Annotated in this window: 57 protein-coding genes and 1 pseudogene; 21 read left to right on the plus strand and 37 right to left on the minus strand. The window is 41.2% G+C overall.

The window, feature by feature from the left end; translation table 11 throughout:
• Nucleotides 1-655 precede the first annotated feature (655 nt).
• From H6G28_RS30515 to H6G28_RS30540, 6 genes are all read right to left on the minus strand, one after another.
• On the minus strand, nucleotides 656-802 hold the full coding sequence (locus H6G28_RS30515) for a hypothetical protein (protein ID WP_190676571.1): 147 nt from the start codon (nucleotides 800-802) through the stop codon (nucleotides 656-658).
• Nucleotides 803-887: 85 nt separating this feature from the next.
• Complete coding sequence (locus H6G28_RS30520; protein ID WP_190676573.1) at nucleotides 888-1,505, minus strand: hypothetical protein; 618 nt, start codon at nucleotides 1,503-1,505, stop codon at nucleotides 888-890.
• A 93-nt stretch (nucleotides 1,506-1,598) separates the two neighbouring features.
• Complete coding sequence (locus H6G28_RS30525; protein ID WP_190676575.1) at nucleotides 1,599-5,855, minus strand: strawberry notch-like NTP hydrolase domain-containing protein; 4,257 nt, start codon at nucleotides 5,853-5,855, stop codon at nucleotides 1,599-1,601.
• A gap of 67 nt (nucleotides 5,856-5,922) precedes the next feature.
• Nucleotides 5,923-6,309, minus strand: coding sequence for a hypothetical protein (locus H6G28_RS30530; RefSeq protein WP_190676577.1), 387 nt, complete (start codon nucleotides 6,307-6,309; stop codon nucleotides 5,923-5,925).
• A gap of 80 nt (nucleotides 6,310-6,389) precedes the next feature.
• The gene (locus tag H6G28_RS30535) at nucleotides 6,390-6,851 is read right to left on the minus strand and encodes a hypothetical protein (protein WP_190676579.1); all 462 of its coding nucleotides are present in this window, start codon (nucleotides 6,849-6,851) and stop codon (nucleotides 6,390-6,392) included.
• A gap of 286 nt (nucleotides 6,852-7,137) precedes the next feature.
• Entirely contained in the window at nucleotides 7,138-7,857 is a 720-nt protein-coding gene (locus tag H6G28_RS30540; RefSeq protein WP_190676580.1) for a glutathione S-transferase family protein, read from the minus strand.
• A 441-nt stretch (nucleotides 7,858-8,298) separates the two neighbouring features.
• On the opposite strand from H6G28_RS30540, the gene H6G28_RS37105 reads away from it, so the two are divergent.
• From H6G28_RS37105 to H6G28_RS30560, 5 genes are all read left to right on the plus strand, one after another.
• Nucleotides 8,299-8,559, plus strand: coding sequence for a hypothetical protein (locus H6G28_RS37105; RefSeq protein ID WP_242054684.1), 261 nt, complete (start codon nucleotides 8,299-8,301; stop codon nucleotides 8,557-8,559).
• Nucleotides 8,560-8,848: 289 nt separating this feature from the next.
• Nucleotides 8,849-9,073 carry a sigma-70 factor domain-containing protein gene (locus tag H6G28_RS30545; protein ID WP_190676582.1) on the plus strand — a complete coding sequence of 75 codons (225 nt, stop codon included), beginning with the start codon at nucleotides 8,849-8,851 and terminating at the stop codon, nucleotides 9,071-9,073.
• Nucleotides 9,074-9,301: 228 nt separating this feature from the next.
• The gene (locus H6G28_RS30550) at nucleotides 9,302-9,919 is read left to right on the plus strand and encodes a nucleotide-binding protein (RefSeq protein ID WP_190676584.1); all 618 of its coding nucleotides are present in this window, start codon (nucleotides 9,302-9,304) and stop codon (nucleotides 9,917-9,919) included.
• Nucleotides 9,862-10,860 (plus strand): ParB/RepB/Spo0J family partition protein, encoded by a 999-nt coding sequence (locus tag H6G28_RS30555; protein ID WP_190676586.1) that lies wholly within the window; start codon nucleotides 9,862-9,864, stop codon nucleotides 10,858-10,860. The genes H6G28_RS30550 and H6G28_RS30555 overlap by 58 nt, the downstream gene beginning before the upstream one ends.
• 750 nt (nucleotides 10,861-11,610) lie before the next feature.
• Nucleotides 11,611-12,126 (plus strand): hypothetical protein, encoded by a 516-nt coding sequence (locus tag H6G28_RS30560; RefSeq protein ID WP_190676588.1) that lies wholly within the window; start codon nucleotides 11,611-11,613, stop codon nucleotides 12,124-12,126.
• Nucleotides 12,127-12,296: 170 nt separating this feature from the next.
• On the opposite strand, the pseudogene H6G28_RS30565 reads toward H6G28_RS30560, so the two are convergent.
• Nucleotides 12,297-12,728, minus strand: a pseudogene (locus H6G28_RS30565) (transposase); the annotation flags it as partial.
• A 344-nt stretch (nucleotides 12,729-13,072) separates the two neighbouring features.
• Here H6G28_RS30565 and H6G28_RS30570 point away from each other — a divergent pair.
• Together H6G28_RS30570 and H6G28_RS30575 are read left to right on the plus strand one after the other, a co-directional pair.
• Complete coding sequence (locus tag H6G28_RS30570) at nucleotides 13,073-14,014, plus strand: ParM/StbA family protein (protein ID WP_190676590.1); 942 nt, start codon at nucleotides 13,073-13,075, stop codon at nucleotides 14,012-14,014.
• 20 nt (nucleotides 14,015-14,034) lie between these two features.
• On the plus strand, nucleotides 14,035-14,340 hold the full coding sequence (locus H6G28_RS30575) for a hypothetical protein (protein ID WP_190676593.1): 306 nt from the start codon (nucleotides 14,035-14,037) through the stop codon (nucleotides 14,338-14,340).
• Nucleotide 14,341: 1 nt separating this feature from the next.
• Here H6G28_RS30575 and H6G28_RS30580 read toward each other — a convergent pair whose 3' ends face one another.
• Together H6G28_RS30580 and H6G28_RS30585 are read right to left on the minus strand one after the other, a co-directional pair.
• A complete protein-coding gene (locus tag H6G28_RS30580; protein WP_190676595.1) occupies nucleotides 14,342-15,184 on the minus strand; it encodes an SWIM zinc finger family protein in 843 nt (280 codons plus the stop codon).
• A 5-nt stretch (nucleotides 15,185-15,189) separates the two neighbouring features.
• Nucleotides 15,190-18,369 carry a DEAD/DEAH box helicase gene (locus tag H6G28_RS30585; RefSeq protein ID WP_190676597.1) on the minus strand — a complete coding sequence of 1,060 codons (3,180 nt, stop codon included), beginning with the start codon at nucleotides 18,367-18,369 and terminating at the stop codon, nucleotides 15,190-15,192.
• 194 nt (nucleotides 18,370-18,563) lie between these two features.
• Between H6G28_RS30585 and recD2 the strand changes: the two genes are divergently transcribed.
• Complete coding sequence (gene recD2 / locus H6G28_RS30590) at nucleotides 18,564-20,813, plus strand: SF1B family DNA helicase RecD2 (RefSeq protein ID WP_190676599.1); 2,250 nt, start codon at nucleotides 18,564-18,566, stop codon at nucleotides 20,811-20,813.
• Nucleotides 20,814-20,890: 77 nt separating this feature from the next.
• Nucleotides 20,891-21,124, plus strand: a complete 234-nt coding sequence (locus H6G28_RS30595; RefSeq protein WP_242054685.1) for a hypothetical protein — start codon at nucleotides 20,891-20,893, stop codon at nucleotides 21,122-21,124.
• 5 nt (nucleotides 21,125-21,129) lie between these two features.
• On the opposite strand, the gene H6G28_RS30600 is transcribed toward H6G28_RS30595, so the two are convergent.
• The 3 genes from H6G28_RS30600 to H6G28_RS30610 all read right to left on the minus strand — a co-directional run bounded on the left by H6G28_RS30600 (nucleotide 21,130) and on the right by H6G28_RS30610 (nucleotide 23,091).
• Nucleotides 21,130-21,549 (minus strand): acyl-CoA thioesterase, encoded by a 420-nt coding sequence (locus H6G28_RS30600; protein ID WP_190676603.1) that lies wholly within the window; start codon nucleotides 21,547-21,549, stop codon nucleotides 21,130-21,132.
• Nucleotides 21,550-21,771: 222 nt separating this feature from the next.
• Entirely contained in the window at nucleotides 21,772-22,224 is a 453-nt protein-coding gene (locus tag H6G28_RS30605; protein WP_190676606.1) for a (2Fe-2S) ferredoxin domain-containing protein, read from the minus strand.
• A 249-nt stretch (nucleotides 22,225-22,473) separates the two neighbouring features.
• Complete coding sequence (locus H6G28_RS30610; RefSeq protein ID WP_190676607.1) at nucleotides 22,474-23,091, minus strand: Uma2 family endonuclease; 618 nt, start codon at nucleotides 23,089-23,091, stop codon at nucleotides 22,474-22,476.
• 120 nt (nucleotides 23,092-23,211) lie between these two features.
• Between H6G28_RS30610 and H6G28_RS30615 the strand changes: the two genes are divergently transcribed.
• Complete coding sequence (locus tag H6G28_RS30615; RefSeq protein WP_190676609.1) at nucleotides 23,212-23,400, plus strand: ribbon-helix-helix domain-containing protein; 189 nt, start codon at nucleotides 23,212-23,214, stop codon at nucleotides 23,398-23,400.
• Between the two features lie 30 nt (nucleotides 23,401-23,430).
• Here H6G28_RS30615 and H6G28_RS30620 read toward each other — a convergent pair whose 3' ends face one another.
• Complete coding sequence (locus tag H6G28_RS30620) at nucleotides 23,431-23,616, minus strand: hypothetical protein (RefSeq protein ID WP_190676611.1); 186 nt, start codon at nucleotides 23,614-23,616, stop codon at nucleotides 23,431-23,433.
• Between the two features lie 584 nt (nucleotides 23,617-24,200).
• Here H6G28_RS30620 and H6G28_RS30625 point away from each other — a divergent pair.
• Nucleotides 24,201-24,533 (plus strand): hypothetical protein, encoded by a 333-nt coding sequence (locus tag H6G28_RS30625; protein WP_190676613.1) that lies wholly within the window; start codon nucleotides 24,201-24,203, stop codon nucleotides 24,531-24,533.
• A 164-nt stretch (nucleotides 24,534-24,697) separates the two neighbouring features.
• Complete coding sequence (locus H6G28_RS30630; protein WP_190676614.1) at nucleotides 24,698-24,952, plus strand: DUF7219 family protein; 255 nt, start codon at nucleotides 24,698-24,700, stop codon at nucleotides 24,950-24,952.
• 213 nt (nucleotides 24,953-25,165) lie between these two features.
• Here H6G28_RS30630 and H6G28_RS30635 read toward each other — a convergent pair whose 3' ends face one another.
• From H6G28_RS30635 to H6G28_RS30685, 11 genes are all read right to left on the minus strand, one after another.
• The gene (locus tag H6G28_RS30635) at nucleotides 25,166-25,420 is read right to left on the minus strand and encodes a hypothetical protein (protein ID WP_190676616.1); all 255 of its coding nucleotides are present in this window, start codon (nucleotides 25,418-25,420) and stop codon (nucleotides 25,166-25,168) included.
• A 106-nt stretch (nucleotides 25,421-25,526) separates the two neighbouring features.
• Entirely contained in the window at nucleotides 25,527-26,042 is a 516-nt protein-coding gene (locus tag H6G28_RS30640) for a hypothetical protein (protein ID WP_190676618.1), read from the minus strand.
• 22 nt (nucleotides 26,043-26,064) lie between these two features.
• Nucleotides 26,065-26,247, minus strand: a complete 183-nt coding sequence (locus H6G28_RS30645; RefSeq protein WP_190676620.1) for a hypothetical protein — start codon at nucleotides 26,245-26,247, stop codon at nucleotides 26,065-26,067.
• An 81-nt stretch (nucleotides 26,248-26,328) separates the two neighbouring features.
• Nucleotides 26,329-27,201, minus strand: coding sequence for a BRO-N domain-containing protein (locus tag H6G28_RS30650; RefSeq protein ID WP_190676622.1), 873 nt, complete (start codon nucleotides 27,199-27,201; stop codon nucleotides 26,329-26,331).
• Nucleotides 27,202-27,261: 60 nt separating this feature from the next.
• Nucleotides 27,262-27,939 carry a hypothetical protein gene (locus H6G28_RS30655; protein ID WP_190676624.1) on the minus strand — a complete coding sequence of 226 codons (678 nt, stop codon included), beginning with the start codon at nucleotides 27,937-27,939 and terminating at the stop codon, nucleotides 27,262-27,264.
• Between the two features lie 17 nt (nucleotides 27,940-27,956).
• Nucleotides 27,957-29,774: a hypothetical protein gene (locus H6G28_RS30660; protein WP_190676626.1), complete on the minus strand. Its 1,818-nt coding sequence runs from the start codon at nucleotides 29,772-29,774 to the stop codon at nucleotides 27,957-27,959.
• Nucleotides 29,775-29,854: 80 nt separating this feature from the next.
• Nucleotides 29,855-30,571, minus strand: a complete 717-nt coding sequence (locus H6G28_RS30665) for a hypothetical protein (RefSeq protein ID WP_190676628.1) — start codon at nucleotides 30,569-30,571, stop codon at nucleotides 29,855-29,857.
• Nucleotides 30,572-30,708: 137 nt separating this feature from the next.
• Nucleotides 30,709-31,119, minus strand: a complete 411-nt coding sequence (locus H6G28_RS30670; protein WP_190676630.1) for a hypothetical protein — start codon at nucleotides 31,117-31,119, stop codon at nucleotides 30,709-30,711.
• An 8-nt stretch (nucleotides 31,120-31,127) separates the two neighbouring features.
• A complete protein-coding gene (locus tag H6G28_RS30675; RefSeq protein WP_190676632.1) occupies nucleotides 31,128-31,298 on the minus strand; it encodes a hypothetical protein in 171 nt (56 codons plus the stop codon).
• 146 nt (nucleotides 31,299-31,444) lie between these two features.
• Nucleotides 31,445-32,155, minus strand: a complete 711-nt coding sequence (locus H6G28_RS30680; protein ID WP_190676634.1) for a hypothetical protein — start codon at nucleotides 32,153-32,155, stop codon at nucleotides 31,445-31,447.
• The gene (locus tag H6G28_RS30685; protein ID WP_242054686.1) at nucleotides 32,145-32,489 is read right to left on the minus strand and encodes a hypothetical protein; all 345 of its coding nucleotides are present in this window, start codon (nucleotides 32,487-32,489) and stop codon (nucleotides 32,145-32,147) included. Before H6G28_RS30685 ends, H6G28_RS30680 begins: the two co-directional genes overlap by 11 nt.
• 80 nt (nucleotides 32,490-32,569) lie before the next feature.
• Here H6G28_RS30685 and H6G28_RS30690 point away from each other — a divergent pair, with 80 nt between their 5' ends.
• Nucleotides 32,570-32,743 (plus strand): hypothetical protein, encoded by a 174-nt coding sequence (locus tag H6G28_RS30690; RefSeq protein ID WP_190676638.1) that lies wholly within the window; start codon nucleotides 32,570-32,572, stop codon nucleotides 32,741-32,743.
• A gap of 75 nt (nucleotides 32,744-32,818) precedes the next feature.
• On the opposite strand, the gene H6G28_RS30695 is transcribed toward H6G28_RS30690, so the two are convergent.
• The 5 genes from H6G28_RS30695 to H6G28_RS30715 all read right to left on the minus strand — a co-directional run bounded on the left by H6G28_RS30695 (nucleotide 32,819) and on the right by H6G28_RS30715 (nucleotide 34,878).
• The gene (locus H6G28_RS30695; RefSeq protein WP_206758272.1) at nucleotides 32,819-33,037 is read right to left on the minus strand and encodes a hypothetical protein; all 219 of its coding nucleotides are present in this window, start codon (nucleotides 33,035-33,037) and stop codon (nucleotides 32,819-32,821) included.
• Between the two features lie 74 nt (nucleotides 33,038-33,111).
• Nucleotides 33,112-33,465, minus strand: a complete 354-nt coding sequence (locus H6G28_RS30700; RefSeq protein WP_190676641.1) for a hypothetical protein — start codon at nucleotides 33,463-33,465, stop codon at nucleotides 33,112-33,114.
• A 56-nt stretch (nucleotides 33,466-33,521) separates the two neighbouring features.
• On the minus strand, nucleotides 33,522-33,677 hold the full coding sequence (locus tag H6G28_RS30705) for a CopG family transcriptional regulator (RefSeq protein ID WP_190676643.1): 156 nt from the start codon (nucleotides 33,675-33,677) through the stop codon (nucleotides 33,522-33,524).
• 68 nt (nucleotides 33,678-33,745) lie between these two features.
• Nucleotides 33,746-34,609, minus strand: coding sequence for a hypothetical protein (locus H6G28_RS30710; RefSeq protein ID WP_190676645.1), 864 nt, complete (start codon nucleotides 34,607-34,609; stop codon nucleotides 33,746-33,748).
• Nucleotides 34,609-34,878: a hypothetical protein gene (locus tag H6G28_RS30715; RefSeq protein ID WP_190676647.1), complete on the minus strand. Its 270-nt coding sequence runs from the start codon at nucleotides 34,876-34,878 to the stop codon at nucleotides 34,609-34,611. The genes H6G28_RS30710 and H6G28_RS30715 overlap by 1 nt, the downstream gene beginning before the upstream one ends.
• 151 nt (nucleotides 34,879-35,029) lie before the next feature.
• Here H6G28_RS30715 and H6G28_RS30720 point away from each other — a divergent pair, with 151 nt between their 5' ends.
• On the plus strand, nucleotides 35,030-35,803 hold the full coding sequence (locus H6G28_RS30720) for an Rpn family recombination-promoting nuclease/putative transposase (protein ID WP_190676675.1): 774 nt from the start codon (nucleotides 35,030-35,032) through the stop codon (nucleotides 35,801-35,803).
• A gap of 267 nt (nucleotides 35,804-36,070) precedes the next feature.
• Here the strand turns inward: H6G28_RS30720 and H6G28_RS30725 are convergent, their stop codons facing one another.
• From H6G28_RS30725 to H6G28_RS30745, 4 genes are all read right to left on the minus strand, one after another.
• Entirely contained in the window at nucleotides 36,071-36,238 is a 168-nt protein-coding gene (locus H6G28_RS30725) for a hypothetical protein (protein WP_190676649.1), read from the minus strand.
• A gap of 190 nt (nucleotides 36,239-36,428) precedes the next feature.
• Nucleotides 36,429-36,755, minus strand: a complete 327-nt coding sequence (locus H6G28_RS30735) for a hypothetical protein (protein WP_190676651.1) — start codon at nucleotides 36,753-36,755, stop codon at nucleotides 36,429-36,431.
• Between the two features lie 45 nt (nucleotides 36,756-36,800).
• Nucleotides 36,801-37,109, minus strand: coding sequence for a hypothetical protein (locus H6G28_RS30740; protein WP_190676655.1), 309 nt, complete (start codon nucleotides 37,107-37,109; stop codon nucleotides 36,801-36,803).
• A gap of 91 nt (nucleotides 37,110-37,200) precedes the next feature.
• Complete coding sequence (locus H6G28_RS30745) at nucleotides 37,201-37,755, minus strand: hypothetical protein (protein WP_190676657.1); 555 nt, start codon at nucleotides 37,753-37,755, stop codon at nucleotides 37,201-37,203.
• Here H6G28_RS30745 and H6G28_RS30750 point away from each other — a divergent pair.
• From H6G28_RS30750 to H6G28_RS30770, 5 genes are all read left to right on the plus strand, one after another.
• On the plus strand, nucleotides 37,738-37,947 hold the full coding sequence (locus H6G28_RS30750) for a hypothetical protein (protein WP_190676659.1): 210 nt from the start codon (nucleotides 37,738-37,740) through the stop codon (nucleotides 37,945-37,947). The genes H6G28_RS30745 and H6G28_RS30750 overlap by 18 nt on opposite strands.
• A gap of 227 nt (nucleotides 37,948-38,174) precedes the next feature.
• Nucleotides 38,175-38,429, plus strand: coding sequence for a hypothetical protein (locus tag H6G28_RS30755; protein ID WP_190676661.1), 255 nt, complete (start codon nucleotides 38,175-38,177; stop codon nucleotides 38,427-38,429).
• Nucleotides 38,430-38,770: 341 nt separating this feature from the next.
• Nucleotides 38,771-40,456, plus strand: a complete 1,686-nt coding sequence (locus tag H6G28_RS30760; RefSeq protein ID WP_190676663.1) for a hypothetical protein — start codon at nucleotides 38,771-38,773, stop codon at nucleotides 40,454-40,456.
• 36 nt (nucleotides 40,457-40,492) lie between these two features.
• Entirely contained in the window at nucleotides 40,493-41,323 is an 831-nt protein-coding gene (locus tag H6G28_RS37110) for a hypothetical protein (RefSeq protein ID WP_242054687.1), read from the plus strand.
• A 15-nt stretch (nucleotides 41,324-41,338) separates the two neighbouring features.
• Nucleotides 41,339-42,421 carry a hypothetical protein gene (locus H6G28_RS30770; protein ID WP_190676665.1) on the plus strand — a complete coding sequence of 361 codons (1,083 nt, stop codon included), beginning with the start codon at nucleotides 41,339-41,341 and terminating at the stop codon, nucleotides 42,419-42,421.
• A gap of 75 nt (nucleotides 42,422-42,496) precedes the next feature.
• On the opposite strand, the gene H6G28_RS30775 is transcribed toward H6G28_RS30770, so the two are convergent.
• Nucleotides 42,497-42,760, minus strand: coding sequence for a hypothetical protein (locus H6G28_RS30775; RefSeq protein ID WP_190676667.1), 264 nt, complete (start codon nucleotides 42,758-42,760; stop codon nucleotides 42,497-42,499).
• Nucleotides 42,761-42,832: 72 nt separating this feature from the next.
• Nucleotides 42,833-43,309, minus strand: coding sequence for an ankyrin repeat domain-containing protein (locus H6G28_RS30780; RefSeq protein WP_190676669.1), 477 nt, complete (start codon nucleotides 43,307-43,309; stop codon nucleotides 42,833-42,835).
• Nucleotides 43,310-43,415: 106 nt separating this feature from the next.
• Between H6G28_RS30780 and H6G28_RS30785 the strand changes: the two genes are divergently transcribed.
• Both H6G28_RS30785 and H6G28_RS30790 read left to right on the plus strand, forming a co-directional pair.
• On the plus strand, nucleotides 43,416-43,682 hold the full coding sequence (locus H6G28_RS30785; RefSeq protein WP_190676676.1) for a hypothetical protein: 267 nt from the start codon (nucleotides 43,416-43,418) through the stop codon (nucleotides 43,680-43,682).
• Between the two features lie 67 nt (nucleotides 43,683-43,749).
• Nucleotides 43,750-43,908 (plus strand): hypothetical protein, encoded by a 159-nt coding sequence (locus H6G28_RS30790; RefSeq protein WP_199332978.1) that lies wholly within the window; start codon nucleotides 43,750-43,752, stop codon nucleotides 43,906-43,908.
• Nucleotides 43,909-44,269: 361 nt separating this feature from the next.
• On the opposite strand, the gene H6G28_RS30795 is transcribed toward H6G28_RS30790, so the two are convergent.
• Nucleotides 44,270-44,929: an ankyrin repeat domain-containing protein gene (locus H6G28_RS30795; RefSeq protein WP_190676671.1), complete on the minus strand. Its 660-nt coding sequence runs from the start codon at nucleotides 44,927-44,929 to the stop codon at nucleotides 44,270-44,272.
• A 61-nt stretch (nucleotides 44,930-44,990) separates the two neighbouring features.
• Nucleotides 44,991-53,363: a putative Ig domain-containing protein gene (locus H6G28_RS30800; protein ID WP_206758273.1), complete on the minus strand. Its 8,373-nt coding sequence runs from the start codon at nucleotides 53,361-53,363 to the stop codon at nucleotides 44,991-44,993.
• Nucleotides 53,364-53,375: the final 12 nt, after the last annotated feature.

Consider the following 53,375-nt stretch of genomic DNA (forward strand, 5'->3'; position numbering starts at 1 on the left):
CACCTCGAATATGCTGGCATTGGGCGATTCCTAATGCGCCACCGCCCAAAGTATCTCTATTGATTGCGGCAGTTGCTATTTCCGGTAACAACAAAGAAATAATGAGAGTTGTCGAAATAGTTTTCATGAACATGAGTGTATTCTCCAACGGTTTTTACTCATGTTTTGCGTAGCAAGTTTTCCCAAAAAGTTCTTTTATTGAAGCGCCAATGAAAATAGCTAACCTATTCAAAAATTGGCTTAAAATTTTAATTACCTAAAAGTTATAAATTAGGAACGTTACTATCTTAGTATGCAAAATGTTGTATCAACTAACTGTAGGCGTAATCAACAGTAGCTTGGACTTCTTTAATCGCTATCGGAAAGTTTTGAGGCAATTTACTGCTTACCTGACTTTGCAGATTACTTTTGTGTTTTTAACGGAAAATTGGGTGAAAACTTTTGATAGTTAGGTTTAAAATGTTGGCTTGTCAGGAACTTTTATGGAACAGAATAATAAATAAAATCCAAAGAAAACCTATATTTGTTATTGTGACTTAGTTTTAAGTTTTTGAGCCTTTCTATGAAACTGTAATTTTAATGCTCTACCATAAAAATAACCGAAGAATTACAATGTTTTAGAAAAATAAAAGCCCCAGTTTCGGGCTTTTATTAATTAGCTTTTTTTGATGTTTTCAGTTTCAGTTTCTTCGTCCTCAATAGTACCATCTGCTTCGTCTTCTGATTCCCAACGTCCAGTTATTCCACCTTCAGAACTATCTTCTGGTTGGGTAGTAGGATTAATTTCAGTTGTATCAAGCATTAAGATTACTCCTTGTTTTTGAATTTAAAATCATAGTCAGTTAGTTAAATTATAAGTAACTGACTATTAATCTGCTGAAAATTGCTCAAAGTTCATCAAGTTCAATCTGCTCCCTGCTCCCTTCCCCCCTGCTTCTTCGGTCAACATATCTGCCTTTGGAGGCGGGGTTAGGATTAATGTGAAAAACCGCAGTTGCCTCTTGACTATATCTTTGCATCAATCCTACAACATCTTGCCAGTAAGTTGTACTAGTAAAAGTGGTTTCAGTAATTGTTTTTCCTAATTTATATTTATCAAGTCTTTCTCTTGACAATTTCTTGTACCGTTTGAGATATTGATATTTGCTTGGAGTAGGTTGAGGTAAAGCTTGTAATTCATCTGTTGTAATTGCGGGAATTTTTAGAAGTGCAATTGTCGCTGCTTTGGCTACAAGTAAGAATTTCTCTGGTTCTTCATCAGAAGTTAAAGCATTTACCAAACTTAAATTGATATTGCGATAGTAATATGTCGGGCCTAAATACATTGATAAAGCCCAAGCCTCAACACGGGATAATGCAGGTGCAAAATTTAAGGTAAATTGAATTTTAGACTCGTGATAGCGACTGTCGAAGAGTCTTTCTGGGTTTGGCTGATTTGGAATTAAGGTTAGAAGGCGAAATTCTTCAACTTCACTCAATTCTAAGTTAAATGGTGGAGTCCACATTTTGTTTTATTCTGCAATACTTCACCAAAAATGTGCGAAGCGAAATTGTTAGAAAAAAATAAGCCACTCTACTAAGAAAGTGGCTCAAGCCAGTTAACCCAAAATGCTTATCACTGCCGCCAGCACATCAGCAGCTTTATCTCCAGTTGGCACAAACACCCGCTTACGCCAGTCGATGATCTCGGTGAAGCAACCTACAGCAACCAATCGATCAGCCAACGATAACGCATTGACTAACTCCAGACGTGGCTCACCAGCAATGAAAGACCGCCGCAGCGTGATACCTCCTGGGAGTTGTTGTGTATACTTTTCGTTTAAGACTAGTGAAACCAGTTCTGTGGGACTTAGCAACTGGTTCTTGAGTCCGAGTTGCTCTCGCACAGTTTGGATATCCACTGCATTCACCACCCGACCAAGTACTTTCGCGCCATCACTGGTTTGCAACCGGAACACCCGACTGCTGGTTTGCGGTAGTATCTTCCAAATAGGTAACAAAATGCCTGTTACCAAATGCAGATAGTCGGTGTTGAATCTGGGCAATACGTCCACTTCCTTCGACCATGCCGCGATGAACACTTCAGTAGGAACTTGCTTCCATGTGGATGATTCCAAATCCGTGAGTGTGACGCGAGTTTCTTTTTGCGATCGCACCAACAAAACCCGTGGAATAACACCACCGTCACTGTCGAAGATACTGTGTGTTGGAATTGACACAGCAGCATTTCCCGACTTGGTATTTACCATCAGTCTCCCCTGATATTGAGTGGCAAACTCCAGCATTTCCTCAGCAGTTCTGATGTTGTTTTTCTGAGTTCGTTCTACCTTCAAATAGCTTGTTGCGCTACCAGTGGCAGGATGAGTGTACACAGTTTCCTGGCTCTCAACAGTAAACCGTTCTGCTCGGAGTGTTTCAACACCGACTTCATAGACACCAGCCGCTTGTGCTGCTTCAATCTGCTGAGAAAGCAACAACTCAAAACGCTCGAAAATCAAGTTTTGCATATCAATCCTCAAAGCCAGCAGCCGATTGAGGAATTGACGCAGGGGTGGAAGGTCTATCTTCATTCCGCCCTCATGAGAGGTTAAGCTGAGTCCGGTCATTGTTTCAAAACTTCCCAAAGAAATTTCATAAAACCGACCTTGGTAAATTTGCCGAAATAACTCGTACAGCGCACGTTCGGCATATTGCGACTCCAGGTTATCCTTAGTATCAAAAATACCATTGCCCCCAGTTTGCCGTTGACCGCGAGTTAAAGCACCCAAACTGTCCAGCCGTCGAGCAATTGTGCTGATAAACCTGCGTTCCCCGCGCACATTTGTCGTGACTGGTCTGAACACTGGTGCTGATGCTTGGTTAGTACGATGACTCCGCCCCAAACCCTGAATAGCATTGTCAGCCCTCCAACCGGCTTCGAGAAGGTAATGCGATCGCCTTCTACGATTAACCGCGTTCAAGTCAGCATGATAGCTTCTGCCAGTACCGCCAGCATCAGAGAAGATGAGGATTTGCTTGTCGCCGTTCATAAAAGCAGTAGTTTCGGCAATATTAGCACCGGAACCGCGTGAATCTACAAATAAGCGACCAGATTCATCTTTCAGGACTCGTTTGCTACGACCAGTCACTTCAGCCACTTGTTTGTGACCAAAGTGCCACAGCAATTGTTCTAGTGCGCCGGGGATGGGGTCAAGGCTGGCCAGTTGGTCAACCAGAGCATCACGTAAAGCCACAGCTTCTTGAGAGATCACAGGAGAACCGTCAGCGTCAAAGGCAGGTTCGGAACGCTCCTCGCCATCTTCGCCGGAGTGGATGGAATGCAAGTGTACGGGAAAGGCACTAACTAAGTAGTCAAGAACATACTCACGGGGTGTTAAATCAAGGTTAAGATCCTTCCATTCTTCAGCCTGAACCTCATCAAGCCGTCGCTTCAATAACTCTTCGTTGGTGGAGACGATTTGCACAACAACCGCATTACCAGCAGCCAAATCATTCTCAATCGCTTTGATAAGAGTGGGGCATTTCATACCCGTGAGAAGATGGTTAAAGAAGCGTTGTTTATGACTTTCAAACTGTGATTTGGCTGACATCTTAGCAGCACGGTTGTAAGTTTTAGCACCAGCAATGTTACAAGCTTTCAGTGCTTTCTCTAGGTTATTATGAATCACCTGGAAAGCGTCTGAGTAACTATTGTAAATCCGTTCCTGCGTCGGCGTTAGTTCGATTTCGAGAGTCTGATATTCAACGCCATCGAAGGAAAGCGATCGCGCCAAATACAAACCGAGTGCCTTCAAATCCCGTGCCACCACCTCCATCGCCGCAATGCCGCCGACAGAGATAGATTCAACGAAATCCTCACGGTTTGTGAATGGGAAGTCTCCAGTCTGCCAGAGTCCGAGACGGTTTGCATAAGACAAGTTTGAGACTTTGGTTGCGCCGGTGGCTGACACGTACACAACTCGCGCCCCAGGCAGAGCATTTTGGAGTCGAAGCCCAACAACACCCTGCTGAGATGCTGCAATCATACCGAGTTTACCTTCAACGGCCATCGCATTGCCCATTGCGTGGCATTCATCGAAAGCGATCGCACCCTCAAAGTCTTTACCAGCCCACTCAACGATTTGTTTGAGCCGACTTTTACCGTTCGTTTGTGAGCGCAGAGTTGAGTATGTGCAGAATAGAACACCTTGAGTGAATGGGATTGGCTCACCTAATTTGATTTTCGAGAGGTCGATAATATCTCGTTCACTACCACCCAGCGCATACCAATCTCGTCGGGCATCTTCTATGAGTGTGGCACTTTTGGATATCCAGATGGCTTTTCTTCGACCCTGACACCAGTTGTCGAGGATGATTCCCGCGCACTGTCTACCCTTGCCAGCACCCGTCCCATCGCCCAAAAACCAGCCACGACGGAATTTTACAGCATTTTCTTCATTATTTGCCGCTACATTCACATTATCCCACGAATCGTCCACAATATAAGACCCGGAGAGAAACTCAGAGTGCGCTTGACCCGCGTAAATCACGCTCTCAAGCTGTGCCTCTGACAACAAGCCTTGAGTAACAATGTTTTGTGGCAGATGTGGTTTGTAAGATGGTGGTGGTGGGGATACTAATGCTAAAGCCGCACTTTCACAAAGTAATGAGGGATGGGGTAAAGCGTCTTTGATTCTGATGCGTTGTGGTCGGTAGGTTTCATAGAGAGTATCCTTTAAACCCTCATTGGCAACCCACTCGACTACTTCATACTCCAGAACTACTACATCGGGAATTTCTGCGGGGGGTTCTGGTTGAGCTACCACTGTACGCTTTGTCGGCAGTTTAACAACCTTCGTTGCAACGACAGCAGCTTTCATAGTTGCAACATTCCATTGCGAACGCCCAGGCAACTGCTCAATCAACGCCAGTATTTCAGGCAAGTCCAGGGTTTCTCGAATGCAAGGAATGTCGCCGGGGTTAGATGCTGGGACTTTATCAATAACGGTAATTCGGGTTTCGATTGTTGTCCCATGCTTGGCGTAAGCTTGACCACTGACCCCGACCGAAAGCACCACGCTGGATTTCTCCTGCCACCTAACGAAAGTTTCGCGCCAAGTGGGATTATTAGGAGAGAACCAGTTAGCGGAGATTGTCACCAATCGCCCACCGTCCGCCAGCTTTTGTAGTGCTGAGTTGATATGCCGAGGAGTTGCGTCGGGATTGCGATCGCCGATTCTTGGAGATGAGGAAAACGGCGGGTTCATCAACACCACTGAGGGCTGAGTCTTTCCTGCCAAATAATCGTTAATCTGCTCGGCGTTAACAGAGAACAGTGGAGTACCAGGAAACAGCCGTCGGAGAATTTTGGTTCTATCGGGTGAAAGTTCATTCAGCATCAAACTTGCACCGTACAGTTTAGCAAACTGAGCCAGAATCCCAGTACCAGCACTTGGCTCAAGCACTAAATCGTTGTTAGTCACTTGTCCAGCCAATGCCACCAAGTACGCCAGTGGTATTGGAGTTGAAAACTGCTGGAGTTGCAATTGTTTCTCGCTGCGGCGGGTGTGTGTGGGGCAAAGGGATTCGAGCAGTTGCAATTGCTCCAAGGGATTTTCTGATAATGGGTTTTGTCGCAGGTACAAGATTAATGCAACTTCAACAGCCTCATACGCATCCTTCCACAACCACTTACCCTCAGCCGCAGTGCCGTGAAAGTGGCGATTCATCTGCGATTGAATAGTTTTTGTAGCAATAGGGCGATGATCAGTTAGTGATTTAGCGAGTTCTTGAGCAACGTTGAGGATTGACTGCCCGTAATCTAAAACGGTTTGCAGGTCGAATAGGCAACCCTGTGTAACGATTTGGCTGACCATGACTATTATATAGATATAAATTTCACAAAAATTCGGCGTAGCTGATGCTGAAGACTGAACAAAGCAATCAAATTAGACTTAATTGCTTGAAGTCGATTTCTCGTGGATGCTCACGCTCAATCCAATCAAAGGCACATTCCAGGTTGAGTAAGAATTCTCGCCACTGTTTCGGTTCGGGGATACCAGCAGATGTTTGAGCCGCAGCATATTCGTTTACCAACACAGCACAATCAACCATGTGCGAATAAGTATCGAATGCCAGTTGGTTGCATTGTGAGCGAATTCGTCTTTTAACTCGTTCCGGCGAAGTGTTCCAGAATATGCTCCAAAAAAGCTGGTGATATTCTCCAGATAAAGCGATCGCCCGTTGCAAATGCTCTCTAGCAACTGCAAATTCTGGGTCAACTGGAGCGTACTGGAGAGCCACGACTAAAGCACAGTGCGCCGCTTGCATAGTTCTAATTTTTGAAATGACAATTTGAGCGAACGCAGTTATTACAAGCGTTCGCTCGACTCTATAAGGGGATTGTGGAACTAAGCCGCAGCTTTTTTGCGAGACTTCCGAGGTGTTACCGCAGTTTTGGGCTTACTGGTTTTGCTGGTTTTGGTAGATTTTGGTTGAGTGGATTTTGTAGATTTGGTAGTTGCCTTAGCTTTCGGTTTAACAACAGAAATTACTGGTGGTAGCAGTTTTAAGGTAGGAAACTCAAGTACAACGGGCTGTGGGATTGAGTTTGGTGTAATGTCTGTGTCAAGATCCCAAGGGCTAGGCAGTTGCGCGAACTGTAGCTCTGATTCTGGTGCGACGATTGGCAAGAGTGTAGGTACAGTATGGGGTGTTGCTGCGATCGCCCCAGAATTTGTAGCGACGGGTGCAATCGCAGAATATGAATAAGGTAGCCAGAAGAAGCCGTTTGCGAAGTCTACGAATATAAGGCTAACGAAGCCCATGAAAATAACTTGAATTGTCAAAGACAAGATTGATTGAATATCCATTGTTGTTCTCCTGAAGTACGAGAGAGTTTTCAATGGCAACTAGCGAAGCGTTTGAACTGTAAGCTTATGAGAAATTAGTCAGTAGCAGAAGATTTAGTAGCTGCCAAGAGAATTTTGCGAGGTGGCAGGCAGGGGAGGAATTTTCTCTCCCCCTGCGATAAGATTGCTCAACCTATAAGACAATTTTGGGTTGGTGAAGAACTAGTTCTGATATGATGCCCGTCTTGCTTATAAGCGAGCGCACCAATGATGACAAAGATAGTTGCCCTGCATTCAGAGATTATTTTTAATAAGGATGAGCCTGAAGCCAAGCAGCAATATGAGGTATTTCACTGATTGTCTTTTTTAGCACCTCAAGCTTTGGATATAGTTCCAGCAGTTTTTTTGGAGGCTGATAAGGGCCATTCGGCTCCGGGATGTAAAAGAATGTAGATGGAGTTCTCCAAAGGTTTGCAGATATATCCAAGGTGTACAAAATGTCAAACACCGCCAGATCAGCCCACGTCAGTGATGACCCGACAAGGAATGGAGATTTTGGATTATCTGCTATCATCTGCTCAAACCTGCCCAGGTGCATAGGCACAGTCACGGAGAAAAACTGATCTAGCCGTTCCACCCTCAGCGATGCTTGCCTCATTTTCATGAGCAGATGACCATTCTCCACAATCCGGTCAACATAGCACCCATACAGAAGATCCAGCAAATCTCTCCAAGCATCGACCACCATATCTGATTTGGCTGCCTGTACCTTGTCTAAAGGGTATATTCCAGCTTCTCGCGCCGCGTAACGAGCGAGCGCACATGATTGAGCAATCATGGTATCGCCCAATTGGAGAGTAGGGAGCTGATCGAAAGGGAGTTTTCCACTATCCCGTAAAAGCTTGTATTCGTGAAGGGATATCACTCTGTCTTCAAATGGGACATCGCCATAGACAAAAATGAGACGCGGTAATTCTGCTCTGCCCTTCCCGTCATCAAAATATAGCAAGATTGGGTGGGAGTTCATAATTTTTGTACAGCTTCGTGGAAAACTAAATTAGCCATCGGTCGTTCAGGTTCTTTCGTTTGATATTGTCTCAATGGCTTGTAATAGTCAGCATCATCCTACCGATACAAATCAGGTTATTAGACGCTAGTAGTTTACCAACCCAAAATTGCCATGTAGGTCGAGCAATCTTATCGCGGGGGGAGAGTTGGTGCAGGAGGAGAAAATTCCTCCCCCCCTGCCTGCCACCACACAAAGTTCTCTTGGCAGAGTATTAGGCACAAATTCTCCTTTGAAGAATTGGATTTATAGAAGCCTGATACTCGTTCTCAAATTAGGTGTAGCTAAAGGGTGAGAATGCCCAACAGACCTCTAGTGATAACTAGGCAATTAGGCTAAAAAATCTGATGAGAAAGGCTAAGATTCAGATTGGTGCTGAACAACTTCCAACTAAGCTAAACAATGGCAAGTAAAGAAATTCAAGTAAAAGAGTACACAGTCCGAGCGCACAAGCGTCAGATCCACACGCGCACATTCAACTTCGTCTGTAAGCAGTGCGAACAAACAACTTCTCGTGAGACGTATGGCCCACGCCCTCTGTATTGCGAAACCTGTCGTCCTCCAGGGCCACCTAAAAAGTCTTCTGTTGCTGCGCCTGCTAAGAAAGGTAAGCCCAGGGCTAAGGTTTATCGCAGTGATGTGGATTTTCAAAAGTCTTCGTAAGGCGATCGCTGAGATAAGCAAAATGCTTCTGGATAATGGCATACCAGAAGCATTGAGTGTAATTTGCTTAGGACGATTTTAATCGTTAGCAGTACAATTATACTATACAAACAGAGTCCGTCTATACGTGATTAGTTGAACCAATTGTCAATCAAAAAGTAGGTCGTATTATTGTAGAAATTAGAGGAAATAGTCGAAAAACGCCCAATTTTTGCCAACTGTAAAGTACATCTTATTTTAAGATTTGATACCGATAAAGTGATTTCAGGCTTTTAGAGAAATAGAAAGAATGTCCTTTCAGCCAGATAGCGTAGGCATATACCTACAAGAGATCGCTAAATATCCTATGCTGACACCAGAACAAGAAATTACTTTGGTGCGGCAGGTGCAGCAGATGATGGTAATAAATCAACACAAAGAAGCTCTCGAATTGAGGCTACATCATCAGCCAGTCTTGTCAGAACTAGCTGCTGATCTGGGAAAAACGGCATCTACATCCGCAACACGTAGATAAACATGACCAATCATCTGACTGCTATAGTATTTTACTTAATCCGTAATATGCAGTAAGAAAATAAAAAAAAACTTGCTATACGGGTTAAGTATCAAATATGCTTAAGTTTTTAAGCTGACCCAAAACATTTTGGGTCAAAATAAAATATTTCTAATTTAGCTAAAAATTGGGGCAGAGCAAGATAAAATTCTTGTTCAATTACAACTAACAAGTAATGGGAACATAACCTTGACTACTAAGTTTGTAACGCTAACTTCCTTCAAAGGAGGGGTGGGTAAAACTACTTCAGCAATTTGTTTGTCTTGCTTGTTCGCGGCGGAAGGATATAAGGTTTTACTTATTGACTACGATCCTAACCGTTCAGCCACAGTTTGGAGTTCTCGCGATCAACTTCCTTTCAAAGTTGCTACAGAGAACACAGCTAATCGCCTAATGGCAAAAGAAAAATTTGATTTTATTGTTATTGATACACCAGCAAGACCAACGTCAGAAGAAATCAAAGAGCTGGTTGATGGATGTGATTTATTATTGGCTATTACAACTCCGTCTGCTCTTTCAATTAGTGCTTTGAATATGATGGTTCAAAGTTTCCCTGCAAAAACAAAATTTTATGTTTTACTGACTGTGATGCCTCCCTCATCAGAGCCAGACGGGGAAATTGCTTTTCAGACGCTTAAAGAGCAAGGCTTACCTGTATTGGAGCAAGGAATCCAGCGTTTAAAAGTTTATGAACACGCTGCTGCTGAGGGAAAACCAGTGTATGAAATTAAAAGAGGAGGAAAAAAAGCATGGGAAGACTGGAAGGCACTGGCAAAGCTACAACCAATCAAAGAGTTGCTAATTTAAAGCAAATTTTAAACTTTACTCCAGAAAAGGAAGAGAACGCTGTAAATCAAGGTGATTTAAACCAAGACTCTTCAGTAGTATGGGTAAAACGTAGCCAAATTCATTTGACCTTTAGTTTTGTGCCAGATGGCCAACCTGTACGGTACTACTACGATCCAGAAGAATTAGAAGCCTGGGCATTAAATGACTTAAAACCAAATGGTATTCATTCTCCCTTATGGGTTCGTCCCCTTAAAAATGGTAATGGTGATGAATACGAGCTTGTTGCAGGGAAACGCCGTTATCATGGTTCTGAGTTTGCCGAAATCGATCCGTTGCCTGTACGAATATTCAACTGGAATGATCTTGAAGCGTTCAAAGCTTCACTTGCAGAAAATAAAAATCGTCGAGATTTTAGTGCATTAGAAGATTTAGATGCGATTCTTAAACTTCTTGCTATAAGTATCGAAGGGACTGTTGAAGAAGCAGTAAGTTTGCTGTACCAGATGGACAATCTTAAGCGTCGCTCAGGTATAGATAGTGTTTTAGCTCATCCTCAGTATGAAATTATCCAAACTGTATTTGATTTCTTTGGCGGAATCAGTTGGGAATCTTTTGTTAAAAGTAGATTACCCTTGCTGAAAAAACCCCAAGAAATTTTAGAAGCCGTGCGTCAAGGAAAAATTGAATATACCAAAGGTTTAGAAATTGCCAAAATAAAAGAACCTAAAATTAGACAACAGTTGTTAGAGAAAGCTATCGTTAATAAACTGCCACTTGCAGAAATCAAGAAGCTCACTCAATCTCATAAGCCAAATTCACAAGATTCAATACAAAGTCGCCTAGACTTGACTTACAAAGAATTTAGAAAGTCGTTAAAGAAAATAGAAAACAATCCAGAACAGCTTCAAAAAGCTGAAAGCTTATTATTTCAAATAGAAGAATTTCTGAAAAATAATTGACCCAAAATGTTTTGGGTCAACATAAGCAAGAGAATAATTGAATTAAATCCTAATTTCTTACTTGCATTCGCTAATAAGCTGTTCAGCATTAAAATTGAGCGGGCAATCTCGACACAGCAAGGAGTATAGCTCTCAAAAATCCCAGTTTAAATGCACATCAGCTTAGGCTTGTATTCAGCTAACTTAGTCAAGCTGACTGTTTCAAAAGTTTTTATGAAATCTAATAAATGATCATCTAAACCACTGAAACAACAGCTAACTATTCAAACTAAGCCATAATCTAACCCAATTTTTGCTGATAACCAAACAGATTTATGCTCAGAATATCAGCCTGTCTCCACTTCTAATGAATGGGGGCAGCCGAACAGTGAAGTGGCGATCGTTCTCCCCGATCACTAATCCAGAGCAACAGCCTAAACTACCCAGAGCATCAAAACATAGAACTCAAAAACCAGAGTCTCCAGAAAAGTTTTGGTACAAAAAATTTCTAGACTGCGCTCAACCAATAGAATGGAATTTTTGAATGTTCTCTCTGTCAATAGGTAATAATTAGCGAGTTTAAGGAAGAACCAATAATGGGAGATTCCAAAGTATAGCCTTCCATTGCTCTGGTGAACGTTGAATGCCCTATCTGCGGTAAGATTGCAATCAAGTTAACTACAGGAAAGGTACTATCGACACAGCGATACCTTAACTTTAGTTGTGATGATGCTACAAAGATTCAATTCAGAATTATTAGAAAGAAATATAATGCCAAAGTTAACCTGTTTAACTGCACCGTTAATTGTACTAACAGCCCTGAGCCTGACAAGTTGTAGCACCACGAGTGTTGAGCAGTACGAAGCGACAGCACTTACCAGTTATATCTGGCAAGTAAAGTATGCCAATAACTTAACTAATGCACCACAGCCAAGGATTGAAAAATTTGGCACTGCATCAGTACTCAATCGGAATGGATTGAAACCAGCAGGAGCAGTTATCGGCCCGGACGATCAAGGACTATGGTGGCCAATTGTGCCACTACGCCCAAGCATTGATGAAGTAGAACAACGCAAAAAACCTCAAGAAGAAGCAGGCAAACCAGAACTACAGAAAACGGTAAAATATCAAATTACTTATGGAGCAGGTGAGCAACAGAAAACGCTACCTACTAATTATGATGTTTATCGGCAGGTAGTGAAGGCGTACCCGTCCCGCACTCCTTTGGAATTAACTTTTGGATTAAATGATGACTCGGTAGAAAAGGCTGAACCAGTGGGCAAGTAATAATTTGATAAGCCTTAACTGCTGCTTATATTGGCAAATAATATTCTGTGAAGCATAAGGGAAACTTTCTTGTGTATCCCTAAAGTTTGCCATCACGCAATAATTTGTGCGCCATATCACCTATCAAGAGCAGAGTGTAGGGTATAGGGGGTAGGGTGTAGTGAAAGCAGCAGAAAATCCTCACGGCAGTTAGTTATTTTTCTGTGAACTCTAGCAACTTTCTTTCGAGCTTTAACACGGTTGTTAGAACCTTTCTGCTTCTTAGATAGTTGCCGTTGTTTAAGTTTTAAATTCTTCTCATGCTTATTGAGTATTTTAGGATTGTCAAACTTTGAACCATCACTGGTAACAGCAAAGTGGGTTAATCCCAAGTCAATACCTATCGCTTTACCTTCTGTATTTAATTCTGGTTTTTCTTTACCATCATCAAAAAGAATAGCCGCAAAGTATTGATTAGAGCAGTTTTTGGATATGGTTACAGTCTTAACTTTCCCCTCAATGGGTCTATGAATGATTGCTGTTACATCTCCTATTTTTGGAAGACCTACAGAATTATCAGCAATTTTGACATTTTGAGGATATTGTATTGACTGCTTACCATGTTAGCAACTGCCGTCGGGAAACTGTCGTCAACTCACGCGCAATTCATCTCAACACTTCCGCTATCGCGGTAAGTGTGAGGCTTCTTGCTGTTCAAGCTAAAATTATTTGTTCCCCAAATCAATTTTTTAAAATTACTAAAAATCAGTACCGTTAATAAAAAATCCAAAACTACAAATAGGGGTCAAATAGGGGTCATATAACCCCCAACAATTAAAATTCACAGATGGGGGCTAAATGGGGGTCATATAGGTTACATTTGACCCCCATTTAGGGTATCCTCAAAAAGCCCTGATTTTATGCCGCAATTAACATCAATGACTTTTTTGAATTGGAGCAAAGCGACATGACAAACATCCACGCACTGCAAAAAATTTTCCCCGCAGGATTTGATAACGGTTATGGCAGCCTGAAGCTGTTAGTCGATGGCTTTGATGTTGTAAGAGTCCCCAGCTACATTTCCACAGTAGACATGGAAGACGTTCCAGGTAGAGTGGAATTTAACGGGACAGCATACACAGTTGGAGAATCCGCTTTTCGTGCCGGAGATCATTTTGAACGCAACACAGATAGCAATGATAATAAGGTAAAGAATGCCCTGAGAACGTTGCTCGGAGCATTAGCACATTTGCCACACCGCAAAGCATGGCATTTAAAGTTAGTCGTCAGCTTGCATGATGTCGCTCTAGCAAAAGACTTAACCCAAGTACTCAATGGAGAATATCAAGCGACACTCGCAGGCAAACCCTCAGAAGTCAAGGTAGAAGTGCTAAAAGTTGTTCCCGAAGGAATGGGGGCATTGTTTGGCCAAGCATTACCGAAGAAATTAACAGTTATCGACTTTGGTAATGGCACAACACTATATTCTCGATACACCCAAGGCAAGCGGGAAGTACACACTCCTTACCCTGTGGGTGTAGAAGTTCTCATCGATGAAATTGCCCAAAAAATGAAACATCTCAATGGCGGCAAGCTAGGAGATCCATCGAAAGTACGGTATGCCCTGGAGATGGGACACACCAGATATAGCCGTGACATTGATATTAAAGATGTGTACACAGCTTGTTTTAAAGATTGGTATGAGAAGTATTTGAAAAAAGTAGTAGGTATGGCGCTCGATGCCAAACACCAAGGTGATGAAATTTGGGCAATTGGTGGTGGCTGTCTATTGCCGGGGTTTAAAAAGCTTTTAGAGAAAAATGGGTTTAAAGTCCTGGACAATCCAGTAGAGGCTAATGCAGTCGGGCTATTGGAGATGGCCAAAGCAATAGTCAACAAAAATTCTTAAAAACCCAGGAGAACAAAACCATGCTCAATAATCAAGATGATGTCTTAGACAAAGTACGCATTAGAAATAGTTATCGTCAACGCATACTAGCAGAGGCTAAACAATTAGACAAAAGCTATGTGGAAACTATTCATTTCATTATCGATTGCTATTTTGCATTCAAAAAAGGAGTGTTAACTACACAGCAATCAATAGCTTATACGTCCGATTTCAACGGAATAGAGCTTAATTCGGGAGCATCCCAACAGCCTGTTAGTAGTATATCAACTTACTCTGAACAAGAGGATTCTGGCAATGAAACATTTTCTCTCGATTTTGATTTGTAAATTAAATCAAGTGTTGATTTTTAGTCTTAACACGTTGATAAAGCTCCTCCATAGTTTCAATAAAGGAACTATCTTTTTGCCAGAAAGCAGGGAAATCTCCTTCCTTCTTAATTAAAATTGCTGGAATACCACTGTCATTTGCGGCTTCAATAGTTGAGGGCAATCGCGTACTACCTAGCCAAAACTCCCGAAGATTCGGTTTTTGATTAACAGTCCGCTTTTCTACTCTTGTATAGAAAGATTCACTCGGTTGTATGTTAACCTCTTCGGGCTGTTCAAGGGATGTTGATAGAGCTTTGCCCAAGGGTGAAGTCGCTAATTTCGCTTGAAGTTCTGCTTTAGAGAGTCCGCGCAGTTCAAATAATAAAAATGGATTGGCATCTAGTTGAGAAGCTACCAGATAATAGACACCAGCAATGTGCTTACAGGGATTAGCATAATCAGGACAAGAGCATTTAGTTTTAAAATCTTTGCTACTATGAGGTAATAAATGTAAGCCTATTTGAGAAAAAGTCTCTTCAATATTTTCGGGAACTTCATTGAGTAGCAATCGAGAAACAATACTGGCTTTAGAAGCAATTTTGGGAATAGCTTCATTCCATCGGGTTTTGGGAATAGGTGTAATTTCAATGACTATGTTGTATGTTGGCTCTTTATAAACTCCAAAGTAAGGATTAATAGAGCCTTTAACTTTAGCAGTAATTTTATTGAGTTCAATTTCAAAACTCTTGACTTTACCACCACGAGCATAAGAACGTCCGCGTTGAAGTCGGTTATCGTCAGTAAAACCTTCTAAGGCTTTAATAAAACGCTCACCCCACCAAGTGCGACTAAATTTAGCCATAATATTCACTCCAAAATAGTAGTTTTATTCAAGGCAATAAGTTGTTTAAAAGCATCATTATCTAATTCAGTCAGCCAAGATTCATCACTACCAACAACCATTGAAGAAAGTTTCTTTTTATCTTCAATCATTTGATCAATACGTTCTTCTAAAGTGCCAATGGCTACAAATTTATGTACGAAAACATTCTTTTTTTGACCAATGCGAAAAGCGCGGTCAGTAGCTTGGTCTTCAACTGCGGGGTTCCACCAACGGTCGAAGTGAAAGACATGATTAGCTTTAGTCAGAGTAATACCAACACCACCAGCTTTTAAAGAAAGCACAAATACAGATGGTTCTGTTTCAGGGTCTTGAAATTCACTAATCATTTGCTCTCGACGCTGGCGAGGAGTACCCCCATGCAAATAGTAAGTATTACAATGCAGGTTATGTTTGAGATACTTTTCAATCTGTTCGCAAATTTCGGTAAATTGACTAAATATTAGGAGACTTTCTCCTTCAGACATAGCCTCATCTACCATTTCAACCAGACGAGAGAGTTTATGCGATCGCTCTGGCAAAAATTCACTCCCATCTTGAAGAAATTGACCTGGATGATTACAAATTTGCTTCAGCTTCATCAAGGTGGAGAGAATTAATCCCTTACGTTGAATCCCTTCGGCTTTTTGTAATTGTTCTTCGACATCTTTAACTACAACCTCATACAGTGATGCTTGCTCTTTGGTAAGATTAGTATAAAGTTTTTGTTCAACTTTATCGGGCAAGTCGCTGATAATCGATTGGTCAGTTTTCACTCGCCGTAATATTAAAGGTTCTACTAATTTCTTGAGTGTAGTTGACTTTACTTTATCATTATCTTTTTGAATGGGGATTTCAAAAGACTTGCGAAATTGTGCTTCTTTACCCAAATACCCAGGATTGAGAAAGTTAAAAATTGACCACAAATCAAGTAAACGGTTTTCCACAGGAGTACCCGTCAAAGCTAGGCGATGTTTGGCAGAGATTTTCACAATAGCTTTAGTCTGTGCCGCCTTTGGATTTTTAATATTTTGCGCCTCATCCACTACCAAACGTTGCCATTTGACACTGTTGAAGAGTTTTTCATCTTTGCGAGCTAGAGTAAACGAGCTAATCACTACATCATACTGTTGGCAAGCCGCTTGAAAATCGGCAGAGTCAGTTAAGCGAGTGCTGCCATGATGTACAAGAGTTTTTAAATGAGGAGCAAACTTGGCAATTTCTTTATGCCAATTGCCAACAACGGAAGTGGGTGCAATTAGTAGTGTTGGTAAATGATGTTGTTTTGCATCTTTCTGGTGAACTAATAAAGCAATCACCTGTACGGACTTTCCCAATCCCATATCATCTGCTAAACAACCATTCAAGCCTAATTTTTCCAAATATTGCAGCCAAGAAACCCCCCGCTTTTGATATTCTCGCAGAGTACCTTGCAGACTTAAATGTTGTGAAATTGGCTCTAACTGACTTTTATCTTGCAGTTTGGACATAACTTCTGCTAAGGCTTGGTCATGTTCAATTTCCCAATCATCTCCAGCTTCGGCAGTACGTTGTATGAACTCCAGCAAAGTCATCTGCGGTTGCTCCGAACCGTGGAAGTCCCAAAATTGGAGTAATTGCTGCATTTTATCTCGGTCTAATTCCATCCATTGACCGCGAAAATGCACTAAGGGAGCCTTAGTATTCACTAGTTGTTCCCATTCTTGTGGTGTAACCGTAGTATCGCCAATAGCTAATTCATACTGATACTGCACCAATGAATTCAAATCAAAATAGCTTTTGGTTTCACCCTTAGTGGAAGCTAATTTCTTTGTTGATGCTTTCAGGCGAATCTTAGCGCGACGGCGACCAGCAGGAGTGTACCAAGCTGGGACAATAATTTTAAAACCTGAATCCTCTAATACCCAAGCACTTTCCTTGAGGAAACCAAATGCTTCATCCAAAGTCAGCTGCATTCCGATGGGACACTCTGTTTCTAATCCTTGCCAAAGCTTGGGATACATCCGGGCAGCATAGCCTAGATTCAGTAGTAAATTAGTTTCAAAATCTTGACCATACTGTTTGTGAACACTTGCTTTGCTTTTTTGATTCATCAGCCAGTATTCTGCCAATGCCATCTTCAAGGAAGGGTCTTGTTTGCTAGATACCAAAAATTGAATCTGCCAATTATCCATATCTTGGGCAGTTGGAGAATGCAACTGAAAGCATAGATGGAAGGGTAAGTTAGATTGAGTGTGCTGAATTCTGTTTTTCCATGCCAACCACTGTTGGTATTGGAGTAAAGAAGTTTCTGTCTTTAAGGGATTATATTTGTCTTGATTCAGACAATAGTAAATCAAAGAATCTGCTATTTGTTTATCAAAGGCGGCTGTGGAAATTGTGTGATTTACTAGATTTTGGAGAAGAGATTCGGAGAAATGCCGTAAAAGTGTTTCTTTGTCGAAAAATTCTATTTGTTGCTCTTGATGATGATTACCTGCTGTGCAAAGAAGTGGCATATACTCAATATATTTTTGAATATTTGCTTCATATTGCTCAGAAATAATTTCCCAAGTAGCATATATCTCAAATTGTTTTGAGGATAAGTCTTTACTTTTATTCTTGCGTGTTTTATCCTTAAGTGCTGCTAAGGGTCGATATTTTAATGCCGGAATATATTGGTCTTTGAAGATGATTTGTCTAAATGCTTGCGTGTAATGATACCAGAATAGTAAATCTGAGCCAATTTGGAATTCATTTGCATTATAAAGTGCCAAAAAATGAATATCCTGAAGAAGTTTGACAATATTGATTAACTTTCTGCCTTTAACCGAGATTACTGTTTCATAGCAGATGACGTTCCAGCATTGGAAATCTTCGTAACTTTCAGGAAACTCAAACTCTAAATACTTAATTAATTCTGGTGAAGGAATGGGTTGATTATTGACAGTCGGAAGCGCAAAATATTTGGTAGAGATGCGTTCTTTTAATTGTACAGGTGTCTCTTTAAATCCCAGATTCTGCACTAAGAAACTGATTAATTCTTCTTGTGGTAAATGTCTAGGATGAATCTGCTGTTTAGTACGACTTTGTTGAACTAAAGAAGTTTCTATCCACAGATAAAAAGAACCAGATTGGATAAATTTATTTGTTTGGTCTGGTATCCAGGTGCCATGAAGAACTTGCATTGCCGTAATGCCTGTGGATTTTGCAGCGTAACTAGTATTTAAAAATTAATGTATCAAAAATTGTGTAATTTTTTGGTGATTTTAGTTTGATATCTCAAGATGCTTGTCACTTGGATGTGGTTAAAGATAGTATTTATGTACTGTAAAAAACTTATTTTCCGACTTAAAATAATGTGCGGCATTTTTGAAAACCAATGTCCACGCCCCTAACTCCAGCTACTCAACAATTAAATGCCACCCCGCAGTACGAAACGATCTCAGGGGTAGTAGAACGCCTGACCTTTCATTCTGAGGAATCGGGGTATACCGTAGCGCGTTTAACTCGTTCACGTTTTACCGACCTCACCACAATTGTCGGCAGTTTTGCCAATATCCAACCAGGGCAGACGCTACAGCTAACGGGCTTCTGGCGAGAACATCCGCAATATGGGCCACAATTCCAAGTCACCAATTACAAAGAAACTAAACCAGCAACCCTAACCGGAATTGAGAAGTATTTAGGCAGTGGGCTGATCAAAGGAGTTGGCCCAGTCACAGCCAAACGCATCGTTGCACATTTTGGTTTAGAAACACTCGACATCATCGAAAATCAGATTGACCGACTCATTGAAGTTCAGGGCATTGCCAAAAAGCGGATCAAGCTGATAAAAAATGCCTGGGAGACGCAGAAGGCGATCAAGGAAGTGATGGTGTTTCTGCAAACCCACGGGGTGTCAACAACTTATGCAGTCAAAATTTATAAGCAGTACCAAGACAATGCGATCGCCACAGTTACTTCTAACCCTTATCAACTAGCAACCGACATCTACGGAATAGGGTTTCTCACCGCCGACAAGATTGCACGGAACTTAGGCGTACCAACAGACTCCCAATTTAGATATTGTGCTGGCATAATCCACGCATTAAGTGAAGCAGCCGAAGATGGACACTGTTACCTGCCACAGCCAGAACTAATCGAGAAAGTCACCAAACTGTTAACAACAGATGACCATCAGCCAACCGAATTGGCGATCGCTGAAATCATGAAACAGATGGGCGCGAAAGAAGAATTAATCAGAGAAATCGTGCGGGGCAATGATGGTGAAAAGCTACTACTGTGCTTTAAACCAACGTTTTTCCATACGGAGACGAACTTGGCACAGATGATATCTCGACGCTTGAGCCAACCAATAGTACAGGATATACCGCGTGTTCATGCTTGGATAGAGCGTTTTATGGTTAGCCGCAAAATCCAACTATCGCCACAACAGCAGCAAGCGGTAGAGAAAGCAGCCTATTCGCCCGTAATGGTGTTGACTGGTGGGCCGGGAGTAGGCAAGACGTTTACGACCCACACCATCGTCAGCTTGTGGAAAGCAATGGGCAAAACAATCGCTCTGGCTGCACCAACAGGAAGGGCAGCACAACGGTTATCAGAAATGACGGGTCTGGAAGCAAAAACCATACATCGCCTGTTAGAATTTGATCCCAAGACTATGGGTTTCAAGCGAGATAACAAAAATCCCCTACCCTACACAGCAATTATCGCGGATGAAGCATCGATGCTTGACCTGTTCCTGGCACACTCACTGTTTAAAGCTGTAGCAGAGGGAGCGCAACTATTATTAGTTGGGGACATCGACCAATTGCCATCAGTTGGCCCTGGCAAAGTGCTGGCTGACCTAATCACTTCACTGCAAGTACCAGTGGTGAAGCTAACGCAAGTATTTCGTCAAGCCCAGCAGAGTGAGATCGTCACCGCCGCACACCAAATTAACCAGGGCGATTATCCAAACCTGGAACCGATTAGTGATAATCCCGTGTCAGATTGTCTGTGGCATGGTGGAGGACATCAGCCAGAACACGGAGTACAAGCAATTTGTGAGTTGATTACGGAATTTATTCCCAGGCTAGGTTTTAATGGAGCCTCTGATGTTCAGGTACTTTGCCCGATGTCGCGGGGTTTGGTTGGGACTCGCAACCTGAATATGGTGTTGCAGGGATTGATAAATCCGCCTAGTCCCGATAAGGCAGAGATTGTCAGAAGTGGAATGACTCTGCGGGTAGGAGATCGCGTCATTCAGCAAATGAATGACTATGACAGAGAAGTGTTTAACGGTGACTTGGGAACCATCCACAATATCGATACTGAAGAACAAGAGGTGACGGTTGAGTATGGTGGACGGGCTGTGGTGTATGATTATGCCGATCTCAACGAAATTACATTGGCATTTGCTGTGTCAATCCATAAAAGTCAAGGCTCGGAGTATCCGGTGGTGATACTGCCACTATATATGCAGCATTTTATGATGCTGTCACGTAATCTCTTTTATACGGGTTTAACCCGTGCCAGGAAATTAGCCATTGTGGTTGGTTCAAAAAAAGCGGTATCTTTGGCTGTGCGGACTACGGATGACCAGCAGCGTTACACGAGATTGTGGCAGAGGTTGTTGCAGCCGATTTAATCTCACCTAAAAAATAATTTAAAATAATGACCCATAAGTATGAATCATTCACAGAATTTGAAGTCAGGTTAAACGAAATGATTCAAAACCAAAAGCTAAAGCCTGAGTACAAATCTCTGCTTTTAGAAATAGCTGAACTTGGAGAGAAAGCTTATGATAATGGTCTAATTCTTGGAATAGGATCGAGCGTAGATGCTAACAATGTTGTTCTTGATGAATATGAAATAATGAATAGTATGGGGAATCTCTTGTATTTAACCATTTCCGAAACACGAGAATATCTTCAAAATTTAATTGAAGATTTAGGATAATGTTACTAAGTCCGGTTATTTGAATTACTCGCTCCTTCTAGAAATTCTTGTAGCGTTCGCAAAGTGCGCTCTGTGGAATCAATAAATACTACTTGAATACGGGCTTCAACAGCAACTAAGGAATTCCCTTTTTTGATAACTTCAATTGATTGCCAAAAATTGGCTTGGTAGAGCGATGATTGATTTGATTGATCTAACTTAGTGTTAACAATCACATCCTCCAGAATAATTTCCTTGCGATAATTAACTTCAATTCGAGCTACAACTGGAACAATTTTCTGTTTGATATTTATCTTATGGTGTTTCAACCAATCCCAACGTCCTGTTTCTAAATACTCTAAAACAGTAGCATTGTTAACATGACCTAAACTATCGAGATCATTTGGACGTACCTGTAGTTTTAAAGAAACCAGTTCAAAACTCATTCGTTAAAAATCTTGGAATTTAAATTTATTTGGCTAGTTAAAATAATAGTTGACAACATATTTAAATTAATTTTTGATAAAAAAAATACAAATGAGGAAAAAACGAGCATAGCTGATTTAAGGCGGAGAATTTTCCAACCTGTTGTGGCGTTCACTTGATGATAGTTTTATTACAGGTACGGTAGAAGGCTTTCTAATTATCTAAGAAAATTTACCCTGGCATCACTGATTGATGTGTTTGATATAAGAGTAGAAAATTTCTCGTTCGCTATGACTAGATATAATAAAGCATTGTTGTCCTACTGTATTATGATACAAAACAACGGCAACACTTTCTTTTGGGCAAACGCCTAAACAACTGGTACTCACAACTCGATATTTTCCCCACAATCCATCTAATTTGAGTCGAGATTTCAACCATTTCTGTAGTTCTTCGGAAGCTGTTGTACCTGATCTTACTTGGTGATAACTGTCAGAAAATTTCTCGGCTGCACACTGGGAACAAACGAGTATCAGAGCATCCCCCCACTGGGAAGCGAAAGTGGGAATGGGAGGAGTGATGGCAGGAGTTTTTAACGGGCGATTGCTGGAAGGAACAGTAGGTTGTTCATTATCTAATATCTGCTGAAAAATTTGCTTGATTAGTTTCAAAATCCGTTTAAGCAGTTTTTTCATAGAGGAATAGTTGTGCTATCTATTTTTCTAATAGCATCACTTAAAATAGCTGTTAAGTTTGTTCTACCAGATCAGTATTACATGAATTTTTTTGAAATCTGTGTTTAGAGTTTTTCTATAAAAATTACTTGTAAACTTTGTGTCGAACAGTAAGTGTCAGAAAACGATAGCTCTGGTTGTACTGACTACTAATGGTCAGCAGCGTTACATAAGGCTATAGCAGATATTGTTTGTTACAAGCTCAAACAATTAAGTAGTAGACTGTCCGGCTGCAAATATTTGTTGTGCTGTTAATTGCAAATTAGGAAAGACTGAAGAAATGAGTTGCTCATCATTTTGAAACAATTGTTTGTGATATTCATCTTCTACTAATGTGCAAATTGTGATTGTTGGTTGTTTGGGTTTGCCGATATACTCTCTGCCACCAATACCCAGATAATCAACAATCCAATATTCAGGTATTCCTAACAGAGCATAATCTTCAACTTTACGAGCATAGTCATTTTGCCAATTTGTACTAACAACTTCAGCAATCCACTTAATGGAGTTTCCTGATGTAATTACAGGTTCTTGCTGCCATAGTGGTTCATTAAATAGTTGAGTTTGGTCTAGTACAATTATATCAGGGCGGAAAGCTGTATTTGTTCCTAAAAATTTAATTAAACACCGATGGGGAATAAAGTATGAGATTTCTTGACGGTCAATTTCTACATTTAATTTTCGCCCTATAAAAGCACTTACTTGCTCGTGTGGCCCTGTTGGTTCCATTTCAATTAATTCACCATCAATTAATTCACAGCGTTCATTATCGCCATAATGAACAATAAAATCTTCAACAGTTAAAAGTTTTGGTGCGAATTGAACCATTGTAATGTTCCCTACTTCTGGTTAAGGTTAATGATTTTTCCAGTTTTCAAATATTAGGTTTCTATCATTGTTGGAAATTAGGGTTTATTTATTCTAGCGTTACCGAACTTGAGATCAGCAATGAATAAAAAATGGGCAGTCAAGCGGATCACCATCAATCTGGCAACGAGTGAAATGGAGAAACTGGAGAAGTATTGTCAAACAACAGGAAGACCAGCAACAGATGTCATCCGGGAGTTGATTCGTTCTCTACAGATAAACCCACTGAATGCCACTGCTCAACAAGTTAGTCCAGCAGAAAAAAATTGAGCAACTACTGCCCGAAACCGCTCAATTGCCTTAAGTAGGTTCTTGTAAAGTCAGAAATTGCTGCACTAGTTGTTGAATAACTTCATTGTATGTACGACCAGTCTGTTGACAGTAATCGTCAATGAGCTGGAGTTCCTCTGAGTCTAAATCTAGATCAAGGGTGTTCTGTGGCAAAAAAAGATTTTGGGACAAATTCCCTTCAGTAGGTATCATCATATTGCTTCGTCAATCAATTTTAAGATGCTAGGAAAAAACCATTGAGAAAAGGGAACAGCACCAATAAAACCCAAAACAGACACTATTCTCAAGGCTAAATTATGGGTATTGCGTACTTGAGAATAAATATCTAAATCAATGTCGGAACAATAAAAATTGTTCTGATTTCTCTTAATAAAAGTTTTTATATAAAGAATTGAAATTTCTCTAATAAAAAGAATAAGTAATATCGACGTACTACTCAACTGAAGAACCTGATTTTAATCATGAAGTTAATCTAGTGCCAAAATCGCTGAATTTCAAGATTAAGTTTAGATCCTGATTTTAAGCATTAAGGCAGTATCATAGAAAAATTGAGATAAAAACATAGATATTTATCTATGATAATTGCTGTCCCATTTTTCGTAAGAAGAACTGAAAAGTTGCTAATCAACAAGTGATGACTGCGCCAATACACAAGAGCGATCGCCGGGTAGATGTGCGGATGAATGAAGATAGCTCATGAGCAAGTCCCGCACAAACACGGATTTACTCAACAGTGCTTTTCAGTAAAACTGCATTGTACAAGTTGTGAAGGTGCATTTATGGCTGATACTGCAATGATAAAGCTCCGTGTAAACGAGCAAATAAATTTTGAACCAGTAGAAACGACAGTAGCAGCAACAGAAGAAGAGTCAGTAATATTAGCTGAAAAACTCACACAAGTGGCAATTCCTTTAGAAGTATTGATGCAAGCACTGAATATAGCTAAATACGATAAATCAGCAGCTTTTAGATATGCCGATAACTATTTAAATGGAATAGTTAATCAAACTAGAAAGCCAAAATGGATTGTAATAAAAGCTGGCTCCTTTTCTGAAATGAAATGGAGTTGTACAAGAAGAGCGAGAATTGCTTACTGTAATCTGAGAAATTAAATACAATCAATAGAAATGGGCTTGCTACTAATTTAGAAAACAATTTTTTATTGAAACAATTAATTGTTACTTACAATCAATACAAATACTCATTGAGATAGTGGTTATCGTTTAACTTTGTGGCTACTTTTGAATAATAGTCGCTGATGAGGGAAGATAAAGTGATGGAAAATTGCGACAAAAATGGAAAGAACGAATTTTTGTATCCTCGCAGTCGCTACCACGGCCAAGTTAAGCCAGAGAACTTGGTATTTAATGCTAATCTACAAGAATTTGCTCAAAAAATAGAATACATAACTGCGCTACAAACCAATGGCAAGCTCAAGCCTGAAGACGCTTACCAAAAAATGAAGTCACTTTGGAAACAGTTAAAATCTAGCAAAAAACAATTAGGTATTGGTAACAAGCCATCAGCTTGATTGTTAGCCAGAATTAGAATCATTGAAACTAACCTTTCTTACTCCGAGCCGCCCGTAAAACCTGAGATTGATACTGCTGAATTTTCTCCAGAATCCTTTCGCGTTGTGGATGCCCTTCAAGAGATTCGCTAAGGTCAGCAAATTCGTCTACTACAATTACTTTTGGTTGTTAGCTAGTATTATTTGCGGTTGGGTCTATCTGGTTCATATTTTTTATTTAATAGTTTTATTTAGTTTATTGTTTAGAGTAAAATCCGGGCAAGAAACTCCATCCCAACCATAAGGATGAATGGCGCAGATTAATAATTCTTCAACATAGTCTTGCCCGTGATAGTTAGCACAACCAATGCAAACGGCTGGCTGTGTTATTTGCTGGTAAAAATCATCAGAGTCATCATCTAATTCATCAAATAAGGAAATATGACATTTTTTGAATTCAAAATGCAAAAAGCAAAATTCAAAATTCACTTAGGAAGAATGGAAATAATTTTGAATTAATTAATTCTGGGTACAAGCCCCCGCCACAATATTCAGATTTGGTGGTCAACAAGAAAGTAGTGAGTTCAATCGGACATTAATTGTCTTTAATTTTGAATTTTGAATTTTTAATTTTGAATTGGAGCGAAGCGACTTGACAATTAGGGCAAGAGTGTATTTCTCGCCCGTGATCATCAACAAGACAAGTGACACAATTGCTAGATGTTTGAGCCGTCACTCCATGAAAATAAGGATAGCTGCAAAAGCAGACAATGATTTCTCCATGATTATCGTTGTCATGAATAGCCTCAAGATATTCTAGACTAACCTTCCAGTCTTGTTGTTGAGAAATTGTTCGAGGATAACCTAAATTGTTGACTGTCCAAAGTTTATTATCTCGAATAATTCTTAATTCAAACGTGGCGTAGTCGTGACCTAAATTTTCAAGCTCACAGTATTTTTTAGCTTCCTCGTAATCAAAACTACGCTTGCTTACTTTCAGGTTTTTCTCTTGAGGATGGGTCTGAATAACTAAATATTCACCCTCAGAAAAAGGATTGATTCTTAAGGCAACTTCTTCATTTAGAAATAACAAATCTGCGGCTGTGTCCATAATGTGAGACTTATCTAATTAATTATTTCATACTTCTCTTATTTTCATCCCAAATAACAAACCCAATACCTAAAACTACACACAACCCTAATATAAACCCTGAAGGACGACCACCAGTAATCAACAGCATAACTAAAAACCCAAGCAAAACATAAGCGGTTTGCTTGAGTAAAGAAACTAGTCTTGTTTGAGTAGCGTGAATCATCTTGCTCAACCTTGTGCTTATAAAAAAGATGAGGACAAATGCAGTTTCATTACTGTACTTGTCCTCAAAATAATTAATGATTCATCTTTCTTTGCTTAGATCAATTACGTTCAAAACATCAGGCAACCAGCGAACGTGTTCAACAATTTTGTCGTGAGTCCGGGCTTTGTCTAGTTTGACGGTTCTCCATTGTTTACCAGCTTCAGTGAGATGCCAAATGTTTTTGTGACGAGGCTTGCCGTTAGAATCAGTCTTAAATTCGACTTCCTTATACTGCAAACCAGTTTCTTCCAGAACACGGTTAACAATATGGGGTTTGATTGGCTTTGGTAGTCCTTGTTGTTGGGCATACAACTCACCAATTGTCGTTGGAGAAACATGGCGCAAGCTCGTGGCAATAGTTTCCCCTATTGCTCCCACCAGTTCACTGGCCATAGGTGCAATTTCGGGATACATCGCTTGCAAACCTCTAACAACCGTGATGGTTTGAAGTTCAGGACTCAATCTTGTAGGAGCGAGAACTTTCTGTGCAAAAGAGAGAAGTTCATCCAGAGTTAATCTGCCATTATGTTGTCGATCAGGTTTGGGTATGGAGTAGTAACCAGTGCGACGCAAAGATGGGAGGACTTCATGAAAAACCCATCGCTGGAATCGCTTGGCAACAGGTTTATGTGATTTAAAGATGAGGCGGTACAACCCAGGCTCAGTCACAGTCAGCATTTCCTGTTCGCCACCAGGGGTACTGACAATGGCAGTACCCTTTTCATCAACCTCTAGTCCACCATCAAAGTATTCACTACCGTCAGTTCTTTTTCGTTTTCGTCCATTGATAGCAACAGAAGTATCAATATCGAGAATGGCACATACATCTGCCGCCACCCACTCAAGTTTTTCTGGAGTGCCGACAAAACGAACTTCTTGCGACTCGAAGACAAAAACTGATAAGTTCGACATAACAGTATTTCTCCTTTTTAAAACAAAGTAAAATTTCTCAACTGACTTTAAGAGAATCTTTCACTCATCAAGCCTTGGCATAGGCAACCATTCACCGTTGAAGTAGACGGCTCTTTTAACAGGAGATTGGGAAGCAATTGCCCTAATTTCTTCTGCACAAGGCTGGCAACTTTTGGGAAGAAAATCTGTACTTAGAAGATAGTTATATGAAGCAAAATTCTCCTGATGTACAATCGCCAGCAGGTTGACTAATACCCAAAACTGTCGGCTGATTCTTGTTTCTTGAATACTAAAACTTGTGCCAATCAACCAAATGTAAATACCACTAGCATTCCCCAGGCACAAATAACTGATGATTTTATTAGCCAGCCAAAGTTTGTTGCTTTTATTTTGAGCAAAGAAATGAAAAACTAATGTACTTTCTGATAAGACAAGTAATTTTTCACCTTCAAGAGATTCAAACTCATTGAAGCAATGCTGTATCCATGAAACTAACTCCGCTACATCCTCTTGGGTAGCAACATTAGTAGAGTTTTTAATCCGCAAAAAATCAGCATTAGCATAGTAATGGCTTTCCCTGGGATGTCCTTTAATATCGATTACGTAGACTTTAAGAGAAGGTCGTTGCTGTTTGATAGTTTTGATAGCGTGACTGGCTAAAAAATCTTTACCAGAACAGTAAGCACCAACAATCAAGGTATGCTGTAGTAATGACGGAAAATTGAGAACTGTTTGCATATTTTCTCCTAAAGATTTTAGTTTTGATTATCATTCCAGCCGTCGAATTTATATTTGAGATGAGAATTCTGGAGTATCTTTTCAATTCCTAAACGGATTAAATCTGGTGGAACTCCGTCTAAATTCAATTCCTGCCGAATAAACTCATCGATTGAAGTGGCTGTGGTTTTTTCTAACAGTGCCAACATCTGTTGAGATTGTGTTGTTGCTGTGCTTGATGAATTAGTTTCAATAGGGGTAGATTGTTGATTACTTGATACAGAATCAATAAACTTGTTGGTGTCACGGTCATAGCCAGAAAAATTCTTTAACTTTGGCATAGGAAACCATTCATTGATACCGCCGTAATAAACTGCCCGACCAACAGGTGATTGTGCCGCAATGTCCATGACTTGGGTAGAAGTAATCTTGCGATCGCTCGGAATAAGTTGAGTGGCGATCATGGCACTGTAAGCCGGGACGTTATCTGGCGAAACCAATGCAACAGAGGTTAACTGAGAGCGCAGACCGCCAGAAATGCCCAAGTCGTCAGTGTGTGGATTTTGAACGACAATCCAGAAATGCCAGCCAGAGCTATCACCGCAAGAACAGTAAGAGATGATTTTGTCCTTGAGCCAACCAATTTCACCCTTAGCATTTTTGAATTTGGAACAAACAGCCGTACCCTCATCCAGAATGATCAGCTTTGGGCCGGAGATTTTCTGGAACTCGGTAAAACATTCTTTGACCCAACTGACGGCTTCAACCGGAGACATTTCAACAATCTTGGCGCGTTTGAGGGTATCAACACGACCATTGAAATAACCAGTTTCTTTCTCGTCACCTTTAGGGTCAATATAAAAGATGTGTATGCCAGGATGTAGCCGCTTGATGGCATCGATGGCGTTGCTAATAGTGATGCCCTTGCCGGAGCCTGGGACACCAACCCACAGCATATTCGTAACTTTTCTGGCGATGTGAGCGATTAAGTCATAGTTGGTATTAGGTTTTGAAGTGTAGGTGGAGATTTCGGTATTTATAATCGGAGTTTCTGAGGACGATTGCTGTGAGGTAGGAGGCAGGGGATAAACCTCATCGAGATTAATTTGTGGTGTTAATGCTTGTGTTGTTTGAGAGACGGGAGTTGGTAACTGCGTAAACCGTGCAGGAGGGATACCTAAATTCTGGGGTTGAACTGATTGCTGAATGGCCTCCACTTGTTGATAGTTCACTCTGGGGTCGATGGTAACTTGTGCCAAATGCCCAGATAGTTGCTCAGAAGTAGGGAACTGTCCTTTAAGCTGAATAAACCAATCGAGTAGCCAACGGTAAGCATAAAATCGCTTTCCCGGATCAGCACTAGCAAGAGATTTGCATAAAAGATGAGAACATTGCTTGAGCATGGCGAATTCGTATTTCTCCATTGGCTCTAAGTGCAGCATTAACTCGGCCAGTTCATTTTGGTTAGCAAAATATTCCTCCCTGGCAACACTATCACCCATAGCCGAAAGGAAACTGAAGAAGTCGCCACGAATGAATGGAATCGGTGCAAATTGATGAGTATCGTTTAAGTCCTGAACAATTGACCAAAGATAACCAACTCCGGCAACAACCGCACCGATGGGAGCAAGGGGAGAGGTGGCATAACAAACCGCACCAACCGCAGATGTAGCCAGGGTGATGAACTTAGCCAGATTCATCTCGTTGCGTTCGTTTCTGGCACGAACCAATAACTGGTCTTGGCGTTCTTGCAACCAAGAGGCGATGTTACCAGCTTCCAAATACTCAATGCTGGGATAATCGCCACGTAACTGTGCCGTTTCTTGAGTTCCAAGCATTGGTATGGGTTGTTCCATTTTTCGCCTCTTGTGACAAGTCTAATTTTTTGACGTTTGAGTAATTAACAGATGGGAGAAATTATGCTTTGAACTCGTGCTTACTTAGTCAATTTCCAAATGCTGTAACCAATTTCGCCAGCCATCATTGCCACGATGTTGTACCCAAAACAGGCAATGATTGATAGCGGGTTCGTGTATTGAAAAGGCCATCTGCCGACGAAAGTGGTAATAATATCGATTAGCCAGAAAAATAATGCGATCGCTCCACCCGCATAACGCTCTCTCATCCCGGCCCTCTTATAATCACCCCAAAGAGCAACTGTCAGGTCGATGTTACCAGTAGGCTTTGACCCTAAAGTATATTGTCGAGAATCGTCAAATTCGTGTTTGGCTTGTTGTGGGTCTTTACCGCGCAGTGTCCGAGCTTCCATAACTTGCACGAGTGCCGAGATGCCAAAACTAATCCAAAACAAAACATTAAACGGCAGTTGTAGCCAACCTATCCAACCAATCCATTCGGTTTCAAACCACGGCAGTAAAGGTTTTCCTTGAAATAAAACCTGCCAAATACTATCAGTTGAAAGTAGTGTGCCAATCCAAAAACCGATTGCACCAACGAGCTTATAACCAGATGTGCCGGGAGTAACAAATTGAGCAATGATGTGCGAAATAAAGATAACTGGAAATGAGATGAAGGCAACAATCCATTGAGCTAATAGTTCTAGATAGTTGTGACCAACTTTCTTTGGTTGATTCTGTGGTGCTGGCTCCCCTTTAAATTGTGAATTAGTATCCTTTGGAGTAAGGTATTTCATACTAAAAGTTCAGGAGGATTTGAAGTATTTTTTTCTCTATAACTAGAGCGATTAAATTAGCTAAAAAACATTCATGAAATGGAATCAGGGGGAATATTTGATAGGCTATTACACTGTTAACAGCGCAAATCGGTAAATCAATTAAGAGAATCTTGATACAGTGGCGAATTCTTACAGGCATTTTTAAATCGATATTTCCATTTCCATTGCCTTTGCTCAATTCGTCCAACACATTTACCAGTTGAGTCATAAACAAAAACGATTTCATCTTCTAAATAACCTGTAGTGTTAGGTCTGGGGTTAAATCGTTTGGAGTTTAAGTAATCGTTAATTCGCAACTTCTTGAAAGAGGGCATCACTCCCAGTTCATTAATTTTGTCGGCGGTTGCTGCCCTTTGTTCAGCTTTAATGCGTTCTAGTTCTTCTGATTCTCTGATGGTGATGCCACTGTTATAAGTTTTGAATTGCGCTGGCAGTTGCGATAACCAAGGACTAATGATTAACCCCAGCCCTAATAACCCCAACAGTGCTTGCTTTTGGTACTTCATTGTCAGAATTAGCTTGAGACTGGAGCATATTCATCCAACAGTTTGCTGAAGTTGTTGATAGTATTTGCGATTGGTTCGTCCTTAACTACTATTTCTTCAGCCTGATTCACCACATCTTCTGGTTCGAGTTGAGGAGTTTCAAAGCCGACAGCATTTAATATTTCACGTTCCAAACACATGAGTACCTCTTACTGTCTAACTTGAATTTGTTCTGTACTTGTCTGGTTCGGTGCATTAGTCACACGAATGTAAACAGATAATCCAACACACACCATAAAGAAAATAATTGAAAAGCCCAACCAATTTTGTTGAACAAATCGTTCTATCAACTTGGTGACTGGAGTGGCTTTTGGAACAAAGAGCGTGTCAAATTTTTCAAGTCCTGAATCGTTGTTGGTTGTATCGACTTTTTTTCAGGTGTTGGCAATCCCAATTCATCCAAAAATGCTTTCGGGTCAAAACCAGAGGTCGCACTATTGGTGAGCGTTTGAACTTCTTGTCTAATTTCTTGTGCAGTCTTGAGTCTGTAGTCTTGAGTGATACGTTGTCTGATTTCGGGGTTCTTCGCTAACTGATAAATAAACGCTACTTCCTCTAATCCCGCTTGTGTTTGTTGCTGTAAACTCTCAACATCAAGCTCACCCTTGATTTGGTGGAATAGCTCTTGTTCAAACTGATGAACAGCTAATGCTTTAGCTACAGCCTTACCTGCCACAATGTCCAAGAACGCTTTGAACGTTTCGCGGCTGACTCCTTCAATCTGCAATTGTTCGCTCACACTTTCTATTGCATCTGTCTGTATATTCGCCAAATTACTACCACCTCCCAATAGTTTCGATTGATCTAGGGTTTTCTGCGCTAGGTTGAACAGCCTCTCTAAGCGATCGCTGATTTCTACGGGAAAATGTTCGGCATTCGGATCAATAGTTGAATCTGTTGAAGCGAGTTGTTCTAATCCAGCAATAATTTGTTGTGGACTGTAGCTGGCACTTAATAGTTCAAACAGTTCTGCGCGAGTAAATGTGTTATCCGACATGATTTGTTTCTCCTAATGCTTGTGATGAAAATCTCAGTTGTTCTTTTTCAAATTCGGCACGGGTGTACTCGTCTTTCTTGGCTTCGATGATGATCTCAACAAAAGCCTTTTTATCAATCCCTTGAGTGATGTCAGAAAACAATTCCCCAATCCTAGCGATGACCCACACTTGATAAGGCGTAATTGGTGGCGCACGTAGATTTTTTTCTTGAGCTAGAGTCTTCATCCTCACAAGTATTAATCTATACTCTGGGATGATTGGCGCAACCTCTGCCCATCGCTCTAGTGTGCGGTAGCAAACGCCTAAAATCTTGGCGGCTTTTGCTTTTGACATTGGTAGAACTAAAGAATTTGTCCCAGATCGACTTGGTTGATAGCTAAAAAGTTGTTCTCTCCACTCTGATTTCATTAAAAATGTCAAATCCGTGTCAACAGTTTCAACTCGTTAGTCAATATCCGTGTCACGCTCGTATCAATAGTGATATCACTATTAATGTCAACGTTAATATCAATGTTGATATCAACACTGATGTCAATATGAATATCCATGTTGATATCAATATGCACTGTTCTGTGACTGTTAATTGACTATTTATTGACCTTGCTCTTTTATAATAAAAAACCCGCATCAAAGCGGGTAGTGTCTGTGTGACATTTTTGAATTTAAGAAGCACTTAAATATAAATCCAGTAAACCGAAATGATTTAAGACAGATTCTTTTGGTTGCTGGTAACGACTACTATGCTCGTCAGCTAACCAGTGCTTAAGAGTTTCTGGAGGATAATCACTTAGTTCATGAATCTCAGACACCGATAATCCATGCTTCAATTTAAATTCTCTAGGATGAATTCGTTTCATCTTCAATAAGTGTTTGTTTGACATAACGCAATTACTTTATAAATTCTGTCTACACTTTGAAAGTCTTGCGAATGATTGCCTTAATGAAATCGGTTCTCCTATAAGTTTTCATCAAAATCTAAGCATCCATTCAACAACGCACTGCCCAAAACTCCCGAAATACAAACCAACATCCCGCCCAAGCAGATATTCTTTCGGGCTTGCCAGTTGTACTGACTGATGATGCCAGGACTCGAATTAGCCGCAATAATCTCAAATCCCCAACAGCCCAATGCACCAATTCCCAAAAATGCTGTACTCAATAAACAAACGATGCCCACTGACAACAATCCATTCTCAACAAAATCTTTAGCCCTTGAACGTTTGATGTAGCGATATCGAATCACAATTGGTCTAGTTTCGTCATATTTTGCTTGATATTTCTGGTTAAACTTTTGATTGTGGTTGTTCATACTTGCTCCTGATTAAGAAAAAACAACAAAAGCTGGAAGAGTAAAAATGTGAACTGTTATGCGTTTGTAGTTGCTTTCAATTTCCTAATCAACTCCCGAATCACATCTGTTGCGGGTCTACCAGTTGTGTTGCAATATTCAAAGAGAGTTTGTGCTTCAGAGGAAGCAAGATTGATAGTTAGTCGTTTTACCGCCCACTTTTTATTTGCCATTGTTTTACCCAAGAGTGTTGATGTAGAAAAAAATAAGACAGCAATAGCTGTCCTATGAAAAACTAGAATTAACGAGAAGCTACAGGTGTTACCAGTCCTGCAACATAATTCATCCACTGCTGGATGGCTTCTATCTCAGGAGTACCAGCAGCGATCGCTCCTAACACCTGCTGATATGAACTGCTGGCATGATCCCAATCAACCTTGTCAGATGCCCAAGCTAGGCAAATATCTCGCACCAGCTTATCGATTTGAGCAACAGGTAATTGACTAGGAGCCGAGGCATCTTGGAATTGCAACCACTCTTTGACTAGATCGATGGGGTAATTAGTTAATATGCGGACTTGTTTCACCCGTAAATCTTGGGGATGAGCCACAGCAGGTTTTGTTGGGGTTGAAGAAGGCGATTGTACAACGGGGTGATCATATTCATCCTCATCCAGATTATATTTAGGACGGTTGAATAGTCTTGACTGAATCTGCTTTAGTAACCCTGCCCAATCTGCATTAGCATCCCAATCTCTACGGATTTTAGTTTTGCTGATAGCATCATGTAAGGAGCAGAACACGACATTTTCTCCCCCAGGAGTAGCAACAATTGTTAGGGGTTTAGAGAAATCTTCTACAAGTGATGCTGTTAGTAAGAATGATTTAGAAAAATTGGTTTCAATCCCACTTCTGATGATATACACATCATCTGCAAAGACAACAATATCTAATTTAATATTGTCCTTGCCTTTAAAATCTTTACCAGTCAATCTTAACTCGCTCAAATAACCTGTTAATGCTCTGTCGGCTACTGGAGTCTTTTTATCAAGGCTAACATCATAGTTGTACCAGCCATAAGCTTGACCATCAATTTCTAATTTGTTGACATACAGGTAAATAGGAAGTGGTGGATTGCCTAAGCCTAATTTAATTTCAGTATTCATTAGAAATTATCTCCATTATCAGCAGTATTGTTTTGTGCAGATTGTTTGTACATTCGGGCTTTGTTCATTTGATGAGACGATGCTTTAATTAACGGCATTGCTGCTTCTTTTACAGACGCTTTTGCTTGCTCAAAAAGGAATTGTGTTGCCCCATTTGCATCTTCTTCTGGGTCAATTTGCCCCCATAGAGAGCAGCCTAACTCCACTGATTCAAAGTCACCTAGATTAATTTTTCGGTGATAGGTTACGGAGATTGTTTTGATTTCCATACAAATATATTCAATTTCTCAATGGTTTTCAGCAAAGCTATTTTCTAATAGACAAATTATTAAATTATCAAAAACAATCGTTTATAATTGATTATTATAACTGATTTTAAATGATGAAAATCTGCTATCAAACTTAACTAAATGATGGATGATGTTTGATAATACTTGTAAATTAATCGCTGAATTATATTCTCCTGATTTCGCTACTTGGTTGTTAGGTGAACCCATCACTTTAACTAAGTTAAGTCCGACAGAGCTATCAATAGAACCAATTCGTGCTGACGCTTTAATTCTGTTGCAATCAGATGAAGTTGTTTTACACATAGAATTTCAAACTAAACCTGATGAAGATATGCCTTTTCGGATGGCAGATTATCACTTGCGGATCTATCGTCGCTTTCCCCATAAAGAAATACATCAATTTGTTATTTATTTGAATAAAACTAAGTCTGAGGAAGTTTATAAAACTACTTTTACTACCAGGAAACTTCGACATGAGTTTGACGTAATTCGTCTGTGGGAACAACCACCAGAAATATTTTTAAGAACCCCAGGGTTGTTGCCGTTTGCTGTATTAAGTGCAACCGAGAATAAAGCTAGTACACTACAACAAGTCGCTGCGGCTGTTGATAGAATTAGTGAAAGACAGACACAAAGTAATATTTCTGCTGCTGCTGCAATCTTGGCTGGGCTAGTATTAGATCAAGAAGTAATTGGGCGTTTATTCAGGAAAGATATCATGAGCGAATCAGTTATTTACCAAATGATTCAAAATGAAGCTGAAGAACAAGGACGTAACAAAAAAGCCCGTGAAATTGCAGCTAATATGCTGGCAGAGGGCATGAGTATTGACCTAATTACTCGACTAACGGGCTTACCCCCAGAAGCAGTACAACAGTTACAGCAGCAGCAAAGCAACGAGTAACTTAGGATATCTGCTTTTGAGCTACCCTAACCTCCACAAACGGCTCAATACAACACATAGCCCCTTCTAAATAGTGCAGCACATCAAGTCGCTTTGCTCCAATTCAAAATTAAAAATTCAAAATTCAAAATTAAAGACAATTAGTGTCTGATTGAACTCACTACTAATTGAAGACCGCTAAATCTACATATTGTGGCGGAGTTTTTGACACATTCGCACAGCGTCTCCCTTTGGGAGAATAATTAATTCACGCATTATTTCTATTCTTCATTTTGAATTTTGAATTTTGCATTTTGAATTCAAAAAAGAATGCGTTTTCATTTCCGGGTCAACATCATTGCGGTTTGATAATTCCAACCATTCCTGAGATTGTGCGATCGCCTGAATCTTGGCGTAGCACTCGTTGAACTGTTGCAACATTTTTAGTGATTCCATTTATTGATGCTCCTTTACTTGCAATAAGAAACCACAACCAGTGTTTGTCACTTTCACTTCTTCCCGATCCACCAGCAATTAAATGACTTCTTTAGAAAATCTGATGTTATGCAACGGAACTGAACCGCCACAACAACGGAGAGAATGCAGTAAATTTGCAGCAGTTAAATCAGACGCATTCTTACGAGCTTTAGCCATTATTTCCTCCTTTTTTGATAGCGGTTAATTGCTCTTGTAGCATCATGATTTGGAGTTGATGCAAATCAATCTCTGTCTGTAATTGATTTTTGATTTCCTCAACAGAAAGTGCTTGGAGTTGTTCATCAGAATAATGCTCAACTTTTGAAGAATGCTTATGTTGCATCAGTGCATAATGCCAGCCATAACCATACTTGTGAGCTAATTGGCAGACGGGGGAATGGTATTGAAGTCCAATGATAATGCCCTGTTGTGTTCGTTGACCGAAGGTAAAGGTGGGGTATCCCCAGTGCTTTGGGATTGTTATTGTTGGTTCCATTTTTCTAATAAGTAAATGGTTATTTGTTGAGATTGAAAAACTGATTTAAGCTGCAATATTGGGCGTTGCGTTGGTCATACTTGCAGCGAGAAGAAAATCATCGAGTGCCATTGCTGCGTTTAATGGCTGGGTGTACTGTTGCTCATCTACTTCGTTTGTCCAATAACTGATGTGTTGGAAAACCAATCCAAGCATTGAATCACCGTTATAGACACGGTAGATTTTGGGGCAAGCACCATTGCAATAGACTAGTGTGTAACCGGAAATTTCAATTAACTCTGCGTTTGGATGAGTCGGTGACAGAAGTATTGGTTCGCAGCACTCGCCCCAATCAGGATCTTGAAGAAAAGACATAGTTGCTGTACCTTGTAGCGTAGTTCAGTCATTTATTGTGGTGAGGTAGCGATCGCTCTCTAAAGATGCGACCGCTTTTCTACTGTCTGTACTACGCTGCTACAGGTTGTCTAATTCCCAACAGTGCGATCGCCGCATCAATACTGTCAGTTGTGCGACTGCCTCCCAATGGCCTTTGTCTGCTATACCATTGTTCGGCGCGGTTGTAGCCTACAAACCCTACTCGTCGGTTGTTGAGATATAGGGTTGTGCTGAAAGAAAGCCAATCAATCTCTCCGTGAGTTAAGCCGTATCTGTGACAAGCGACTTCTAATTCATCGCTTAGGTGGTCGTTGCGTTCTCTGGGGGTTTCGGGTAGTGTTGCTTTGACTTCTGCAACTCTTTTGGCGAACCAATTCCGATCAAATGGTAGTCGTCCACCATCAACTAGCTGCACCCATACAGTGACTCCGGCATCGAGCCAGATTGTACGAATTGATTCGGCTTCTACTTCGATAATCTCGGCAATGATGCGTCGGTCACGAGATGTAAGCGGATCTGCGGTTGGTGCTACAGCTTGCGCTTGCTGATTCATGTACTGCGCGAGTTCTGCTTGGGCTAAGTCTTGCGCGTCAACAGGTTGCTGTGTATGTGCAATGTAGGTCATAATTGTTTATCTCCGTTATGGATGAAAGCGATCGCAAACTTTCTCAGGGTGGGCGGTCGCTTTTGGTTTTTAAGAACTAACGTTGTGGTTGACCACAACGCACTCATCAAAATTTGGCGTAGCCGTTTTAAAACTCAAACCCAATGGCATTTGAGCATTACCAAGACAAACACAGATGGTTGCATCAGCTAACTATTAATTACTGTTGTTCGTGGTGGGTGTCTTGATCGGATTCAGTTGTCAAGGTTCAGAGTGTTAATACCTGCAAACTTGTTGCTGTTTATGAGCCAGCAATTTGCTGTTTTTGCCTATTTCTACTTTATGATATTATCACTACGTTGTCAATACAAATTTCATGAAATTGTCATTACAGCAAGTCATTGATAAGCTAATATCTATGATTTAGGAGTTCAACAAGCATGACCAAAGGCTCGAAAGGATCTTCGGAGCGAGTTTTCATTCAAATTCAGGTTGACCAAGACCGGAAGACGAAATTTGCTGAGAAAGTTCGTAATGAAGGCAAAACAATTACCGAAGTCTTGATTTCATGGATTGATGATTATCTTGACGAGTCGGAAAAGGTAGATATTATCGACCTGAAAAAGCGAATCGAAGCATTAGAACGTAAATCCTACCAACAAGAATCTTTACTCGTGGGGGAATTGCCCGCCTGAGAGAAGAAAATGATTCTCTCAGGCAGAAACATTCACAATTAATCGATCTCCTGAAACCGGACAAGCCCGCTAATCCATGAGCGGGCTTTGTTTTTGTAGTCTCACGTTAATATTGAAAAAATAGTGATAATATCACTATAGACTGTTAACAACTGGGCAATCAAAAGACGATCGCCAGCCGTCCAAGCAATGCGATCGCCGACTCAATCTGTTCGCCACAAAGTGAGCTAACTATCATGCTGACACATTTTTGGTGTAGTCCAAAGTTCAGCTAAATACTCACTTTGGTGAAATTGCACCCTTTGTCTGTTTTTGTGCGTTTACCATAGTGGGCAATACTTATGCTGACACTAGAAAAAACATCAACGCTTTCTTACAGTGTCCTCAATGCCAGCATCAAAGAAACCTTCACTGCCATTGACAGATTTGAATGGCAAGCTGTTGATGAGATCCTCGAAATGCGTGATCAACAGCTTTACCGTGAGGCTGGTTATAAAAGTTTTGAGGAATACTGCCAAGCTGAGTTATCCGCTTGGGGTGGCTATCGACGCATCAACCAACTGCTAGGGGCGAAAAAAGTAAAAGACACAGCTGATGAATTGGGCGAACACATTAAGAATGAGCGTCAAGCCCGTTCGTTAGTGCGTTTGGTCAAGGAACCAGAGAAACTAAAACAGGCTGTTGCGCTCGCACTACAAGATAATCCTTCACCTAGTGAATCAGACTTTGCCACAGCTGCTAATAGGGTGGTTCCTCGTCTGCCACGCCAAAAAACTCAGGAACCAGTGGTTCCTAAAATTGAAGAACCAGTATTTCACCAAAATCAGGAACCACTGGTTCCTAAAACCAACACAGTCAAAGTCACCTCACCAACTCATCCCCGTTATGGTGAAGAAGGAACCATCCAAGCAGACGCACCGAACAACTGGCAGCAGATTGTCACGTTTGCTGATGGAGAGAGAGAACTGGTGAACAATGCGGATTTGACCTCTTTGACTGATGACGCAATCAAGCCATGTACCCCTGAGCGAACTTACCCCAAAGAATACGCCGAAGCGATCGCACAACTCAAACAACAGCACCAGCAGGAATTGGAACGTCTGGAGGAAGAATTGAGGGTTGGTTTATTCTCAGAAGCCAATGCCAAAGCCGAGCAGCAGGTACAGGAACAGATCGAAGCTTTACAAAACCTGTTTCAGCAACAAAAGCAAGAAAATATCCAGTTACAGCAACGGATTTTTGAGTTGGAAGGCTTGAGGCAGTTGGAGCTTGAGAACCAACGGTTACAAAAGCGTATTCAGGAATTGGAACGTGTTGTAGAAGAACGTCCGGCTCAGGAATGGGGCAATACTCTCACCAAACAGGCAACCAAGGCGTTAAACAAGCAGGTTAAACAAGCACTGGATAAAACCATTGATCTGCGATCGCTTGCCCAGGAACCACCAAAGGAAAATGCTCAAGAATGTCTCAGGCTGATGGGGATTGCGCTAAGTAATCTGGCCACAGCTATGAATAGCACCCAAGCCTTGGAAGCGGCTGCAATCATTCTCGGTAGTGAACCAACACCAATTGCGATCGCATATCGAGCAGAGCAATTGCAACTACTTCCACAGGCTGTTATTGACATTCGGGCTGTGTTATCGAAGCCTGGATGTAGCTGGTGGGACTATTTAGAAGTCGCCCAAGAGTACGAGGTTATCAAAAACGACTACTGGGCGGAGTTGACCCCACAAGAAGCGGAGTTAATCACTGCCCTTGAGAAAGCCGCATCCTCGCAAATTACGGAACCAATGGTTCCTGAAAAAAACCCTGCTGATTCTGGTTCCTCTGCTGACGAAGTGATGGGGCTGGGTTCGATTGTTGCCCATTCTGATATTTACTGCGCTCTATACAATGCCAAAGGTGAAGTCATCGAAGACATGGGTGATGAAGTTTGGGTAGCTTGGGAGCATTGGAAAGACCGCCCAAAAAAGACTGACCGTTACTTCAAGGATGAGTTGCGGTTCTGGCAAGAAACAAACCAGTAAATAGAAATCGCGCTTAGGGACTTCCAAAAGAACTGAATGCAGTACGACGGCTCAAGTGCTGGCGATATTTTCATGCGCCAAATATTAACCTTTACCACAAATAATTTTATGACACCAGAATTTTCGCTCGAAATTGCTCAACAGTTGCATAACAGCAACCAGATTATAGATTTTGACTGGGCTTGGTCAGTGTTGGGATATAGCCGAAAGGATAATGCCAAGAGAATGTTGACTAGTTACTTTGAACGAAACTTCGATTATTTCGTACAACCCGAAGACGAATCGCCAGAAGCTTTGCCATATAAAGTTTTCCTCACTTCGGAGGAAAATTCAAAAGCAGGTAGACCAACCGAAAAAATTTATTTGACAACTGAATGCTTCAAAGAAATGGGGATGCTGTCAAAGAGTGAACAAGGTAGACAAATCCGTAAATACTTTTTGCAATGTGAGTTGATTGCCAAAGAATCAGTCAAGCTAATTCCTCAGCTACAGCAACAAATTCAGGAGCTACAACAAAATTTCGCCCAGTTGCAAGCCCAAATTCAAACGCTGTTGCCCCCATCATCTGACTTTATACCCCCTGGTTGGGATGAGGACGTTTGGCGATCGCTTCCACCACAAGATAAACGTCATTTCCGGTTTCTATTCCGTCGCCGCAACTTCCGACCATCTACCAAAAATGAAACCCTGGCTTTACCTGCTGCCACAACTGAACAAATGAAGCAGAAGCAACACGATGAAGTAGCGCAGTTGATAGGTGAAGTGTCGCTCGAAGAGAAACAGCAATTCCAGGCAGCAAAACGCCAAAAACTTAGGGAATTTTGGTCACAAGCCCCAGAAGAAGACCAAAAAAATATGCCGTTTTAGATGTTGGGTAAAAATATGACTAGCAAATTAATCACCCCAGAATCCCCTCTGTTGGTTCCGCCATTACTGGCAGCCGAGATTGGTTTAGAAGAAGCAGTAATACTCCAGCAGATTCATTATTATTGTCAAATCTCCAAGCACATCAAGCGTGATGGCAGACGTTGGTTTTGGAAAACACTCAAGGATTGGGGCGAAACACTACCTTTCCTGAAAATATCCGCTATCAGACGTGCGATCGCCAATTTGAGAGATAAATTTCAGTTGATTGATGTCTGCCGACACAGCGAAAAAACTTGGTATCAGGCCAACTGGTTCACAGTTAACGTCGAGAACGTACAAGCCTTATGGGATAGCATTTGTCAAAAACAGCAAATCGAGTTGAGTGCTTTGAACACTTCAATATGTTCATTACCAACAAATCATATCAAAGAGTTTCCCTCCAAAGAGTTCGCTTCACAACAACACTCTGCTGTTGAGCTTGAAAAAAGTGAGGAACTGGAAACCGAGATTTTGGACTATTACCAGGAAGGGGTTTATCAAATCCCAGAATCAGAGTTACCCGAAATTACTCACTTCGTTGAAGAGATAGAACAAGATAACTCGACTAACGACATAGACACTCATGAGGATCGTTCTTCCGCCGCCCCGGTTGTGTCAAATTTTTGTGACGAAGACTTTGGTGATGATGATTACGCTTTTGAACGTGTAGAAAAATCAATACAGCCTAGCAACCAGGAAGTTCAGGAAGTGCTACAACAGTTACGAAAAATACCTTGCACTCCACAGTTCCGGCTCAATGCGGAAATTCAACGCACAGTCAGGCGGTGTTGGCAAAATGTACCAGGGGCGATCGCTTATTTGAAGGAGGCGTTACGGACTTGGAAAGGGATCAAGTCGCCGGAGGCTGTCTTCGTCGCTGCTTGCAAGGAAGGTAGGAAGCCGGAGTCTGCACAAGCTAAGTCTGAGGTAACGGCTTGGTTTGAGTGGGCGAGGCGGCAAAGGATTGTGATTGCAATGTCGGGTGAAGTTGTGTACACGCCGGATGGTGAGGCGGTGGCTTTGCGGGAGATGATGCGGCGGTATCCGGTGGGGGAGTAGGGTTGTGCTTTCCCAAAATTTTGAAGTAGTCGCGTGGTATAGTCGCCTCTTCTTGAGAAAAAATGAATTCAAAGATTAGTGCAAATTTTTAAGAGCTTGATTCCAAATGTTCTCAAACTCATTGTTTGAAATTTCATGTTCTTCTCCCAAATCAAGCTCTGACAAAGGTTGATCGCATAAAGCTAATCCTCCAGTTTCTGGATGATAAGTTGCGTTAGATATAAACCATTTATCACCATAAATTTCAACTTGCCTAGATGCCAGATCATCATTAAATTCTAAATAAACCATTCCAAGTCCAAGGTATGATTCACCTTCATGTTTAAAATATCGCTTCATAAAATTGCTTTCTCAGTTCTTACTACGGTAGGTCTAATATTTAAATTATCTCTAGCCAAAACAGATACTGTTTTAATGTTTCCTAAAATACTCTAAAATCTTTGGATTGTTTTGCATTTCAGCTATACTTTTAGCTGTCAAACCATCGAAAGTTTCAGTTTCACAACTCGCACCAGCCTCTATCAATAAAATTATTGCTTCTAAATCTTGGTGGGAAACTGCATACATTAAAGCTGTATAAGAATTTTCATCTTTACGTTCTGTATCTGCACCATTTTTAAGTAAAAATTTGATTAGCTCGTACTGTTTTGATAAAACAGCATTAATAAGAGGAATACTATCATTAACACCGTTAATATCCGAACCAGCCTCTACCAAAGCAACAGAAGCTAAATAGTTTCCTTTACTAGTAGCTCTTGTAAGTGCAAGATTTAAATAATAGCTTCCTTGAGGAAAAGAAACTTGATGCACAATATCAATTGCTTGTTTTGTGTCATCTTGCTGTATAGCATAGATAAGTTCTTTGCCCGCAAAATTAAGTTCAGTCATAATGTTTTGTTAAAAAATTAACAGTGCGGCTGAACATATCATCAAATAACATCGTTTTATTGTAATCGTAATTTTCAGTTTTACCAGCTTAAATAACAGTAGCAATTTGATAATAGAAGATGCGATTGCCTATCTCAAAGAAGCGATACGGACTTGGAAAGGCATTAAGTCCCCAGAAGCTGTGTTTGTGGCTGCTTGTAAGGAGGGGAGGAAGCCGGAGTCTGCACAGGTTCAATCTGCTGTGAAAGAATGGTTTGAGTGGGCTAGGAAAAAAAGGATTGTGATTGCAATGTCTGGTGAAGCCGTGTATACGCCGGAGGGTGAGGCAGTGGCGTTGGCGGAGATGATGCGGCGGTTTCCGGTTGGGGAGTGACACTACAAGTAAGGCGGTGATCGCAGCACGGTCTAAGGTGTGACTCTGGCGGATGGAGCGGCTGAAGATGGCGGAACAATGGCGCGAAAATCCAGGGGATGATTTTCTAATGGAGTGCTGGGCGGATGACCCTGCGTTGAGGATCGTGATCAAGAAACTGGTGGCGAAGTGTCCGCAGTGGGGACTTGTGGCGGCGGATGGGGTGCTGGTGAAGTGGGAGTATTAGCATTTAAATTTACTTGTTGATGAAAAACGGAAAAATAAGAGTTTCAAATTATTCTCTGTTGAAGGTAATAAAAGCGGAATAACCCTGTTATGTCACTCTTGGAAAAAAATAATTGAAGCAAGATTTTAAACCTTTAATTTAATAAAGCTTTCAGCCTTTATTTTTTAACAGAAACTAAAATTAATAGTCAAAATCCGAAAGTTGAAGCTCTGAAAGGCTTTCAGCGATTTGGTTCTCCTGAAATGACACAACAGAGATAAAGTTTTTCCACTATGTTTTTTGATGGTAAATAATATTAATTTTAAGTTTCAGGTTTTAATTTCCTCCACCTAACTTATGAGAAATTAAAATTCTGGTAGCATTAGGAAAAGGGATAAGTACGGCCATACAGCAAATCTTGTCCATGTTTTGCGCCCATTTCTTCAAGCAAACGAGCAATTTTAAATCGACGGTTTTGTTTTGCAATATCTAAAACTGAGTATTGCTCACTATCTATTCTGTTAACATCAGCTTTAGCTTCTAAAAGAATTAGAGTGGTGTCCATATAACCTTTAGCAACTGCATACATTAAAGGAGTCCATCCATCACAGTTACAAATATTTACTTCTGCTCCAATTTGTATTAAATATTTAACAATTTTGTTACGATTATAGGCGGCAGCCATAGCAAGAGAGGATATGCTTGGTGGATTACCCTGTTGAGCATTCACATCTGCTCCAGCTTCGACAAGTATACGAACAATATCAATATTACCAATTTCAGCAGCCAGAATTAGAGGTAAATAATATCCATTATTTACACAACTACCTGAATCAATTAGTAAACGCACAACTGAAATTTGCCCTAAACTTGCTGCTAATCCGAGAGGAGTTAAGAAATTTTCTCCTTCTTTTTCAAGATTAACACCGTCTCTAATGATAATTTGAATTTGTTGGTAATTACCTTCTTTAATTATTTTATGCAGTTGAGTATCATGAGGTTCTGGTTCAGAAGGAAATAACCGGAGTTCGATTAGTGCCATAGTTCGAGAAAGTTTTTAATAGATGTGACTCTACTTTACAAATAAAAAACAAAATAGTTTACTATACTCTTGGAAGTATAGGGAGTAAAAAAAGAATCACTCCTCTGGTAATAGCTAATCTGTCTAGATCAGATTTTTCCCTCTGTGTCCCATTCCTTCCAACGATATATAGAGTTGCTGGAACATACATTCTTCTGCTACTCTTTGCATATCTAGTGATAGTTTCCCACTGATTTCTTCGATTTCCCGGAGATATATAATCTTCATGCAGACGATTTAAATTTATTTTTACATCTCCAATAAGTAATGCTTTGGGCTGTCTTTCAAGAGGAGGGCTATTTTTAAATAATAGATCAGGCTTGACAGAGTAACCTCTTCTATTACGTGGGTCACTTAAGGTTGGCCCTCGATCTGTCGTAAGAATTTCTTTACGTTCGTCAGTACCAGGTCTTGCATTACAATTGAATCCATTACCTAAAGGAATTCCGCGAGGACTAATAGGAACTTCATTCCAGAGATTGCTCAACCAATCAGGTTGTCCTGAAACAAGATTACAGATACCTTTAATTAAAAAAGATTCTAGTTTGTCTCCAGCATTTAGAGCTTTTTGTAATCTATCACTACCAGGTATAACTTGTTGTAAAAAAGTATATATCTGATTAACGATGATCTCGCTAACTTTATCTTTAACCCATTCTAGTGTTTCACGGGTAGCATTATTCCTAATAGAATCAAGAGTTTTCTGTATTTTTTCTGATACATTTAGTTCAACCAATGAAAACATTCCTGTTGGATCACTGTACACATACGGGTTGTTATATACAAACTGATAGGGATTAAAACTCTCCGGTGCAGTCTCAATAATATCCACTGGGTCACGGCTCAAGAATAAGCCTGTTGCAGGATCGTAATCCCTTGCCCTGAAGTGATAAAACCCACTCTCAGATTCTAACCACTGCCCTTGGAACCTGAAATCACCACCCGCATCACTATCTGCACCACCTATCTGGGACAAGATATTGCCGAAAGCATCATACAGGAACTTACCTGAACTTGCACCACTACCGTCAGCTAATCCAATTACACTACCCATTGCATCAGTGAGGTAGTATACAGCATTACCGTTAGCATCTAACCGCATGAAGGGACTGCTACCGCCACCATAAATGTAGTTGCTGATGAGATTACCGCTACCATCAGTGATAAGGTCGGTTGACTGTAAGCCACTACTCATCGCAGGGGCAACCAAGAATCTGCGTTCTTGTGTTTCTTCGATTGCCTTAACTCTGTTACCAGCACCATCGTATACATATTGCGTTGTTTGGCCAGTTGTCTCATTTTCAACACTAGTTAAACGGTCATAAGCATCGTGGTTTAAATCAAGTGTCTTGCCATCACGCTCAATCAGCGTTAACCGACCATCAGTATCATAATCGTAGTTTTCGGTTTCACCTGCTTCAGTGACAGTATCTAACTGATAGCCTGCTGTGTAATTAAATGTGCGATCGCCTGTACTTGTCGATTGTACTTGTCGCTTACCAGACGCATCGTAGCTATAGCTGGTTTCATTAAGCAATTGCCCAGCAGCATTATAGTACGATTCTTTTTCAACCCGCAGTGCTGAATCATACTCCAATAGCACGTAGGAATTATCTTCACGGGTTATCTTGCTGGGTTCGCCAATACCTTCACGTTCATAAGTTACAGATGCCAATACCTGACCTTGTGCGTTTGTGTGAGCAATAGATTTTATTCTATCAAGGTCATCATATTCATAAGTTGTTTTTACACCATTGGGTAGCGTCCGTTCTTGCAAACGGTTTACTACATCATACTTCATAGTAGTAATCCCACCAGCAGGGTCTTTCACCCAACTTAAATTACCAAACGCATCATAATCATATTCGGTGGTATATGCGGTTGTCGTAGCAGAACCTTTCTCTGTTAAAGTCTTAATCCGTCCCACAATATCGTATGTGTAGCTGATGCTGCTGCCGTTCGCGTAATCCATACCTTCAAGACGGTTGCTGGTATCATAGCGGTAAGTAGTTGTACCAGTGTTATCAGTCATTGTCTTGACTGCACCTTCAGCAGTGTAAGTGAAGCTAACACTGCCGCTAGTAGACGAAGTTTGCGATCTTACCCGTCCTGCGTCATCGTAATCGTAGGTTATAGTTTCTCCACTTGGCAGTGTTACGGTTTCTAGACGATTATCGACGGCATTGTAAGTCATCTGCTCAAACTTACCATCGCCATAGGTAACTTTTGCCAAATTGCCCAGTGCATCATAACCGTACCGCAGCGTTTCACCCGTAGGGGAAGTAATCAACTCTAACCCATCATCGCCATAAGTGTAGAGGTACTTACTATCGCCCAAATCAGTAGCAGATTTCAATCTGCCTAATTCATCATATTCAAATACTCGATCATTACTGCCAATATCTACTACTCTAGTAGGATAATCTTTGGCTTCTTGCAGATTGCTTGCGTAGAGATATTCTGTTTTCTCACTGAATTTGCTTCCGTCGCGCAACTGATAAATTGTTTCTTTCGGCAAGTAATAATCATCAGAGACAGTTGTTGTTCTACGTTCCAATGGGTCAATTACCGTTGTCTGCAAACCATTATATTCGTAGCGATAAGTGCGTATTTCCACAGTTGTGTCAACTATTGGGTTATTATTGGCATCAAGGATGAGATTACCCAAAGCATTAGTTAAATATTTACCGCTTTCGGTGGAATCTAGGCGACCTGTGCGAGTGTTGTAATTGTACCGAGTAAATACTTTCAGGGTATCCACTTCTTCAATCACCCGACCACCTGCATCGTATTTTTTGCTTGTGGTTGCACCTGTCTGTAAATCCTTGACGCTGGTTACTCTTCCAGCAGCATCGTAGCTGTACTCAGTGACATCATTACCACTAGCATCCGTTTCCCTCCACAAACGCCCAGCTAGATCGTACTTGAATGTTGGCGTACCACCATCAGCCGTCACCCACCCCGCTAATTTACCATCAGCAGTTAATTTGCGTTCAATTTTACCAATGGTAGGAGCTTCCAGTTTCGTCCAGTCACCACCAGCACCTTCATAATCGTATTTCACCCAAATACCATTGCCGTAGTCAGCAAATTTCTCGCGTCCCAGTTTATCGTATTCAAAAGTAGAAATTTCGTCATCGCTGGTGTCATTAGGAGTACCGTTATCTTCCACCATCCGCTTCAGCATACCGTCAGCGTAATACTCCATTGTTGTGATGCTGCCATCTGGGTCAGTAGTTTGAATTACATTACCAAAGTCATCGTATTCGTAAACTGTCGTACCAGTAGAATCTGTTTCACTTCTTACCAACCCATTTGCATAATAACTGAACGACTGAATGAGATTTCCTTTACCATCCTTCATTGACAGCATTTGACCATAGCTGTCATACTTCATCGTCATGGAAGCACCAGTCGGTGTCACTAACGATGTCATGTTGCCGAACTTGTCGTAAGTGTAGTACGAAGTTCCAGGTGTAACAGTGGCACAACCGCAATACTGTTCTGTGCGTGACTTCAGGTTGCCTTTGTCATCGTATTCGTACTTAGTTACGAGATTATTAGCATCTGTTACTTGCAACAGATTGTTATTGTCGTCATATACCATGCGGGTTTGATTACCGAGTGCATCAACAACCCGTACAACATTACCTCTGGTGTCATACTCGTATGTGGTGGGGTTCCCTAACACATCTTTAACTGTTTGCAGCGAGTTGGCTGGGTCGTAGTCAATCTCTACAGAATTACCTGTGGCATTGAGTGTTTTCTTTAACCTGCCATCATCACCATACTCAACTTTTGCACCAGTACGGTTTAAGGGATCGATGATTTCCTTGAGATAATGCGATCGCTGACCGTCATAGATAAACCGAGTCTCAAATTGTTCTTGATCCTTGACACTTACCAAATCACCCTTCGCATCGTAGGTGTACCGAATTAACTCACCCATCGGGTCTTTAACCGCAGCAATCCGCCCCTGAGCATCCCTCTCGAAAGTAACCTGCTTACCACTGGAACTGTAGATACCGTCATCCGTATACGTCAGCTTATTACCATTAGTATCAGTGACAGTCAACAAATCACCAGTCTGCGCGTCAATTTCGTAAACTATGCCTTCTTTCGTAGTAAGCACGTACACGTTACCGAAATTAACATCAGCCGGATTGTAATTTAGACCACCGTTCAAACCAACATACTCATCAGTCCCATCCTTCCGCAGAATCCGCGCACTCTTCACAGTGAGGGTGCTGGTAACGCCTTTGTCACCAACAAACGCAGGTTTGTAAACTGTACTATTAACACCACCGATCGCACTTGCCAAACCGAATATCGGGTCTACTGTTGGTCTAAAGGTAAAGGCTTCTCGTTTTCCTCCAGGTAAAGTAATATAAACCCGTGTTCCATCCTTAAACGCCGACTGGTAGCCCAGTAGTTGCTCCTCCTCACTCGGCGGACGCAAGCTGGTACGTAAATCCGTGTCGCGGAACTCCATCCGCCACCCATACCCAAAGTCGTCTGTGATACCAGATGTCAATGTATCGTAAGTGCGTGTCAACGTGATCGGAATCCCGGTTACAGGAACCGTCAAGTCAGTAAACGACAGCCTAAAGTTACCAAGCTTCAGTTCCCCAGCGACATCAACAACCTCCTCTGCGTAGCTGACATGACCGCCGTTGTCTGCAACTTCCAGCCTGAGAATATAGCTGTCATTTTGTAACAAGGACGGGTCAAATTTTCCAAGAACACCGTTAGCGATCGCAGTGGGATTATCAACAAACGCAATTTCTCGGAACGCACCACCAGCAACAGGCGCAACCAGCAGCTTGTAGTAATCTAACTGCCCGTCATCAGAAATACTACCCCTAATATCAATCGGCGCAGTCACCAAACTACCAGCGATCACACCAAGATTCAGACTTACTTCAGGAGCGTCAACATCACTAGTATCAATAACCGCCACATCGAACGTTGCTTGCCCAATATTACCAGCAGTATCAGTAGCGATCGCCTTGGCAAAAATGGTTCCGGCTGTTGTTGGAGTGTATCTGCCCATCCCGTTAGCATCAAGCACCACCGCATTCCCGTTGACCAGCAGTTGCAAACCTGCGACTTTGATATTGTCAGTAGCTCTTGCTTGGAATGTAACTGTTCCGCCTAAATCAACTGTGTCATAATTTGCTATCAGCCGAACTTTCGGTGCTTCAGTATCAGCCGCCACCACAAGGTCATACTGCTGCGGCGTAGACGTAATGCCATCACTGACAGTCAACACAATGCGGTGTGTGCCAACATTACTAGTAGTCGGGTTCCAGCGCAATCTGCCCAGTGTATCAAGCGTAATTCCCTTGTTCAGTGATGCTTGGTCAAGAGTATAGGTCAAGCGATCGCCGTCAACATCACTCGCTATAATGTCATAGCCATACGCACTACCCGGAGTCGCCGTTAACACAGGAGTTGAGCGAATCACCGGAGCATTGTTCGCTCGTGCTGTCAGCGTGAACCCTTGCGCCGCACCCAATCCACCATCATCAACTGCACCAACGACGATTCGGTAGTTACCAGCCACAGGATTCTGCCAAGTCAACAACCCAGTTGCAGCGTCAATAGTAATACCCGTGACACCAGCAGGGACGGACAGCAACTGATAAGTCAAGCGATCGCCTGCATCTGGGTCAGTTGCTTGTACTTGGTATTGGTAAGCACTGCCAACGTTAGCCACGTACACGGGAGTGGAAGTAATGCTAGGAGCGTGGTTGATTGCATTCGTACCCACTTCAATCGTGTAAATCTGACTGGTAACAGCACCTTGCTCATCAGTCACCAACACTTCGACTTCCTGCTGACCAACCTGACTAGCTTGCGGAGTCCACCGAACAGTGCCGTTGCTGTCGATGGTCATCCCGGCGGGAGCGCGACCTAAGCTGAAAGTGAGTGCATCATTCTCAGGGTCGTTGGCAATCACTGTATACGTATAAGTCTGATTTAACGCTGCTCTTGTAACTGGCGCAGAGACAATCTGCGGTGGCGCGTTAACTCCGGTCACAATTAAAGTAAATTCTTGACCAACGTACAAGCCATAGGCATCGGTGAGCCTTACTGCTACAGTATGTTCGCCAATTTGAGTGCTAGTTGGATTCCAGCGTAATGCGCCAGTTTGAGAATCAATGACCATTCCGACTGGTGCATTATCCAAACTCCAGAACAACAAATCGCCATCTGGGTCGCTGCCTGCAAGGTTGTACTCATAAGCCCGATCTAGGTTGGTAATTAGGTTAGGAGCAGAAGTAATGGTGGGTGCATTATTAACGTAAGAAGCAGCACTGACTACATTAATATCAAAAGATTGAGTAGCAATTCCACCGCGACCATCGCTGACGTTCAGCGTGACGTGTTGAGAACCAAGTTGAGAAGCTTGAGGTTGCCAGAAAATTCTGCCACTGCTGTCGATGGTCATTCCGGCTGGGGCGGTTTCTAGACTGTAAGTTAGCAGGTCTTTATTGGAGTCACTTGCTTGAACACCATATAAATAAGATTGACCTATACTGATCGTGGTACGAGGTGTAGAAGAAATAATAGGAGCTGAGTTTGGCAAACTAGCGACGACTCTGATGTCAAAGTTAATGGTTGTCTCTGCACCTTTGCTATCAGTAGCAGTAATCAATAAACTGTTGAGACGAATTTGAGAACTATCAGGAGTCCAGGTTAGTATTCCATTGCTGGAGTCAAGTGAAACACCACTGGGAGCTTGTTTTAAACTATATATAATTGCATCGCCGTCAGGATCTATAGCAGAAAATTGATAATTAATAGGTGAATCAATTTCAGCTATTAAATCTTCATAATTATTGATAAGGTTATTACTAACATTAGTAAATACAGGTGCTTGGTTAAAAGGTAATACTTGAACTTGAAAAGATTGTAAGTCTACACCACCAAAACCATCAGATACACGTACAACAACATTTTGCACTCCTAATTGTTCAGTTGTAGGCTTCCAACTTACCAAGCCAGTTTTTGTATCAATTAACATTCCTTCCGGTTTTACTACAAGTTCGTAGGATAAAACATCACCATTTAAATCTGTAGCAACAGATCGATAGTTAAATTTTTGCCCTATCATTACCTGAGTTGGAGGTGTATTAATGAAGGTTGGGGCTACATTTTCACTTACACCACTTCTATTACTAAAATCAAAGTTTGAAACAGTTTGGTTTTGATTAACTGTAATTTGATAGTTAGTAGTAGCTGGTCGGGTCTGAGTCCATCCTGTTTGTATTTCCTGAGCGACAGTGTAAGCACCAGGATTTACTGTAAAAGAATAATTGCCTTGATCATCAGTTAAAGTAGATAACTCATCTAAGTCGTATTGACCGTTATTGTTGTTATCTAAATAAACAGACCAATTTGCTAGTCCTTTAAGAGAACTTCCTACAGTAACTTCAACATCGTCTAAACTCCAGCTTTCATTATTGATATCTTCATCAGTACCACCAATAAAGTCAAAAGCTAAGTTATTACCATTATGTTCAAAAGTAAATGTTAAATTGTAAACTGCGTCACCCCAAATATCTGTTAAATAGTACCCAAGAGTATTGGTTTCAGATGCACCTGTCCCGGATGGATTTAGGTTAAAATATGGGTTACTTTCATCGAAATTATTAGGATATGCTTGAGGTAAACCATAAGGATAACCACTACCGAAAGTGGTATACAGCAATGTTGGCCCATCTACTACATTTAATTTCCAAGTATCAGGAGAATACCAACCAGTACTTCCATTCCAAGAGTCGTTGACATACAGCTTAAAAGATAGCGTTACTGTTTCATGTTCTGGTAAATCGTTTAGGGTCAATCTAGTTTGTCGGAAACTTTCATCATAGGCTGAACCACCATAACGACCGAGAAAATGCCGACTATCTAATGGTGTTACATCCCTGAGTGCATTTGACCACTCATCTAAGGAACGGTTGGGATCTTCAAAATCGTTGAAATAAATAATAGATCCAGATTGGCGATTATCTACATAAACTCTGCCACTAATTACTCCTGGTACAACATCAGAAGTATTTAAAGTGAAACTTTGAACATCTACCCCACCTCGGCTATCTTGCACCTGCACTGTCACATCCTGTTGACCTACTACGGGAGTAGTCCAACTAATTATGCCAGTACGGGCATCAATGGTCATTCCTTCTGGAGCTTGCACGAGTGAGTAAGTTAAGACATCATTATCTGCATCCAGCGCATCAACATCATAAGTGTAAGTTTTAGAGATATAAGCTGAAGTTGTTGCTTCTGAAATGATAGTTGGTGCATAGTTTCCAGCTTGTGCTTGCGTCCGTACCTGAAAAGCTTGCTCGGCAACTCCACCCCGACCATCGGTAACTGCAAACACTACATTGTATGT

It is taken from the genome of Nostoc sp. FACHB-190 (assembly GCF_014696905.1).
Lineage (GTDB): Bacteria > Cyanobacteriota > Cyanobacteriia > Cyanobacteriales > Nostocaceae > Nostoc_B.

What these genes read in the sequence shown, in the direction of transcription:
- H6G28_RS30515 (WP_190676571.1), bottom strand. Translation starts at nt 802, where the DNA reads ATGCTTGATACAACTGAAATTAATCCTACTACCCAACCAGAAGATAGT.
- H6G28_RS30520 (WP_190676573.1), bottom strand. Translation starts at nt 1,505, where the DNA reads ATGTGGACTCCACCATTTAACTTAGAATTGAGTGAAGTTGAAGAATTT.
- H6G28_RS30525 (WP_190676575.1), bottom strand. Translation starts at nt 5,855, where the DNA reads ATGGTCAGCCAAATCGTTACACAGGGTTGCCTATTCGACCTGCAAACC.
- H6G28_RS30530 (WP_190676577.1), bottom strand. Translation starts at nt 6,309, where the DNA reads ATGCAAGCGGCGCACTGTGCTTTAGTCGTGGCTCTCCAGTACGCTCCA.
- H6G28_RS30535 (WP_190676579.1), bottom strand. Translation starts at nt 6,851, where the DNA reads ATGGATATTCAATCAATCTTGTCTTTGACAATTCAAGTTATTTTCATG.
- H6G28_RS30540 (WP_190676580.1), bottom strand. Translation starts at nt 7,857, where the DNA reads ATGAACTCCCACCCAATCTTGCTATATTTTGATGACGGGAAGGGCAGA.
- H6G28_RS37105 (WP_242054684.1), top strand. Translation starts at nt 8,299, where the DNA reads ATGGCAAGTAAAGAAATTCAAGTAAAAGAGTACACAGTCCGAGCGCAC.
- H6G28_RS30545 (WP_190676582.1), top strand. Translation starts at nt 8,849, where the DNA reads ATGTCCTTTCAGCCAGATAGCGTAGGCATATACCTACAAGAGATCGCT.
- H6G28_RS30555 (WP_190676586.1), top strand. Translation starts at nt 9,862, where the DNA reads ATGGGAAGACTGGAAGGCACTGGCAAAGCTACAACCAATCAAAGAGTT.
- H6G28_RS30560 (WP_190676588.1), top strand. Translation starts at nt 11,611, where the DNA reads ATGCCAAAGTTAACCTGTTTAACTGCACCGTTAATTGTACTAACAGCC.
- H6G28_RS30570 (WP_190676590.1), top strand. Translation starts at nt 13,073, where the DNA reads ATGACAAACATCCACGCACTGCAAAAAATTTTCCCCGCAGGATTTGAT.
- H6G28_RS30575 (WP_190676593.1), top strand. Translation starts at nt 14,035, where the DNA reads ATGCTCAATAATCAAGATGATGTCTTAGACAAAGTACGCATTAGAAAT.
- H6G28_RS30580 (WP_190676595.1), bottom strand. Translation starts at nt 15,184, where the DNA reads ATGGCTAAATTTAGTCGCACTTGGTGGGGTGAGCGTTTTATTAAAGCC.
- H6G28_RS30585 (WP_190676597.1), bottom strand. Translation starts at nt 18,369, where the DNA reads ATGCAAGTTCTTCATGGCACCTGGATACCAGACCAAACAAATAAATTT.
- recD2 (WP_190676599.1), top strand. Translation starts at nt 18,564, where the DNA reads ATGTCCACGCCCCTAACTCCAGCTACTCAACAATTAAATGCCACCCCG.
- H6G28_RS30595 (WP_242054685.1), top strand. Translation starts at nt 20,891, where the DNA reads ATGATTCAAAACCAAAAGCTAAAGCCTGAGTACAAATCTCTGCTTTTA.
- H6G28_RS30600 (WP_190676603.1), bottom strand. Translation starts at nt 21,549, where the DNA reads ATGAGTTTTGAACTGGTTTCTTTAAAACTACAGGTACGTCCAAATGAT.
- H6G28_RS30605 (WP_190676606.1), bottom strand. Translation starts at nt 22,224, where the DNA reads ATGAAAAAACTGCTTAAACGGATTTTGAAACTAATCAAGCAAATTTTT.
- H6G28_RS30610 (WP_190676607.1), bottom strand. Translation starts at nt 23,091, where the DNA reads ATGGTTCAATTCGCACCAAAACTTTTAACTGTTGAAGATTTTATTGTT.
- H6G28_RS30615 (WP_190676609.1), top strand. Translation starts at nt 23,212, where the DNA reads ATGAATAAAAAATGGGCAGTCAAGCGGATCACCATCAATCTGGCAACG.
- H6G28_RS30620 (WP_190676611.1), bottom strand. Translation starts at nt 23,616, where the DNA reads ATGATGATACCTACTGAAGGGAATTTGTCCCAAAATCTTTTTTTGCCA.
- H6G28_RS30625 (WP_190676613.1), top strand. Translation starts at nt 24,201, where the DNA reads ATGGCTGATACTGCAATGATAAAGCTCCGTGTAAACGAGCAAATAAAT.
- H6G28_RS30630 (WP_190676614.1), top strand. Translation starts at nt 24,698, where the DNA reads ATGGAAAATTGCGACAAAAATGGAAAGAACGAATTTTTGTATCCTCGC.
- H6G28_RS30640 (WP_190676618.1), bottom strand. Translation starts at nt 26,042, where the DNA reads ATGGACACAGCCGCAGATTTGTTATTTCTAAATGAAGAAGTTGCCTTA.
- H6G28_RS30645 (WP_190676620.1), bottom strand. Translation starts at nt 26,247, where the DNA reads ATGATTCACGCTACTCAAACAAGACTAGTTTCTTTACTCAAGCAAACC.
- H6G28_RS30650 (WP_190676622.1), bottom strand. Translation starts at nt 27,201, where the DNA reads ATGTCGAACTTATCAGTTTTTGTCTTCGAGTCGCAAGAAGTTCGTTTT.
- H6G28_RS30655 (WP_190676624.1), bottom strand. Translation starts at nt 27,939, where the DNA reads ATGCAAACAGTTCTCAATTTTCCGTCATTACTACAGCATACCTTGATT.
- H6G28_RS30660 (WP_190676626.1), bottom strand. Translation starts at nt 29,774, where the DNA reads ATGGAACAACCCATACCAATGCTTGGAACTCAAGAAACGGCACAGTTA.
- H6G28_RS30665 (WP_190676628.1), bottom strand. Translation starts at nt 30,571, where the DNA reads ATGAAATACCTTACTCCAAAGGATACTAATTCACAATTTAAAGGGGAG.
- H6G28_RS30670 (WP_190676630.1), bottom strand. Translation starts at nt 31,119, where the DNA reads ATGAAGTACCAAAAGCAAGCACTGTTGGGGTTATTAGGGCTGGGGTTA.
- H6G28_RS30675 (WP_190676632.1), bottom strand. Translation starts at nt 31,298, where the DNA reads ATGTGTTTGGAACGTGAAATATTAAATGCTGTCGGCTTTGAAACTCCT.
- H6G28_RS30680 (WP_190676634.1), bottom strand. Translation starts at nt 32,155, where the DNA reads ATGTCGGATAACACATTTACTCGCGCAGAACTGTTTGAACTATTAAGT.
- H6G28_RS30685 (WP_242054686.1), bottom strand. Translation starts at nt 32,489, where the DNA reads ATGTCAAAAGCAAAAGCCGCCAAGATTTTAGGCGTTTGCTACCGCACA.
- H6G28_RS30690 (WP_190676638.1), top strand. Translation starts at nt 32,570, where the DNA reads ATGTCAAATCCGTGTCAACAGTTTCAACTCGTTAGTCAATATCCGTGT.
- H6G28_RS30695 (WP_206758272.1), bottom strand. Translation starts at nt 33,037, where the DNA reads ATGTCAAACAAACACTTATTGAAGATGAAACGAATTCATCCTAGAGAA.
- H6G28_RS30700 (WP_190676641.1), bottom strand. Translation starts at nt 33,465, where the DNA reads ATGAACAACCACAATCAAAAGTTTAACCAGAAATATCAAGCAAAATAT.
- H6G28_RS30705 (WP_190676643.1), bottom strand. Translation starts at nt 33,677, where the DNA reads ATGGCAAATAAAAAGTGGGCGGTAAAACGACTAACTATCAATCTTGCT.
- H6G28_RS30710 (WP_190676645.1), bottom strand. Translation starts at nt 34,609, where the DNA reads ATGAATACTGAAATTAAATTAGGCTTAGGCAATCCACCACTTCCTATT.
- H6G28_RS30715 (WP_190676647.1), bottom strand. Translation starts at nt 34,878, where the DNA reads ATGGAAATCAAAACAATCTCCGTAACCTATCACCGAAAAATTAATCTA.
- H6G28_RS30720 (WP_190676675.1), top strand. Translation starts at nt 35,030, where the DNA reads ATGTTTGATAATACTTGTAAATTAATCGCTGAATTATATTCTCCTGAT.
- H6G28_RS30725 (WP_190676649.1), bottom strand. Translation starts at nt 36,238, where the DNA reads ATGGAATCACTAAAAATGTTGCAACAGTTCAACGAGTGCTACGCCAAG.
- H6G28_RS30735 (WP_190676651.1), bottom strand. Translation starts at nt 36,755, where the DNA reads ATGGAACCAACAATAACAATCCCAAAGCACTGGGGATACCCCACCTTT.
- H6G28_RS30740 (WP_190676655.1), bottom strand. Translation starts at nt 37,109, where the DNA reads ATGTCTTTTCTTCAAGATCCTGATTGGGGCGAGTGCTGCGAACCAATA.
- H6G28_RS30750 (WP_190676659.1), top strand. Translation starts at nt 37,738, where the DNA reads ATGTGCAATGTAGGTCATAATTGTTTATCTCCGTTATGGATGAAAGCG.
- H6G28_RS30745 (WP_190676657.1), bottom strand. Translation starts at nt 37,755, where the DNA reads ATGACCTACATTGCACATACACAGCAACCTGTTGACGCGCAAGACTTA.
- H6G28_RS30755 (WP_190676661.1), top strand. Translation starts at nt 38,175, where the DNA reads ATGACCAAAGGCTCGAAAGGATCTTCGGAGCGAGTTTTCATTCAAATT.
- H6G28_RS30760 (WP_190676663.1), top strand. Translation starts at nt 38,771, where the DNA reads ATGCTGACACTAGAAAAAACATCAACGCTTTCTTACAGTGTCCTCAAT.
- H6G28_RS37110 (WP_242054687.1), top strand. Translation starts at nt 40,493, where the DNA reads ATGCAGTACGACGGCTCAAGTGCTGGCGATATTTTCATGCGCCAAATA.
- H6G28_RS30770 (WP_190676665.1), top strand. Translation starts at nt 41,339, where the DNA reads ATGACTAGCAAATTAATCACCCCAGAATCCCCTCTGTTGGTTCCGCCA.
- H6G28_RS30775 (WP_190676667.1), bottom strand. Translation starts at nt 42,760, where the DNA reads ATGAAGCGATATTTTAAACATGAAGGTGAATCATACCTTGGACTTGGA.
- H6G28_RS30780 (WP_190676669.1), bottom strand. Translation starts at nt 43,309, where the DNA reads ATGACTGAACTTAATTTTGCGGGCAAAGAACTTATCTATGCTATACAG.
- H6G28_RS30790 (WP_199332978.1), top strand. Translation starts at nt 43,750, where the DNA reads ATGGCGGAACAATGGCGCGAAAATCCAGGGGATGATTTTCTAATGGAG.
- H6G28_RS30795 (WP_190676671.1), bottom strand. Translation starts at nt 44,929, where the DNA reads ATGGCACTAATCGAACTCCGGTTATTTCCTTCTGAACCAGAACCTCAT.